Consider the following 57,671-nt stretch of genomic DNA (forward strand, 5'->3'; position numbering starts at 1 on the left):
CCTCGGACCGGAACTTTGCCGCCGGCTTCCTTCAGATTCCACCTCGCGGTGGACACCCTTGCCCTTGGCTAATGATAGGTAGCTATCAACCCTCATAGCGGACTTTCACCGCCTAGTAATACGTCATGCACGGCGCACCACTATGAAAAGAAAGCCGTACAAAATGCACGGCCTCTTCCCAAACCAACCAACCTAGTTGAGACAACCCACAAGGATTATCAAAATTTAATCATGTCATCGAAAACAATTTCGATTGTACTTTTAAGACACACCTTTTAATGATAGGTCACGCCAGAACACAAAAAAATCCGCTATCCATTTAGGAAGCGGATTAATTCGTTGTCTTTTAAGTTTTTATGCTTGGTGTGTTGGCTTTAAAAGGTCGTTTACCGTTTTAACAGGGTTAAAGGTTACCAATGGCACCTCTACAAAAATAGTGTTCCAAAAGGCCATGCCCCCGTTCCACAGACCAGGAAGTTCCAAGGCTTTCAATTCCTTGCCTTCTTTGGTTTTTCCTGTAATAAAACCTTGCTTGGTGTCCACAAATTCCAATAGGTTGAACTTTTCTCCTTTATGGTTCCGTACACCGCAGACCAGATCGACGGGATTAAAATGTGTTGCGTTCTGTACTATTGCAGCTTGCTCTTTGTTGTCCATATCAATTTGGGCGGACTCTATGATTTGAAGCGATATGTTCCCTTGACCATCTTTTATCCAAAAAGGGCCTCCACCGGGTTCTCCCTCGTTTTTAACCATGCCACAAACTCGGATGGGGCGGTTTATCCTATCTTTTAAAACCTTCTTTTGTTCGTCCACGCTGAAATCATCGTAATTTTTGGGCATACGAACATTGAGGTCTCTTTCCAAAAAAGCTTTTATTTCATCCGATTTTTCAATGGAAACATCGTCTTTTTCCAAAAGTTTGGCATAAGAAAAAGCCTTATCCTGTACTTTTTTTAGGACACCGGCCAACATTTTTTTGCTGTTGGCCACGGTCTCCAAGTTTTTATCAACGACTACGTTATCAATATTTTTAATGAAGATAATGTCGGCATTTTGATCATTAAGGTTTTCGATGAGCGCCCCATGCCCTCCCGGACGAAACAGAATGGTTCCATCGCTATTTTTGAATGGCTGGTTCTCCATATCCACCGCAATGGTATCCGTTGAAGGTTTTTGGTTGGAGTAGGACACTTTAAAAATGGTATCGGTCAGCTTTGAAATTTTTGGCCCTACCAAGGCTTCTTCCTTGGCGAACATCTCATCGTGCTGTTCCGATACGGTAAAATGAAGATTGGCCCTGCCCTTTGTTTTCGCATAAAGCGCAGCTTCTTTTAAATGTTCCTCGAACGGGGTTGCCGTCCCTGTATCATATTCATGGAAAGGCAATAGCCCTTTTGGATAAAAACCGTAATTGAGCCCATCCTCGGCCAACATCTCCTTTACAAAAAGATAGGATTCTTCATCCTTGTTGGATGCTTTGCCCTTTATTCTTGACATTATGAGGTCGTAAAAAGGAAAATCCGAAAGGTTCTCGGTAAACTTTTTTGCATCCTTGTCATCAGTTCGCTCTATGTATTCGGAGAGTTTTTCTTTTGATGGATCATAACTGTCCAAAAAATTGAACATGGCCTTGAACATTCGGGATGCCGCTCCCGAAGCGGGCACAAACTTTAATAGTTCCAGTTCTTTTCTGTTGTCCTCAAAATACTGAAGCAGGTCGAGTTGTTCTTTTTCGGAAAACCTTAGTATGCCATTACCCACCACAGCGGCTTGCGATAGCTGAACAAAGGGGATGCCCTCTTTAAATGTTTGTATTTGGTTTGCTACTTTTTCTTTGGAAATTCCTTTGGAATCCAATTGTTCCAAGTCTTTAGGACTTAATTCAATCATGTTTTTGGAGAAGTTTATCTATATAATTTACTGCTGTGGATAGCCTTGACGCTTTATCCCCCCTTAAAATAACGAATTTCCTGTTATTATTCTCCAAAGCTTCCTTGAAATACGCAAACATTCGTTCTCTTTCATCTGGCTTGTCCCTCAAATCATCCGCCTCCCATGGTGTATCTATATATGTCAAAAAGTATAGGTCGTAGGTGTTTTTTAGGGCGTACTCCTCCAAAAGTGAGTCGCAGGTTCTATTGTAATAAGCCTCCGAATAAACCTTGGTCTCCAAAAGATCCGTGTCACAAATAAGGACTTGATTTGCCTTTTTGGCCAACTCATTTTCCAAACGCATTTGGCCGTAGGCAATGGGAACCAAATCGTGGGGTTCGCATGTTTTTTTCTCCCTGTCCCATTTCTCTTGAAGATATTCCCGTGCATATTCGGGCACCCATTGCGTATTGTAGTGCTCGGCCAATTGTTGGGCCAAGGTGGTTTTTCCGGTAGACTCGGGTCCAAAAAGGACTACTTTTATGAGGTTTGAGGGCTCTTGCCCAAGTTTTTCTTCCATGCTAGATATCCCTGTATTGCCAACACAGTAAAAATGAGGTACTGTAAAGAGAACATACCCCATCCTCTATATGCGTACAAAGGTACAGTTATTAAATCACCCAAAATCCAAAGGGTCCAGTTTTCCAGTTTTTTATTGGCCATATACCACATCGCAGTAAAGAAAATCCCCGAAGTGAATATATCCACGTAATTGGTCGGTTCTATTTCCGCACCAAACATCCTGTATACCCCATATGTAACCAACATGGTCAGTAGGAAAAAACCAAACCCTGTCCATTTTTCTTTGGAATTGGTTCTCGAAATATTGACCACCAGCCGTCTATCATCTCTTCTTCGGGCCCAATTCCACCATCCGTAAATGCTCATAATGGAGTAATAAAAATTCATCATCATATCACCATACAGGCGATCCACAAGAAAAATATAGGTAGTTATTACGGTAGCGACCAATCCCGTGGGATACACCAAAATATCTTCCCTTTTGGCATAGACCACGCTGGCAATTCCAAAGAAAAAAGCAGTGGCCTCTAAAATGATCAGGGATAGTTCTCGGTCTCCGTAGGGGCCGAGAAAAAAATCAAAAATGGGGTTCATACTCGCTTCGGTCGGATTTTACCATTTTCATGGTAAGTACTACATGATCCAAGTTCTCAAAACTTTCCTTGATTTCGGAATGGAGCAGCTCCATTACCTTATCATAATCACCAAACACCTGTGTACTCAATGGGTTTTCTAAAACAGTGAGTCCCGAATCGCGCAACTTTTTGATAAAATCAATGACAGGAGCTTCAAAATTGTCTTGAAGTGGTGATAAGGTTAGTTCAACGGATACTTTCATGGGCAGTTATAGTTTCAGCAAAACTACAAAAAGGAATCATCATCCCCCCATCATTTTAAGCGCATAAACGCATGTAAAACCCTCAAACTCTATAAATTCAATTTCGTAATGCGATCTTTTCCCTTCGTACAATATCTCGGCCACGGTACGGGTGTCCTCAAAAGAAAAATCAATCACATTAATATGTCTTAAAAAACTAAGTCCCTGCCGTGCGTAAATTTTGTAAAGCGACTCTTTGGCGCCCCAAACAATGGTGAGCTTTCGCATCAATGCTTCCGAATTGGCCAAGGTTTTGTACTCTTGGATGGGCGTAAATTTGTGGGCGATCTTTAGGATTTTATCCCGTTGCATCTCAATATCGATGCCGACCTCATCGGTTTCACTGATAATTATTCCGGTAAAGTTGTGCGAATGGGTAATGGAGATAAATTTCCCATCCTTAAGATGCGGTTTTCCAAAGTCGTCATAATACAGGTCATGATCTACATATCCCGCCTTTGCCATAAGGTGACGAATACTCAAAAAAGCCCTTCGGTGTGCCTCCGATTTCATGCCGTCCATCCTGTTTTGGCAATGCGTTGTAAGCTCCACACCCTTAGTAAGTTCAGCCTCTGGCTCGGTAACCTTCCAAATGTAGACTTTGGTCGTTGGCGAAACTGTTATTGTTTTGTAAATGGGCATGAACTAAAGTTAAGTGAATTCGTATCTTTGTCGCACTATTTAAGCGAAGCTACAAAAGTAAATTTATATAAAATATGAGCACAAAGACAATTCCGCATGTACCTTACAAAGTAAAGGATATCTCTCTTGCAGATTGGGGAAGGAAAGAAATTGAGCTTGCTGAGGCCGAAATGCCAGGGCTTATGGCCTTACGTGAAGAATACGGGAGCCAACAACCTTTAAAGGGTGCAAGGATTGCCGGTTGTCTTCACATGACCATTCAAACCGCTGTTTTGATCGAAACCTTGGTGGCCCTCGGAGCTGAGGTAACCTGGAGTTCTTGCAATATCTTTTCTACGCAAGACCACGCTGCTGCGGCAATAGCTGCTGCAGGAATCCCGGTTTATGCTTGGAAAGGGATGACCGAAGAGGAATTTGACTGGTGCATTGAACAAACCTTGTTCTTTGGTGAGGCAAGAAAACCATTGAACATGATCTTGGACGATGGCGGGGACCTTACCAATATGGTCCTTGACCAATATCCCGAGTTGGCAACCGGAGTAAAAGGACTTTCCGAAGAGACCACAACCGGAGTACACCGTTTGTATGAAAGAATGAAAAAGGGAACGCTTCCCATGCCAGCCATTAACGTGAACGATTCTGTGACCAAGTCCAAATTTGACAATAAGTATGGATGCCGTGAGAGTGCCGTGGATGCTATCCGCAGGGCCACGGACACCATGTTGGCCGGTAAACGTGTTTTGGTTGCCGGTTATGGCGATGTTGGAAAAGGAACCGCTGCATCATTCCGTGGGGCAGGTGCCATTGTTACCGTTACCGAAATTGACCCAATTTGTGCTTTGCAAGCCTGCATGGACGGTTTTGAAGTGAAAAAATTGGAAACCGTGGTGTCCAATGCCGATATTGTAATCACTACAACAGGCAACAAGGACATTATACGTGAAGAGCATTTTAGAGCCTTAAAGGACAAAGCCATTGTTTGCAACATTGGCCATTTTGACAACGAAATTGATATGGCTTGGTTAAATGGAACCTACGGCGATACCAAAGACGAAATAAAACCACAGGTTGACAAGTACACCATTGATGGCAAAGATGTAATTATCTTGGCCGAGGGTAGATTGGTAAACCTTGGATGTGCCACGGGCCACCCAAGTTTTGTAATGAGCAACTCGTTCACCAACCAAACCTTGGCACAAATAGAGCTTTGGAACCACAGCGACAAATATGCCAACGAAGTTTATATGCTTCCGAAGCATTTGGACGAAAAAGTGGCTAAATTGCACTTATCTCGTTTGGGCGCTGAGTTAACTGAGCTCAAGCAAGAGCAGGCAGATTATATCGGTGTAAAAGTAGAAGGACCTTTTAAGCCTGAATATTATCGCTATTAATCTTAAAAAGCTTTTATAAAACAAAAACCCATGGCAAAACCATGGGTTTTTTTATCAAATACTGAAGTCTAGTCTCCCAAAACAGTCTGGTCGTAGTAACAAGTCTTGTTTTCTTGAAGCAAGGCCAATCCTTCTTCCCTAGTACTCATAGGGTCTATTTTAACCTTTTCCCCGTTTGGCATATAAACAATATAGAAACCTTCTTCAAAAGAGGATAGCTTAATAATCTCACCATTTGGGCGAACGGCATTCCAAGATTTTTCATCTGGTTTATACACCAAATCAATTTTCTTTCCTTTTTTTGGTCCCTCCACCACGGTAACTTGAATTCTGTTTTTGGTGGCCACCATTTTAAATTTGTTTCCATCGTGCTCTACCATTTGAGTTTCGGATTCCCCATCTTTCATAGCAATGGGGTTAGATCCCGACCAAAACTCGATTACGTTAAAAATAAGGGTGTCTCCAAGAAAAAACAGGCCGTAAACGGGAACTATGTTCAATCCCCAAAATATGAGGTTATCCAAAAACTTGCTATCCGTTAATCCTTGGTTCCAATCTTTTAAATTGTTGAAGGCACTAAAAGAACCTAAGCAGCTAGTAAATAAAACAGAACAAGCCAATAATGATGAAATGATTGCTTTTTTCATGATATAAGATTTATAGTTAATGTTATTAAAGCTACAAAAAAACTTTATGTAAAAGTCACAATGGGTTATCCATGAACTTTTTTTGGCATCATTTAATTGGTTACATTGCCTTGGCAATTTATATTCAAAACAATGGACAACTGGTACAGTATACAAAATGTAAAAGCAGTGGATTCACCGTCAGTAGCGTTGTACTTGGAACGCGTTAAGTACAACATTAATGAGATGATTACATTGGTAGATGGCAAAACAGAACGGTTGATGCCACATATCAAAACCAACAAAATGCCCAAGGTAATGGAGCTATTGGTGGCATCCGGAATCTCCAATTTTAAGGCTTCCACCATTGCTGAAGCGGAAATAGCTGCTGAAGCTGGAGCTAAGTCTGTTTTGATTTCCCATCAACTTGTTGGGCCCAAAGTAAAACGCCTCCTTAGTTTGATGAAACACCATTCTGAAACCCGGTTTTCCACTATTTTGGACAATATGGATAGTGCCGAGCTTTTAAACCAAGAGGCTTTGGACCATGAACTCACCATCGATATTTATATTGACATCAACAACGGGATGAACCGTTCCGGAATCGAAGTTGGTCATGGCCTCGATGAGCTAATGGCTTTTCTTAATACTTGTAATGCATTACATTTTAAAGGGTTCCATGTGTACGATGGTCATCTACGCGACACCGATTTTGAGGAGAGGAACCAAAAAATTGAAAAGGGACTTGAAGAAGTAACCGCATACTTTAAAGCGGTTCAAGAAAAGTACCCAGACTCCCAAATGATCTGTGGCGGAACACCTTCCTTTACATCCCACTTAATTAACAAAAGTAGAATTACCAGCCCGGGCACTTGTGTGCTTTGGGATTGGGGCTATGGTGAAAAATTAAAGGAGCAAAACTTTAAACATGCCGCACTTTTGATCACAAGGATTATTTCCAAACCCACCGAGGGTATTATTACAGTAGATCTGGGCCATAAATCCGTGGCGGCTGAAAACCCCATTGACAAACGGGTAAAATTTCTCAATCTAGAAAATTATGAATTGCTTTCACAAAGTGAAGAACATGGTGTGATCAAAGTAAAAGATTGGGACAAACATAACGTTGGAGATGTTTTATATGGCATTCCGTATCATATTTGCCCTACTATTAACCTTCATGATGAAGTATCCGTTATCGAGAATGGCAAAAAGGTTGATACTTGGGAAATTACAGCCCGAAAACGGAAATTACGCTTCTAATACAAGTCCAAGATTTACCCAAACCCTAAAAATAGAGGTTCATTTCAATATTCTACAAGAAAAGAAGGCCACTCCCCATCACTCCAAAAAATCACCATTAGTTTTTGAAATCTTTAAAAATGATGGCAAATAAAAAAGGCCCCGCCAAATGCGGAGCCTTTTCCAAAATATCGTTGTTGCTTATTACGCTTCAAAAGGTTCGATGGAAACGTAAGATTTCCCTCCAACTTTCTTTTCAAACTTAACAACACCATCTACCTTGGCGTGCAAGGTATGGTCTTTTCCTGCGTATACATTTTCACCAGGGTTGTGCTTGGTACCACGTTGTCTTACAATAATGTTACCAGCAGTGGCTGCCTGACCACCAAAAATCTTAACACCTAAGCGTTTCGATTCTGATTCTCTACCGTTTTTTGAACTACCTACACCTTTCTTGTGAGCCATGATATATAAATTTTAGTTCTTTTCTTTTATTTGCTTAACGCTTCTATCAACTCGGCCTTCTTCATGGAAGAGTAACCGGTAATTTCCTTGGCCTTTGCCATTTCCTTCAATTCAGCAACAGTTTTGGAACTCAAATCCTCAGTTGCCTTTGGAGCTTCCTTTTTTGGAGCTTCCGCTTTTTTCTCTGCCTTTTTTGGTTCGGCAGCTGGTTTTGCTTCAGCCTTAGCAGGAGCCGCTTTCTTGGCACCTTTTGCTACAATACCTTCAACCACGATTTCGGTCAAATATTGCCTGTGACCGTTTTTCTTCTGGTATCCTTTACGTCTTTTCTTTTTAAAGACGATTACCTTATCTCCTTTGAGGTGTTTTACTACTTTGGCCTCAACAGCCGCACCTTCTATGACCGGGGCGCCAATGGTTACGTTACCACCATCTTCCAAAAGAAGCACTTTGTCGAAAGTAACTTTATTACCTTCTTCTTCCTGCAAACGGTGAACGTACACTTTTTGGTCTTTTGCAACTTTAAATTGCTGCCCTGCCATCTCTACAATTGCGTACATAATGCGTTAATTAGATTAAAATTACTTCGCTTTATCAAAATTAGCGGGTGCAAATATACTGCTAAATCCTTAATCCACAAGTAATCTTCCCTGATTTAACCCATAATTTTTTTTGAATTGTTACTGGTTTTAAAGAGTTGCATAAACGAGAGGGTCAAAACCAAAGTCGTGGCAAACCCCATTATGGCCACTGTAAAAAAAACAATGCCTTGGAAATTCTTATAGTCGTTGGACCATGCCGAGGAGAGTTTATCAAGAAAAGCACTGTCCAGCTCCGTTGCATAGAGGGCAAAAAAGATGGTGAACAACAACGTGGCAACAAAACCGGTTGTAATGCCTGCGGTAAATCCATTTCCATAACTAAAACTCTTGCCCTGCCTTATTTTGGTATACTTGATTGTCTCATATATACCAAAACCAGTAATCACCCCATTAAACAGGCTGTAAAAAACATTGGTATGCTTTCCCATCAAAGCCAAAATCAAAAAATATGCGATCAGTACAGCACTGGTAACTATTCCGAAACGGATTGGAAGGGTTAAATTTTTCATATTTCAATTTTTGGATTCATTGTTTAATTTACTGAATGTTTGTGAATTATCCCACATTTTAAATCTAAAGACTTTTATAAATTCACAGGATCGTCATAAAAAATTTTATATTTAGCGTAACATCGATCGGAGAATCGATACCAACCTCTTAGCAATATCAATTTTTAAATACTAACTATTAACATGAAAAAACATTTGTTTTCTGCATTTACAATGCTCTTTGCGGTAACCCTGCTTTCTGCACAGGAAGTGGTTTTTGAAGAGTATGATCTAGACAACGGCCTGCACGTTATCCTACATCAGGACAACGGTGCACCTGTGGTTACCACATCGGTTATGTACCATGTGGGATCCAAGGACGAGGACCCCGACAAAACGGGTTTTGCCCACTTTTTTGAACATTTATTGTTCGAAGGCACCAAAAACATTGAACGAGGTGAGTGGGACCAAATCGTTGCTTCCAATGGAGGAAGGCATAATGCCAACACCTTTTTGGATCGCACCTATTATTATGAAGTTTTTCCTTCCAACAGTTTGGAGGTCGGCCTTTGGCTGGAATCGGAACGATTGATGCACCCTATAATTGGACAAATTGGCGTGGACACCCAAAAAGAAGTGGTACAAGAGGAAAAGAGACTTCGGGTAGATAACTCTCCCTACGGTGCCTTTTTTAATGAAATCCTGAAAAATCTATATGCCAACCATCCATATCGCTGGGGGGTTATAGGGTCTTTTGAGCATTTGGCCAGTGCCACTTTGGATGATTTCAAAAAATTCAACCAAACCTACTATGTGCCCAACAATGCGGTTTTGGTTGTAGCTGGCGATTTTGAAGCTGCCAAGACCAAAAAAATGATCGAAGATTATTTTGGCCCTATTCCAAGAGGCGCCGAAATTCAAAGGCCAAACGTAAAGGAAGAGCCTATCACCAAAACCAAGTTTGCCAAGTATTACGACCCCAACATCCAAATCCCTGCAATTTTATTGGCTTATAGAACACCAGGGCAGGGACAACGGGATGCTTATGTGATTAACATGATTTCTACTTATTTAAGCGATGGGGAAAGCTCCAAACTCTACAAAAAATTGGTGGACGAGAAAAAAATGGCGCTGCAAATACTTTCCGTGCCCATTGATGCCGAAGATTACAGCTCCTACATTGTTGGGGGCCTTCCGGTTGGGGACAATTCCATTCAGGACATCAAAAAAGAAATCGATGAAGAGATCCTAAAACTTCAAATGGAGTTGATTTCCGAAAAAGATTACCAAAAACTTCAGAACAAGTTCGAGAACCAATTTGTAAATGCCAACAGTAGTGTTGAGGGCATCGCCAACTCATTGGCAGAAAATTATATGCTGAAGGACGACACCAACCTCATCAACACCGAGATTGATATTTACCGTTCCATTACCCGTGAAGAAATCATGGAAGTGGCCAAAAAATATTTGAAGGTAAACCAACGATTGGAATTGGAATATTTACCAGAACAAAAAGATGCTAATTAAGATGAAAAAATATTTAATTTTAGCTGTGCTGTCCTTATGCATGACAGCCTCATACGCACAAATTGATAGGAGTACGCAACCTGAACCAGGGCCAGCTCCCAAGATCAACTTAAAAGAACCTGCCCGTTTTGAGCTTAAAAATGGCTTGAAGGTCCTGGTAGTGGAAAACCACAAATTACCCAGGGTTCGCATTCAGCTTTCCATTGACAACCCACCTATTTTAGAGGGTGACAAAGCTGGGGTATCCGCACTTACGGGAAGCATGTTGGGCAAAGGGTCCAAAAACATCCCAAAAGACGAATTTTATGAAGAAGTGGATTTCTTAGGTGCCAATATCTACATTGGTGATCAAAGTGCCTTCGCAAGTTCCTTGTCCAAATATTTCCCAAGAATTTTGGAATTGATGGCCGATGCCGCACTCAATCCAAATTTCCTTCAAGAAGAGTTTGAGAAAGAGAAAGAGAAAGTCCTTACTGGAATCAAGTCCCAAGAAAAAGACGTTTCCGCCATTGCGGACAGGGTTCAATTGGCCTTGGCCTACGGAAAAAATCACCCTTTTGGTGAATTTATGACCGAGGAGACCGTTAACAATGTAACCCTACTCGATGTGGAGCAATTCTACCGATCTTATTTTGTTCCCGCCAACGCTTATTTGGTAGTAATCGGTGATGTAGAATTTGAAAACGTGAAAGAATTGGTGACCAAGGCGTTCACTCCCTGGTCCAAAGCAGCCCCGCCTTCTTTTAGCTATTCCGACCCAAAAGATGTGCAGTACACCCAAATCAATTTTGTGGATATGCCCAACGCTGTGCAGTCCGAAGTAGCGGTGGAAAACATCACCCACTTAAAAATGAAGGACGAGGACTATCTGGATGCCCTTTTGGCCAATAGAATATTAGGTGGCGGTGGACAGGCAAGGTTGTTCAAAAATTTGAGAGAGGACAAAGGGTACACCTACGGTTCCTATTCCGGATTAAGGGCCAATAAATTTAGTCCAATGCGTTTTAACGCCTATGCGCAAGTTAGAAATGCCGTTACCGATAGCTCCGTGGTCGAAATCTTGAAAGAGATAGATAAAATAACTTCCGAGCCTGTCTCCGATGAAGAACTGGCTAATGCAAAGGCCAAATATGCAGGAAGCTTTGTGATGGCCCTCGAAAAACCTGAAACCGTTGCCGAGTATGCACTGAACATAGAGACCGAGGATCTTCCAAAGAATTTTTACGAAACCTATCTGGAACGATTGGACGCCATTACCAAAGAAGATGTGCTCCAAGCAGCCAAAAAGCACTTTTCCACCACCAATGCCCGCGTAGTTGTTACCGGAAAGGGAAGCGATGTTTTGGAAAACTTGGAAAAAGTGACCTTTAAAGGGAAAACAATTCCTGTTCTCTATTATGATAAATATGCCAACAAAACGGAAAAGCCTGACTATAATGCCGCGGTTCCCGAAGGGATGGATGCCAATACTGTATTGAAAAACTATATTGAGGCCATTGGCGGAAAATCCAAACTGGAAGGCGTGGATTCTTATTCCATGTTGGCGGAAGCAGAAATGCAGGGCATGAAATTGGAACTTGAGATGAAGAAAACGTCCCAAGACCAATTTATGCAAAATGTAAAAGTACAGGGCAACTCCATGCAAAAACAGGTTTTGGATGGCGATAGTGGCTACATGGTGGTGCAAGGCCAACGAAAAGACCTTTCCCCAAAGGAAATTGAAAAAATCAAAGAAGAATCTGCCGCTTTCCCTGAATTGAATTACTTGGCTGCGGGCGATGTTGCCTTGGAAGGTGTTGAGCCTGTGGGCGACAAAAAGGCCTACAGGCTAAAAATAAACGACAGCAAAACCGCTTTCTACGATGTGGAAACCGGTCTAAAAGTTCAGGAAATCAACACTCAGGAAGTACAAGGCCAGCAAATGACGAGTACATTGGGGTACAGTGATTACCAAGAAGTTTCAGGCATCAAATTCCCATTCAAGCTGATGCAGAGCATGGGGCCTCAAAACTTTGAATTTAATGTAAAGGAAATCAAAGTAAACGAAGGAGTCGAGGCATCAGACTTTAAATAAAAAAGACTTTATCACATAAAAGGCGCTCTTTCTGGAGCGCCTTTTTTAATGTTCATCAATTTGCTAAAAACTGTACTGTATAAAAGCAGATAAGTTTCTTCCAGGATCATTGATGGGTACCCGACCATAATCCGCTTGGTTCACAAAAGAGAAATTCAGGTGATTGTTGTAGGTCTCATCAAAAATATTGGATAATGCCACACCGACGGTCAAATGTTCGAAGGGCTTTGCACCAAAACGCAAATCCACAACCCCATAACCATCCGTACTTTGCTCTCCAAAGGAATTAGCAATATTGGACTGTTCCGATGTAAGCGTATAGGTTGCCCTGGCCCAAATCATTTCTCTCTCAAAACTTAAGTTGAAGCGGCTCACCAAAGGTGGTGTCAAGGGAAGGGATTCATCCAAATCTTGATTCTTGGCATAGACATAGGACAATTCCGTTTTAAAGGTGAAATCTTCCAAAAAGGCCAATTCCCCAAAAACTTCAAACCCTGTTTTGTAAGCATCATTCAAATTGGTGAATCTTTTTACTTCGGTAGGTTCCGCCATGGGCATGTATTTTTTATCCAAAGATGGGTCTATCACAGGAACAATATAATTGTCATAGATAGCATAATAGACAGAGGCTCCATAGTCCAATCGGTTGAAAGCATATCCCTCAAAATTGGTATTTGCTTTAACGCCCAACTCAAATTGATTGTTTATCTCGGCGTCCAAATAAGGGTTGCCCACATATTCGTATGGATCTTGCCCGACCGAAAAATGGTTGATAAAGCGTTCGATCATATTGGCGGAACGCACTCCTCTACCATAAGCCAATTCCAATAAAAGATTGGATGTGGCCATATATTTAAATGATGCTGTTGTACTAAAATTATGCTCCGTTCTTGTATCCAAATCGGGATATTCGGCAACAAAATCATCTGCTGGTGCATCTGTTTTGGACAGAACCATATCATACCTCGCCCCTACATTCAGCAACAACCTTTTGGATAACGGATATTTACCCTCTACAAACGCTCCGTAATCATCAATTTGGGAATCTTGCCATACCTCATCCACAAATTCCATGGGCATGGGGAGTGTTTCCCCAGTCATTATGTTCCTTTTCACCAAACGGGTCCTGGTTCCCGTTCTCCCAACTGAAAATGCATCAATTCCTGTGTAGAGCTTAAAATTGGTGGCTGGTCGCCATTCCAGTTCCACTCTTCCACCAAGGGTTGTGGCGTCCACTTCTGATACCGCCTCTGTCATCATAAAAGTGGGTCTTAGTTCATTGGTCATAAGGTGGTCCACTTTGGAACGATATATCTTGGCGCTCAAGGCTTTTAACCGATCGGACACATTGTCCAATTTATAGTCGACAGAAAATACATTGCTGTTATCTTCCTCAGTATCCATGGGCAGTCCGGCATGCAGTACATCCCTTCCAAAAGATTGCCGGAATCCTAGCTGAATCCTCTGGTTTTTTGTTGGATTGTATCCTACTTGAACACCATAATCGGTACTTTTAAAAGACGATGGCACCTCATTTCCATCTCCGTCCTCATAGTTGCCAAAATCACGGAGTCCGAAATTAAGGTTCACATCAAACTGCTGACCAACATACTTTATATTTGCAAAACTGGTAATGGCATTTCCGTTGTTCTCCCCTCCAAAGTTTACTTTGCCATGATAGCCTTTATCTTGTTTTTCAACCTCTTGGGTCACCAAATTCACAATGCCACCAAAGGTGGGCCCGTATCTAAAGGTATATGGCCCTTTAACCACTTCTACCCGCTCTATCTCTTCTGGGGTCACATGAGTGGTAATGGGGTCCATCCTATTGGGACAGGCGTGCATCACCTTGGTTCCTCCATTAAATTGAACATTGAGCTGCTCATATTGAGAAGCCCGAAAAGACGGATCTATGGCATAGTTACCCCGTTTAATCAGATTAAAGCCATTGATATCCTTAAATAAATCGGCCACATTCTTGGATTGGACAATTTTCTTTTCCGGTTCGCTCTTAAATGAGGACAAAACCGGATCTGTTTTTCGTTTTCCCTCTACCAGTACCTCATCCAATTGTACCGGTGCTTTTGATAAGGTATCTTGCGCATTTGACACTTGCGCATAGGACACACTGGCCCCAAAAAGCAAAACACAAAGTTTTGCCATCGCACTTTTATTCATTTTGACTTTATGTTAAGATTATACATGTTCGGCAATGGGTGTTTGCCGTTTTTATTGTAAAACCTTAAGCCATAGGCGGTTTAATGAGGGTATCGCTAAAACGATATGAATAGGATTCTGAGTAATAAAATGAGTTAGGGTTAGCCTCAATGCTATTTGGTATGTTGTAGCTAGGTATTTCCATAAAAAAGATCCTGACTTCTTCCCAACCGATTACCGGCATGGGCTCTTCATCCTCCGCTTGGGCACGGAGCATTTGGGCCAACATACATTTGCCATCGCAGTTAAGTTCCGGTTTGTCCTTGTTTTCGCAAAGTTCCTCTATAAACCCATCCCTATCCAAACAGTAATACACGTACATTGATGAAAAACGGAGATTGCTTATCATTATCAAAACAATCAAAAGACAAGCAAAAAGGTTTTTGGGACTAAATATGGACTGTATCCTTTGCAACGAGTTTTATTTAAGTTGCAAAGATAAATCTTACTCAATGGCAAGAATATGAGAATAATCATTAATTAACACATATTAGCCCTTTATTATCTAATGATGTTTGACAGTTGTTTATTTTTGTAGATAAATAAAAATCCATGAAAAAAACCTTTTTTATCCTAAGCTGTGCCATTTTATTTTTGAGTTCCTCCTGCAAAGAAGAAAAAAAAACTGCCGAAAGTACAACCCAAATGGAAAAAGTGATGGCCATCCATGATGAGGTAATGCCCAAAATGGGAACCATAGGTAAATTGGTCGGGGAGCTAAAACCTAAAGTGGATTCCACCAAAACGGGGCAGCAATACGAAATCGCTATGAAAGATCTTCGAGATGCACATAAAACCATGATGGACTGGATGAAGGATTTTGGTGATAGATTCAATCACGAAGAGATCTTAAACGGCAAGGAGCTTTCCGAAGAAAAAAAGCGATGGTTGGATGAGGAAGAAGAAAAAGTGAAAATGGTCAAGGAAAAAATAAATGGCAGTATTGCAAGGGCCGAAGCGCTACTCGCTAAGGATTCAGTGCAATAAATCACTTTTTCCACCGCAAACTTTCCATAATCCTTCGGATATCGTTCTGTAGGTACATGGCTGCGGGAAGAATGGAATCGTAGTTGGGTTTTGCGTAAAAATACAGAGAGCCTGTTACAAAATGGTTGATACTGTCTGTTACATAAAATTGCGATTGCGATGCTGCATTGCCACTTACTTCGTAGAACATTCCGTACACGCCATCTTCTTGATTAATAAATGGTTGTTCCGCAATGTTATCGGCTTTTACCACGTGCTCATAAGATAGTTTCTGTGCATCTACAAGCAAGGTGTCCAAATTGCCTTGAACCGGTTTGTAAGTGAGGTAGATTGACCCGTTCATCATTGGATAGTCCAGAACCATGGAACAATCCTTACTTTCCTTGATTTCAGAAAGGATGTTTTTATCAAAAGTATACACACAATCAGGGCTGGACTTTGCGTACTCAGCAACCGGATAATCCAACCGAAGCATAGCTTTGGGTTTTGGCAAAACCTCATCCTTACACCCAATAAAAAATACGGCAAGACCAATAAAAAAGAAAATGTTATACTTCATGTGGCAATGTTACTTTTATACGTTTCAATCTTTTTTTGTCCATACTTTCCACAATAAACTTGTAATCCTTGAACAAAACCTTTTCTCCTATTTTTGGAAAACTACCTGATATTTCAAGCACAAACCCTGCTATAGTTTCAGATTCGCCCTTTTTGCTTTCAAACTCATCTTCCTCTTCTATTTTTACCACACGATAAAAATCCTTTAAGGCTGTTTTGCCATCAAACACATAATTGTAATCGTCCAATTTGGAGAATACCAGGTCTTCATCATCAAATTCATCGCTGATATCCCCCACGATTTCCTCAATAATATCTTCCAGAGTAACAATTCCAGATGTACCGCCATACTCGTCCACCACTACGGCCAAATGATTTTTTTTGTCCTGAAATTCCAACAGCAAATCATCCAGTTTCTTGTTTTCCGGCACAAAGTAAGGTTCGCGGATCAGCGACATCCAGTTAAAACTCTTCCTCTCAATATAGGGCAGCAAATCCTTCACATAAAGAACGCCCATAACATTGTCCATATTTTCCGCAAATACGGGAATTCGGGAATATCCGTTCTTTTTGATTTCTTCTAGTATTTCTGGAAACTTCATTTTCTCGTTGACCGCGAAGATGTCTATCCTTGGCCGCATTACTTGCTTGGTGTCGGTGTTTCCGAAGGTTACAATACCCTCCAATATTTTCTGCTCTTCCTTTGTGGTATCTCCTTCAGAGGCCAGTTCCAAGGCTTGGGAAAGATGGTTGATACTCAAATTGGATTTTTTCTTTCCCAATTTATCTTCCATAAACAAGGTTACGTAGCGCATTGGTGAGCTCAATGGCGTAAAAATATAGCTCAATACTTTTAGGGGAACCGCTATAAATTGCGAAAACTGCACTCGATTACGGTTGGCATAGATTTTCGGAAGGATTTCCCCAAACATCAAGATCAGAAAGGTGGCCACAACTACTTCCAACAAAAAACGCAACGTTCCATCAATTCCTTCAAAAATCGTATCACCTATGGAACTGAACAGCAATACAATTCCGATATTAATGGCATTATTGGTAATCAAGATGGTGGCCAATAACTTTTTGGGCTTGGTCAATAACTCCACAATCAATTTGCTTCGGGAAGAATTGCTCTCCTGCATTTCGTTGACATCGGTCTGTGACAGGCCAAAAAGTGCTACCTCTGCGGCCGAAATCAAAGCTGAGCCAGCCAAGAGCAGTATCAGCACAACAATTTTTAAAGGGAATATTCCACTAAATGTGGTAAGATAAATTGCCAAACAATGGGGCTCGGGATCCAATTTAATATTGCTTTTTTAGTGTTTTATTTAGAATGGCAGGTCGTCATCCTCTTCCTCCGAATTATCGGTAGGCGCAGCAGGGCTTTCAGCCTTGGATGGCTCTTGGTAGTTAGGGGACGAACCTGATGATTGTGCATTGGCCATGCTTTCCTTTTTGGTCGTTAAAAAGGTAAAATCCTGTACGTGCACTTCGGTGGTGTATCGGGTATTACCGTCCTCACCTTGCCATTGCCTGTTTTTTAAACGGCCCTCCACATAAACCTTGTCACCCTTACTAAGGTACTTTTCACAAATTTCAGCGGCCTTGTTGCGCACAACAATATTGTGCCAATCTGTATTGGTCACTCTTTCGCCGGTTTGCCTATTGGTATAGGTCTCATTGGTGGCCAAAGGGAATCTACCGATACAGTTTCCGCCTTCAAAATAGTGCATTTTCACTTCGTCTCCCAAATGCCCGATCAGCATTACTTTGTTCAATGTTCCGCTCATATCTCTTTAATTAATCAAAAGTACTAAATTTTCAATGTCTTGATGAAATCTGCTATCAAAACTGGTACTGGAAAATCACCAATTTGTTTCCATGGTGTTCCTTCCTTTAATATATGAGAAGTTCTTAGGATCCAAAATTGTGTGTGCAAATGTTGGTGAGATAGTTTGTGCACAATGGGTTCACTATTATATAATGACAACGATTTGATTGCTGGAATATCCCCTTTTTCCTTGATCAATGGCCCCAATGCTTCGGCCTGAAGCCTTTTATCCGACTCTATCAATGGGAACTGGTACAGATTCTGCCAAATACCCTTTCCCTTTCGTTGCTCCAAGATAGTGTTTTCGACTTCATCCAACAATACCATATAATTAAAGTAGCGATTTCTAACCTTGGTTTTGTTCTGTTTTACTGGCAGAAGGTCAACTTTATCATCTTTTAGCGCCACACAACTGTCTTGAAGTGGGCACAATAAACAGTAGGGTTTTTTGGGCGCACATTGTATGGCACCAAACTCCATTATCCCCTGATTATAATCTCTTATATTCCTTTCATCCATCACCTCCCGGGCGAGTTCCTTAAAATATTTGATGCCCTGCGTACCATTAATAGGTATATCCACCCCAAAATATCTGGACAGTACACGATAAACATTTCCATCTACTACGGGTTCCGCAACATCAAAACAGAAAGATACGATGGCACTGGCCGTATAATCGCCAACACCCTTTAAAGATTTCAATTCTTTATAGGTCTTTGGAAATTCCCCGTTAAAATCTTCCACGACCATTTTGGCCGTAGCGTGCAAATTGCGTGCGCGGGAGTAATAACCCAGTCCTTGCCAAAGTTTCAGCACCTGCTCTTCAGGGGCGTTCGCAAGGTCATAAACTGTGGGGAAAGCCTCCACAAAGCTATAATAATAGGGCATCCCCTGCGCCACACGGGTCTGTTGCAGTATAATTTCCGACAACCAAACTTTATAGGGTTCCCGCGTTTCTCTCCAGGGGAGCTCACGTTTGTGTTTACGGTACCAATTCAGGATTTTTGGGGCAAAAGTCATTCGATAAAGTAATAAAGCTCAAATGTATCAGTTTATATACTTAAAATTAAAGGGTTAAAGGGAAAGATTAATTTTAATGTTTATATTTGCAAGCCGAAAAAAATTAGAAAATTAATTAGAAGTAATGACGAAAGCAGATATTGTAACTAGGATCTCAGAAAAACTAGGTATTGAAAAAGGAGATGTGCAAGCGACAGTAGAATCCTTTATGGAAGAGGTAAAATCATCCTTGGAGAATGGTGATAATGTTTATTTAAGAGGTTTTGGTAGTTTTATCATCAAGACCAGAGCGGAAAAGACAGGTAGAAATATCTCTAAGAACACTACCATTAAAATTCCTGCACACAATATTCCTGCATTTAAGCCGGCCAAAGTTTTTGTGGAAGGCGTAAAGACAAACGTACAAGTAAAATAATATAATTAACAACACTAAAGCAAGAGCCATATGCCGAGTGGAAAGAAAAGAAAAAGACATAAGGTAGCCACGCACAAGCGCAAGAAACGCAGAAGAGCTAACCGACACAAGAAAAAGTAGTTGTTTCAACTACTTTTTCGTTTTACCCTATCACGTTCTTTGACATAGAGATTCAAGAAACGAATTTCAATCGGTTCGAAAAATAACCGATACTATATATTGTTTAATCATTTATCCCAAAATTCATGTGGGATAAATAAAAATCGATTCAGGTGAATAGAGAATTAATAGTAAGATCTACGCCCGATGCAGTCGATTTTGCCTTACTAAAGGATGGAAAATTAGTAGAATTACACAAAGAAGAAGACAACAATAACTTTTCCGTAGGGGATATCTTCCTAGCCAAGATCAGAAAACCCGTTACAGGCCTAAATGCAGCATTTGTTAATGTAGGTTATGAAAAAGATGCGTTCCTGCACTACCATGACCTGGGCCCGCAACTGTCTTCCATGTTAAAATTCATTAAACAAGCTAGAACAGGGAAACTAAAAGATTACTCCCTGAAAAATTTTCCATTTGAAAAAGACATTGACAAGAATGGCAGCATCAACGATGTGCTAAAAGCCAATCAGTCACTACTGGTACAAATAGTAAAAGAGCCCATATCAACAAAGGGACCAAGAATAAGCTCCGAGCTTTCCATAGCCGGGCGATTTTTGGTCATGGTGCCTTTTTCCGATAGAGTCTCGGTATCCCAAAAAATAGCGAGCAAAGAGGAAAAGGACAGACTTATAAGGCTTGTAAAAAGTATTAAGCCCAAGGGATTTGGAGTAATCATACGTACCGTAGCAGAAGGCAAAAAGGTTGCAGAACTGGACAAAGATCTACAGAATTTGTTTTCCAAATGGACAAACATGTGCAAGAAATTGCAGCGGGCGTCACATCCATCCAAAGTTTTGGTGGAACTGAACAGGGCGTCATCCATCCTTAGGGATGTCTTCAACGATTCCTTTACCGGAATTCACGTTGATGAAGAAACACTCTACAACCAGATCAAGGATTATTTGCATGAAATTGCACCTCAAAAAGAATCCATTGTAAAGTTGTACACCGGTTCGGCCCCGATTTTTGAAAAATTCGGGATAGAACGTCAAATCAAGACCTCATTTGGCCGAACAGCTTCCATGAGCCGCGGGGCTTACCTTGTTATAGAGCATACCGAGGCTTTGCACGTAATAGATGTAAACAGTGGTAACCGCTCCAACAAGGCGAAAAACCAAGAAGATACCGCACTTGAAGTGAACCTATTGGCCGCAACCGAAATTGCAAGGCAATTGCGTTTGCGCGATATGGGCGGGATCATTGTGGTGGATTTTATTGATATGACCAAAGGTGACCACAGACGAAAATTGTTTGATCACCTTAGGGATGAAATGAAAGACGACAGGGCAAAACACAAGATTTTGCCACCCAGTAAATTCGGCCTTGTACAAATTACAAGGCAAAGGGTGCGTCCGGAAATGAATATCAAAACCAGTGAGGAAAACCCGAATGGGACGGGAGCCGAAGTTGAAGCTCCAATTGTATTGATTGACAAAATTCAGTCAGATTTAGAGCGAATTCTTAAGCCAGACCGCAAAAACAACGGAATTGTATTGAATATACACCCGTTTATTGCAGCTTACCTTACCAAAGGATTCCCTTCCATCCGTTCCAAATGGTTTAAAACCTATAAAAAGTGGATTAAAATCCAACCACGGGATGCTTACAAGTACTTAGAATATCGTTTTAAGGATAAAGACGGTAAAACAATACATCCATAATAAGAAGCGACTCCAGAAACGGGGTCGCTTTTTTTGTATTCACCAGTTAACGACAAAACCCTATTTTTGATATTCAACATCCCTACCATGAGAAAAATACTTTCCGCCATACTAGGTCTATTCATTTTGGCGTGTTCCACCCCCACCGAACATCCACTAACCAGTATTTTAATAGATTCCCCAAACATAACGGGTAAAGAAAGTTACTTGAAGTCTCCTTATGTTACCTCGGGAGACAGGGTGTACATGGTGGGCCATCAAGATGGTAGGTTTCCGCCATTGGGCTGGCACATTAAGGGCGAGATGGGAGGTGTCTGGAACCACCCCATAAAGCTGATGGACGGCTTTGAAGTGGAACTGACTACCGAACAGGGTACACTTCCTTTGGACAGTGCCTCCAGTTTTACCAACTATCCATTTGCCAATAAACATACCTATACATTTGAAAATGAGGGACTGCTCATTGAACGGATTCAATTTGTTCCCGACGAGACGCAGGGAATCTTTATACAGTTCATCCTAAAAAACTTGGGAGAGGAAAACTTTGAGGGAAAGCTCAACTTTGTGGGGCACACCAACCTAAGGCCAACATGGCTGGGAGAACGCTCCAATATGATTGACTCCAAAGACTCCAGCTTTTTCGAAGAATCGTATTGGGTGGTGAAAGACAGTATCAATCCTTGGTACAATGTTTTTGGATCCGACCGAACACCAGTTGATGCTGAAAACCTTTCCAACATTCTTAAACCCAATGGAGCCTCCAACTCACTTACCTATGCGGTTACAATTCCTGCCGAATCGGAAACAGTTCTAAATTTTTCCGTAGCTGGGTCCTATCAATCGGAAGAAGAAGCCATTAACACATATCGTGATATTTTGGCAAACTATGTCTCAAGGGCAGAAGAAAAAAAGGTACGGTACAAACAATTGGCCCTACAATCCAAACTGACCATTCCAGACAAACAGTTACAGCAAGCTTTTGAGTGGCTGAAGTACAATTGCGACTGGTTGGTGCGAACCGTGCCAGAGACAGGTACCGGCATTGGCGCAGGGATTGCGGACTACCCTTGGTGGTTTGGAGTGGACAGTGAGTATGCACTTAAAGGGTATATGGCTATTGGTCAAGATAAAATTGTGGAGCAAACAATCAGGCTTTTGGACAGTGTTTCCATGGCGGTCAATGGCAATGGAAGAATTCTTCACGAAATGTCCACAAACGGTGTTGTTTTCAATAAAGGAAATATTAATGAAACTCCTCAATTTGCATCATTGATTTGGGAAATCTATAAATGGAACGGTGATAAAGAATTTCTTGAAAAATATTTTCCAACGATAAAAAAAGGCTTGAAATGGCTATTGGAGGAAAATGATGACAATAAAAATCTATTTCCAGATGGTTTTGGCATGATGGAAATACACGGTCTCGACAGTGAAATGATTGATGTTGCTGCTTACACGCAAAGAGCTTTTGCAGATGCCGCGCTTATGGCCAGAGAGTTGAACGAAACTGAATTGGCCAGAGAGTATCGGAAATTGGCGGATCAGCTAAAGGAGAAAATAAACACTGAATTTTGGTCGGAAACTTTTCAATCCTATGCAGATTTTATTGGAACGGACGAGCAGGCCCTGCAATTAATAGAAGATGCCTTGGTCAGGGCAGATACGCTCAACAAACCATGGGCAATTGAAGAACTTGAAACTACAAAAAAACAAATTTTGAGCAATCCGTCGAACGAGCCCAGACCCTTTGTTCTTTACCACAATTGGGTAGTAAACACTCCCATGGAAATGGGTATAGCCGATTCTACCAAAGCAATAGTGGCTTTGGACAACGCAAAACAATTTACAAATCCTTTTGGAGTGTTCGTCACAGGAATTGATCGCGATGAGACAGCTGTTGATGACTCTGGCTCCTTCAAGGGAAGTAAGGTGTTTTCTTATACCGGTGCCGTAATGACATTGCCCACGGGAGTGCAAGCGGTTGCAGAAAATAATTACGGCCGTCCCGACCAAGCCCTCGATTACTTAAAAAGAATGTCCCGTTCCTTTAGCTACGCACTACCCGGTAGTATCTACGAAGTTTCCCCAGACTATGGCATGATGACCCAAGCTTGGAACATATATGCCTTTGCAGTACCCATTGTAAACCAGTTCTTTGGGATTAATCCCTTGGCACACAATAAAACAATCATCATTGAACCACAAATGCCAAAAGAATGGGATACTGCTTCATTGGAAAATGTAAAAGTAGGAGACAACGAGATTTCGATATGGCACACAAAATCCAAAGAATCCCATCAAATTAAAATACAACAAACAAAAACAGACTGGAAAATTAAACTCGTTTTACCTCAAGGAGAATATATTGTATCAGAAGGCAATTCAGAAACAACAACGGAAAACGGTAAAACCATACTCACTTTTTCGGATAGGTTTATTGTGGTATCAAAAAAATAAACATAAATGCATTCAGGATTTTCTTCTCAAAAATTTTACTCCATAGATGAAGCCACAAAAAAAATGGAGCATTACTGTGCCTACCAAGAACGCTGCCACAAAGAGGTTACGGAAAAGTTGAAGGGTATGAACATGATTCCTGAAGCCATAGATCAAATATTGGGTCATTTGATTCAGGAAAATTTCCTCAACGAAGAGCGTTTTGCCAAGGCCTTTGCCAGAGGTAAGTTCAGTATTAAAAAGTGGGGGGCAAACCGTATCATTCGAGAACTAAAGTTAAGGGATATTTCCGCTTATAACATTAAAAGTGCCCTTTCCGAAATAAATAACGAGGATTACCTACAGATCTTTGATGAACTCGCCAGAAAACGTTTGGAACAAATCAAAGAAAAGAATCCATTGAAAAAAAAGAAAAAATTGGCCGATTATCTGCTATATCGTGGTTGGGAAGGCCATTTGGTATATGAAAAAGCCAATGAGCTTATAAAATAATCCAATCACCTTTGAAGCATAAGCTTTTGTGTTCGCTCCACCGCCTTTTCGTTCTTCCAGTCAATCCATTGTTGCCCTTTTAGTCTACGCATTAGGTTATCAAAATGACGCATCACAAAAATGTTGTAAACTGCTTTTCCAAGGTTTTTGGGCTTTCGTGCAATCGCCCTAAGACTCATGGAAAACCCAGGGGTAATATATTTCATGTGGTGCCAATACCCTTCGGGTATATACAAAACATTTCCATGCTCCAAATGTGCAATATGTCCTTTGGCATATTGTAAAGCGGGCCATTTATCAAGATCGGGGTCAGCAAAATCGATATCCTCCCGTGTAATTAAAGAATGTGGAATCTTGTACAGGAATTTTGTCTCGTCTTGGGAAAAAAGAATGCATTGTTTCTTTCCCTCAAAATGAAAGTGAAATATATTGGCCAAATCAATATCGTAGTGCATAAAGGTGTGCGAATCCTCCCCGCCAAAGAAAAGCATGGGCAATCCTTTCATGAGCCGTAACCCAAAATCTGGATACTTAAAATCTTTCTGAAGTTCTGGGACTTCTCTTAATATGTTCCAAAGAAAAATACGGTATTTCGTGGGGCCGCTTTTCAACAAGTCCACATAATCGGCCAGCTTCATTTTGGCGTGTGGTTCGTTAAAACCTTCGTCGTGTTTTACTGGGCGATCATCATACAAAGGAACTTCCTTATCCCCTGCCACCTCTTTTACATAGTCCAAGCTCCATTTGGAATACGCCGGCCAATCCTCAATAAAGCACTCAATTACAACAGGCTTTTGGGGCCTGAAATATTTTTGGATGAACTCTTTCTTGGAAAGGGTTTTCTCCCGAGGTATCTGTTCAAGGTTCAGCTTCAAAATTTCAAGGAATTTGAAACCACTAAATTAATAAAAGGATTTGAATTGGTCGTAACACCTATCCCTATGAGACCAATTTACCTTTCTCCTTGGCCGCTTCGTTCCTTTCAATTTTATGCCCAGGTCTGGACCATTTTGGTTTTTGGTCTCCCATGGATTGTTGCGCCTATTTAAAACTATAACGCAGACCGAAAAGCAAATTACTAGGCGGCATTGGAACAAATCCAGACTCGATGTAATCTGCATCAAAAATATTGCTTGCAGTAATGGTAAACTCTGTCTGCTTTACTTTGATCGACAATGAAGCGTCCCAAACATTATACGTTTGCCCCGTTGTACGCTCTGCATATTTATAAATTATATTTTGATGTACGTTTTTGAACAACTGCGTACTTAAGCGTGTGGTGTATTGGTGTTTTAGCGTATTTAAAGAGTAACGCGACAATTCTTCATTCTGATCTAAAATATTGTCGTCCAAAAACGCATAGCCAACACTTAATGTCTGGGTATAATCTTTAAATCTAAAATTATAGGCAGCGTCCATCTCCAAGCCTTTGGTATTTACTTCAGTAATATTTGTTGCCACAAATACATCCTCAGAAACATTGTTTCTCACATAATCTATTAGATTGTCTGCATCTCTATTAAATACGGCGATGCCAGCATTAACTTTAGGCGTGGTGTACTTTAAGCCCAATTCTTGTGCAAAAGCTTCTTCTGGTTCCAAATTTGCATTGCCACTGGTAACAGGATCATTGTAAAACAAATCCGTATACGTTGGTATACGATAGGTGTAACCAATGTTGCCATATACCTTAAAATTATTGGTGAGATCATAACCTATATCCAATCCAGGAAAAGCACGAAACTTAAAATCTGAAAAATAGGTTAATGCTACGCCAGGAGTAACATCCAACTTGTTGTCAGCAATGCTAAAACGATGTTCTAAAAACACGTTGGACATCAAACGGTTTCGGTTACCCAAGTTGTTGCTTCTTAGGTATATTTTAGAAAGTTCTACCCCAAAACCAGTAATTCCCAATTTAGATACATAAGAGGCATTGGTTTCCACGCCAATCTTGTTAGATATATGCATGTTTCTGAAAAAACTTGGTTCATTTCTTCTTAATAGAAATAAATCTTGATTACGTTTCCAATAGATTCTTGGCTGTATTTTTAGCTTGTTTTTCTTAAAGGTGGTAGAAAACGCCAAAAGGCTGTTTTGGGTTTCTTCGTACTCGTTAAACGTAGGATTGGTGGTGTAAAAGTTCTCAGCCCCAAAATTGCGCTCCAAGAAAGTAGCTGTCATTTCAATAGGCTGTGTATTTTTATTGAAAATGCTTTTTAAAAAGTAATTGCCATTATCGTAATCTGAGTTATTTCTATAACCTTCAGATGTTACCCTTCCCACATGTATTATATGAGAGGAGTTTTCCTTATCCACTCCAGCGGTTACGCTACCATTTAATTGTCCAAAAGAACCCGCTTCTATTTTTAGGGAAACGGAACTATTCAAATTCTTTTTTGTAATGATATTGATGGCTCCAGCAAAAGCATTTTGTCCAAAAACCCGTGCCGCAGGTCCCTTTATAATTTCTATTCTTTCTATAACCTCTAATGGTAAGGCGGCGTTCATGGTATGGTGACCCGTTTGCGCATCGTCCATTTTAACGCCATCAATCAATAATAAGGTTTGGTCAAAACCACCTCCTCTTATGTACAAATCTGCTTGGCTACCTCCTGTACCGCGTCTTCTAATATCCACGCCCGCAACTTGTTGCAATAAATCCGTAACATTAACCGCTGCACTATTTTTAATATCATTAGAGGTGATTATGTTTATAGTTCTAGAATTTTCTTTAAATGGAAGGTTGATCCGGTTTGCGGTTACCACAACTTCGCTTAACGAATCTACCTTAACAGCATCGTCTTGTTGTGCTTGTCCTTGTAAAGCACCCACTAGTAAAATCGCAGAAAATAAAATTGATTTCTTCATTATTTAAGCTTGTAACGTAAGTTCTTAAAATTAATGCTGCAAAAGTCCTAACTTTCCGGACGATTAAACTAGTCCACTTTTAAAACAATGAATAGTCCGGTTTCTGATTTGTTGGTCCAGTTGGTATCTATAGATAAATCTGTAGTACAGCCTGTATATGTGCAAGTGGCCCAACAAATAATGAATGCCATACAACGAGGCTATTTGGATAAAGGCAGCAAATTACCCGGGACAAGGGTTTTAAGTGAGTTATTGAATGTTCATCGTAATACTGCCGTGGCCATTTATGATGAATTGGCCTCCCAAGGATGGGTAAACATTATTCCCAATAAAGGAACTTTTGTGGTGGTTCCCGAAGATTCCAATGTAAAAATCAAGGCAAGTACGCAGCACATCAATCAAGCATACGAGTATCCAAAAGTTCCAGGGTTCCTGTTCCAACAATCCTTTAATCTAGCATCTACCAAAGAGGAGACCACTGCCAAATATTCCATAAATGATGGTAAGCCTGATTTAAGACTGCATCTGGTGCACCAATTTTCCAGGTGGTATAGCGCTGCAATGAAACGAAAGCCTCTGATCAACAAATGGAACAAAACAAGTGCTTTAGTCCCTTCCGTTTTTAGCACACAACTTTGCAACTACTTAAATGTAACTCGGGGTTTCCATATTAAACCATCCAATGTATTGAATACACGTAGTACGGAAATGAGCCTATACATCGTTTCACAGGTGCTAATTAATCCGGGTGATTTGGTGCTGGTTGGACAACTGAGCAATTATGTGGCCAATATGATATTTCAGCAAGCGGGGGCTAAAATAAAAACTGTGCCCGTAGATGACGAAGGTTTGGATATTGGGTACATATATGAACATTTTATACCTGAGAACATTCGTTGCATCTATGTATGCTCCAACAGGGACTATCCAACAACAATAACTTTAAGCACTAAAAGAAGGTTGCTGTTACTGGAATTGGCCAAAACCTGTGGTTTTGCCATAATCGAGGACGATTTTGACCATGACTTTCAGTTCGATGGATCCTCCATGTTGCCCATGGCAAGTGCAGATGCCGATGGAAACGTTATTTATTTGGGCAAACTGGGCCAGTCTTTATTTCCGAGTTTTCATACGGGTTTTGTCGTGGCTCCAGAACAGGTAATTACCGAAGCCAAAAATTATTTGCAATTATTGGACACACAGGGAGACTTAATACAGGAACAAATGCTTTCTGAGCTGATATCTGAAGGCGAAATATACCGGCTCAAGAAAAAAAATATCGTTACTTACAAACAACGCAGAGAAGTTTTATGCGGTTTATTAAATCAACATTTCAACACCATCCTTGATTGGCAAATACCTTCTGGAGGACTTGCCATGTGGTTACAATTTAGAACACCCATATCATTGGTAAAATTAGCCGAAGAAGCAGAGCTGTTGGATTTATTCTTGCCCAAAACCATTCTCTATCAAAATAAAAATACCTGCGCCATCCGTTTTGGATTTGGGCATCTAAATGAAGAAGAACTAGAAATTGTAATGAAAAAATTAAAACAAGCATATCTCCAGTTAGTGGCTGCCTAAAATAAAAAGAGATCATTAAAAATGTTCTCTTTATAACGTGTCCTATGTTGGGTCAAAGATATTTTTATCTCCTTCCGATAATTTTTCAAATGCTTCGGAATCTCTCAAAAACATTCAAATTTATCTATATTGCGAAGATGATAATTAATGGCCAAAAAGCTTAATACGACCGTGCTTAAAAAATTCCGCTCCTTTAGCTTAAAAATTCTTGATTGGAAAAGGGTCCTTTTTATTTTGTTAGTAGTATCGGTTTTTATTCGTTTTCCGTTCTTTTTTAGGGATTACATAGATCGAGACGAGAGCACTTTTATTCTTATGGGGCAATCTTGGGTCAACGGATATTTACCGTACATCCAATTGTGGGACCTAAAACCACCGATTACCTTCCTATATTTTGCCGCCATTATTAAACTATTTGGAAAAAGCTTCTTTGCCATCCGGCTTTTTGGCTCGTTCATGGTTGCTCTAACAGCTTTGTTCACCTATGGAATCGCAACAAAGATCACTTCCAAAAAAGTTGCGTTTTGGGCGGCCATTTTCTGTGTTTTTTTCCAAAGCCTGTTCGGTAGTTTGCAAGGTGTAATGTCCGAGCATATTTGTACGCTCTTTTTTGTGGCCGCCCTGTTTATTCTTTTTTTAAAAGAAGAGGGAAAATGGTTTTTTACTGCAGGGCTTTTGTTGGGACTTTCGGTAATGACCAAACTGAACATGGCCTATCCCGTTCTATGTTTGGGTCTATATTTTTTTTGGGAGGGTCTTCACAAAAAGCAGATTTGGACAAATATTAAATACTTGATCTTTATGGGAATCGGGTTTTTGACCACCGTCCTTCTCACGCTTCTTCCTTATTATCTTCAAGGTGAATCTGATATTTGGTGGAAATCCATTGTCGAAGCTCCCTTGGCCTATTCTGAAGGTAAATTTCATTCTCCTTGGAAAACATTGCCTTATGTTGGGACTATAGCCATACTTTTAGGGTCAGGCTATTATTTTAAATTAATTGATCGAAAATCAAAACAAATACGACTATTGATCGTGGTCGTGGTCGGTATCCTCCTTTCTTATATCCAAGCCGGCAAAGTGAACGGACATTATTTAATCCAGTTGTATCCTTTTGTTCTGATTCCCTTGGCAATGGCTGTGGCCAAACTGCCCCTTATCACGGAAAAGTATCGGCCTTTGGTTATTGCCTTACTGATTTTAATCCCCATGGAATCTTATCTGGAATATGCCAACATCATTTCAAATAAGGTACAAAAAGCGTCTTTTTACAATGGAGAGGGCATTGATGTTCCGAGATATATTTTGGAACATGAGCTTGAAACAAAGAACATTTTTTTTACTGAATACCATATTGGATATTGGGTGCTGGGAGTAAATCCGCCTACCAAAGCCGCTACGCACCCGAGCAATATTACCCGTGAAGAGTTATTTCCGTACATGGATAACCCGAGAAAAACCGGTATTGAAGAATTAAAGTACATCATGGACGTTGTCCGGCCCAAAGTCTTGGTAGCTAGGGAGGGCAAGAAAATTTTTGATAAAAAATTGGTGGAATACAATACCTATATTGATGCTTACCTAAAAAAGCATTATGAATTAACCGCTACTGTTGGTCGTGGACTTATCTATCAACGGTTATAAAAAGCCACTTACTTTTAATGAACACTTCCAATTGACTGCTGTCCGATAAAAACGAACGATACCTGTCGAACAGCGAGTAATGGATGTTGGCGAAGACCTCGCTGCTACGGTTCTTGTTGGCATCGGACAATGTACTGCGCTTTGGAAAATGTTTTAGGTTCAAATGTCCAATCCTGCCTTCACGGGCCAATAGTACAGTGGAAAGTTCCCTTAAGAAACTTACCCCGCCCAAGGTCGCATAGAGCATCGTTGCCAAATGATTGTAGGTCTTGAACCGCTTATAGTACCTATCACTGTTTGCAGGTTCACTGTCCGGGCAATCGTGCCCGGAGGGAGCAACCTTAATAGTTGTTTGATCACAGGCTGCCCGCTAAAGTTGTTACTTTTGTTCATGTATCGAGTTTTGTGGTAAAAAAAAGATATGAATAAGCGGGAAATCCTTCTTGGAAATCCCGCTTTTAAAAAGTTTTATCGGACACTACTGATTAAAAATGAAGAAGAGCATGCTCAAACTTGGTCGCATATTCCAGAATTACCACCTTATCAAAGCAAGGCTCTTCGTTGATTCTCCCCAAAAAGATAACCTTTGTTTTTTTAGGGTGACTTCCTCGGTTGTAGGGTGTTAAACACCACTGAAATGATGCCGATCTCAAGATTCTTTTGCTGTAACTTTTCAATCGTCAACAAGGTGTGATTGATGCTCCCCAGATAATGTCGTGACACCACAATTACTTTGTAATCGGGTTGGATCAGGTCAAAAATAGTGTCGGTATCTTTCAAGGGTACGAGCAAACCTCCTGCACCTTCAATCACCAAATGGTTATTGGTCTTGGGTTCCATTATTTTACCCAGGTCAATAGTAATTCCATCAATATACGCAGCCGCATGGGGACTCAGGACCCATGGGTGTATTCAAGGCATAGTTAGTGGGATCAACGACCGGTTTCCCGACTTCCGTTGAGATTCCTGCAACAAATACTTTTATTTTTGGGGCCTTGTAATAAAATTGCATTTCATGCATTGGTACTTTCTGGGCTCAAAGAAAGGAAACAGTTTATAGAAGACGGTGCTCCGGGAGTAATAAATTTCCGATTTGGTTGCCTTGCAATTGGGGCAGACCACCGGATTGCCAAAATCGTCCGTAGCATAGTTACGAATTTCATCAAAAATATCCTTGGCCCGTTCTTTATCACTGGAATACACCTGAAGTTTTACTCCTCCAAGGGCAGCACTGATCAAAGGGTCGGAATTAATGGTGTTTTCATCTTTTAAAAACACAGCGATTCCCTCGGCCTCCAGCTTGCCTTTTATCACCACGGCATCGGCAGGAAACTCAAACGAGCCTAAAGTGTAAAATTCTGTTTTCATGCTTTCATATATTTTTTGAGCAAATCCAACGTATTTTGCTCTAGCTCTTCATTTCCAGCCATTCCCACATAGTCGTTGGAAGAAAAATCAATCAGTCTACCATGCTTAAAAAACTTCACATTGCATTGTTTTCCATGCGTCTTAGCAATTTAGCCTTCAGCTTTTTGGGAAATTTCTCGATAACACAAATGTAGCACTTACGCTGATTAAACAGTATATTAGTTGCTCTTAAACCATTACCAAAAATGAAATTTACCCTTTCTTTTCTAGCACTATTTACCGGGCTGTGGATGACGGCCCAAATGAATACTTACAAAATTTCCTTTGACAATGCCGTCCATCACGAAGCCGTTATCCAAGCTACTTTTCCCGATTTAACCTCGGATAATGTGGAGTTTCGAATGAGCCGAACTTCTCCTGGCCGATATGCACTGCACGAGTTCGGGAAAAACGTCTACGGTTTTGAAGCTACCGACAGTAAAGGAAACGTATTAACCATAAACCGTCCCAACCCCTATGCATGGGAAGTAAGCGGGCACGACGGCACCATCAACATTAAATATATTTTGTTTGCCAACCGGGGTGGGGGCACCTATTCCCAAGTGGATGAAACACATGCACATTTGAACATTCCTGCCACATTTATGTTCGCTCCCGATTTGAGCGAGCGCAAAATAGAGGTGACCTTTAATGTTCGGGAAGATCTGAATTGGAAGGTGGCCACACAACTCCCTTTGGTTTCGGGCACCACATATTCGGCCCCGAACCTCTATTATTTTATGGATAGCCCAACGGAAATAAGCAATTATATGTTAAGGTCTTTTGAGGTTGATGGAAAAACCATAAACCTTGCACTCCATCACAATGGAACCGAGGAAGAGGCTGACACATATTTTGAAAAAGTGAAGAAAATAGTGCTGGCGGAGAAAGAAGTATATGGTGAACTGCCCAATTTTGATTATGGAAACTACACCTTCCTTGCATGTTACATCCCCAATGCCTCGGGAGATGGAATGGAGCATCGAAATTCCACTATTTTAACGAGTACCCGGAGTTTGGCCGATGGCGGAATGCAACGGAATATTGGTACGGTATCGCACGAATTTTTCCATGCTTGGAACGTGGAGCGCATTCGCCCCAAAAGTTTGGAGCCTTTTGACTTTGAGGCGGCCAATATGAGCGGTGCCCTTTGGTTTGCCGAAGGCTTTACCAGTTACTACACCAATTTGATTTTGTGTAGGGCAGCACTTATTTCGCCCAAAGAATATGTGGAAGGTTTGGCGGGAACCTTTAACTATGTTTGGAATTCTCCTGCACGGCAGTTCTTCAATCCTATTGAAATGAGTTTCCAAGCTCCATTTGTGGATGCTGCCACCTCGGTAGACCCGGTTAATCGCGAGAATATGTTTATTTCCTATTATTCCTACGGAAGTGTTCTAGCTTTGGCTCTGGATCTTTCTTTAAGGGAAAAAGGACTGAATCTGGATGATTTTATGAAACTGGTTTGGAACAAATACGGTGCAACCGAAATTCCGTATACCATCCAAAATCTTCATGATGCCTTGAACGAGTATGCGGGAGACGCATTTGGAGATGATTTCTTCAACAATTACATCTACAAAAGCAATATGCCCGATTATAAATCGCTAATGGAATCTGTGGGCGTTGTTTTGGAACAACCTGAAGCTTCACCATATTTTGGGGCGTATGTTTCCATGAGTGCTGATAAATCAGGCTATATGATTCTCAGAAACACAAAGACGGGCAGTCCTGCTTATGAAGCTGGTTTGGACAATGGTGATGTTATACTACATATCAATGACAAACCTTTTACGGAAGACCAATCTTTTGACGATTACCTGAAGCAATTCAGCTTAGGAGAAGCATTGCAGGTAAAATTCACGAGATACGGAAAGGAAAAGATCACCAAACTAATTTTAACCCCCAGTCCAGATTATACTTTTGGTTTAATGGAAGAAAAAGGTGGAAAACCATCAAAAAAAATACTGGAACAACAAAAAAAATGGCTTAAAGTGGAATAAATGATCAGCTACAAACAAGCTAGTACCTTGGAAGAACTACAACAGATTCTGGTTCTTCAACAGCAAAATTTATCTCAAAATTTGAGTTCCGAAGAAAGGAGCAAAGAGGGTTTCGTCACAGTGGAACATACGTTGGAGGTTCTCAAAACAATGAACGATATGTGCGGACATATCATTGCTATGGAGGGTAATCAAGTTGTGGGGTATGCCCTATGTATGCATCCCAAATTTGCTGATGAGATTGAAGTGCTACGACCTATGTTCAAAGAAATTGATGGTGCGTTCAAGGATAACCTAAAAAAATATATGGTGATGGGACAAATCTGCGTGGGCAAAAGTCATCGGGGCAAAGGTGTTTTCCGAAAGCTGTATCAAACCATGAAAGAAAAATTACCCAAAGGTTTTGATACCCTTATTACCGAAGTGGATGGAAAAAATAAGAGGTCTTTGGCGGCGCATGCGGCCATAGGGTTTAAAACCTTGACCATATACCATTCGGGTGAAAAAGAATGGCACATTATTAGTTTGTAATGAGTAATCTTTCCAAATGGATTTTGGTTATCAAAGTATGCTATAAATCAAACTCTGTTCCTAGCCGGGGCACGAGTCTAGCTCCAACCATCAATCCAATTATCTGGAATTCTAATACCCGAAGTCCGCTTTGAGGGCATCAATTTTTTTGAGGGCCAAATCCTTGGTCAAAAAGTCGATTTCTTCCAATTGAAAGGCTTTTTCAAACGTTTTAAAGGCTTTTTTTGGCTCTCCTATAAACTCATAGTACTCTGCTTCAAAATAAAAGCCCATCATGGTATCGGGATATTCCTTTTTGCAAAGATCGGCCAATGGCTCCAGGGATTCATAGTCTTCTTTTTTCAGACAGGCAGCGTAAATGGCCATAATATCGTTGAGCTCCACGGGTTTTTTAAAACCGAACAGGTCTTCAATGGTTTGGTACCGGTTCTCCAAATAGCTGAAAACGGGTTCTTCAGAAGTAAGAATGTCTGATTTGTATTCTGCAGGTGTGATGGGTCGGAAGATACTGAACACATTATCAAAAGCTTTGCTTATGCCATAAGCGGCAATGGAAGTGTGGTCGGCATTTTGATATTCATCAAAAAAGTAATGCAGTGATTCTTTGGTTATGGAATTGATGCTGTTGTTCATTTGAAGGATACGCTGTCTATCGTCGGAGGGTTGCTTTTCCACAATCAAATTGTAAAAAACCACTTGGTCCAGTTCAGATAAACGAGCAGGAACCCTGCTTTCCATTTCAGCCGCCAATACTGGGGATATGCTGATATAAGAATTGAAAAGAGAGCTTTCTTTGAACAAATAATAATTACCAAAATTAGCGGTGATATCGTACCCCACAAACATTTTGAAGGGTGCTATATTGTAGCTGGTCTCTAAATAGGGAATCAGTTCCGTGCCTAAAAATTCGTAGAACATTTTACCTTTCTCGGTCGGAAGGCCCGATACATCTTCGTATGCACAATCTTCCCATCTTAGGTCGTTTTGTAATTGATGAACGCCTACTACGATTGCTTCGGGCATACGGTCGAACCTACTTTGGAATTTTACGTTGGCCACAACAAGGTCGAATAGGTATTCCGCATCCAAAACCACAATGAGCGGATATGTTTTTCCTTCGGTGTAATCTTCTGGGAAATAATAGGATACATCTCTTCGCTCTTGTAGTTTGAAGGATTCAAAAATCTCCTTTTTTACTTGGGCACCTAGGTTCAAGCACGTGAAGCCTATCAGTAGAAATAGACATTTTTTCATTGGTTAAGTTTTATGCGGTTAGGGCTTACCGATTTCTATTCAATAACGGTAATACAATGAATGATATTGTGCCAAAAACTACGACCATGAAGGTTTGTGCAATCCACATGATCCACCCAAATGCATCTCCAGAAACCGAGCTTATTCCGTAAATGCCCAAGGCAGCACTCACAGCAATAGGGTAAAGACCGATTCCACCGTTGGTTGTGGACATGGCGAAGGCTCCTGCCACAAAGGCAACCAATAATTCCCCCAAGGATAGGGGAATGGTTTCTTCAACGGTGTGTTTTATAACCCAGAACATGCCAAAATAGGCAATCCATATAAAGAGCGTATGGAGGATGAACGGCCATTTGTTCTTCATTTTAAAAACACTGAGCACGCCATCTTTTAGACCGTTTAAAAATCCTTTTAGCTTTATCGCCAAGGGTGATTGGGATTTACGGATAATGAACGATCCCAAAAACAGGCCTACAATGCCTACGAACAATATTCCGATGGCACCGATGATGTTTACTCCTTTTTCTTCCAAGAAACCAAGGATAAAGTCGGTTTGAAGCACCAAGGTGATCATGATGATGATCAGAAGCATCAAAAGATCGATGACCCTTTCGGTGACGATGGTCCCGAACCCTTTTTCAAAAGGGACATTTTCGTAAGTGGTAAGCGCGGTTGCCCTAAGTATTTCGCCAGAACGTGGAATCCCTAAGTTGGCAAAATAGGATATAAGGACAATAAATATGGTGTTGACGGTTTTGGGCCTGTATCCCATGGGTTTCAAGAGGTATTTCCAGCGAACCGCCCTCGAAATATGGCTCAAAATCCCAATAATCACGGAAACCCCTACCCAAAATGGGCTGGCATTGGAAATATAATGGATAATCTGTTTTCGTTCTTCTGGAGTGGTGGAGTTGTAAGAGTACCAAATCAAAAACAGCCCAAAAGCAATGGGTACAAATATCTTAAGGAATTTTTTTAGGGATTTTCCCAAAATTTACTTGAGTAGATTGGTTTCCTCGTTGGGGAACACCAATGCGGGATTAAATGTTTTTGCCTCTTCAATATTCATCCAAGCGTAGGTGATCAGGATCAATACGTCTCCTACGGCCACTTTTCTGGCGGCAGCACCGTTAAGGGTCAGCTCTCCGGAGCCTCTTGGGCCGGGAATGGCGTAGGTTTCCAATCGTTCACCGTTGTTGTTGTTCACAATCTGCACTTTTTCGCCCCTAATTATATTGGCGGCATCCATTAGATCTTCGTCTATGGTAATGCTACCTATATAATTAAGGTCGGCTCCGGTAACTTTTACTCGGTGAATTTTAGATTTTACGACTTCTACTTGCATGGTGCAAAATTATCAATTCAATCTTAGATTATCAATTAAGCGTACGCCATCTGCGTAAACGGCTATAAATGCTCTATATTTTTGGTTGTCCTGTATTTTTAAAGCTGGGGTGAGCGTGTTCTCGTCGGTAATTTCAAAATATTCCAGATCAAACAAAGGATGTTCCTCAAATTCGGATTTTACCCAATCCGTTATGTATGCAGCACTTTTCGTGCCAAATTTAGCTTTGGCAGCTTGTAGCGTTCTGTGGATGAAACCAGCCGCTTCGCGGGTTTTTTTTGACAGTCTCTCATTGCGGGAACTCATGGCCAAACCGTTTGGTTCCCTTTCAATGGGGCAACCTATAATGGTATAGGGCAAATTCTTGATTTCTGCCATTTTTCGGATAATCTGCAATTGTTGGAAGTCTTTTTCCCCAAAATAGGCACTGTCAGGTGCTACCGTTCTCAGCAAAAGTTCCACGATGGTGCCGACACCGTCAAAATGACCTGCTCTGAACTCGCCTTCCATTACTTTGTCCAAACCATCAAACTCATAGGATTCAGAGGTAACTTTCCCTTCATAGATTTCATCGACCGTAGGGGCAAATACCACAATCTTGTCCGAAACCTGTTTTAAGAGGTCGATGTCCTTTTCAAAAGTTCTTGGATATTTATCAAGATCGTCCTTTTTGTCGAACTGTGTAGGGTTCACAAAAATGCTGGCCACCACCAAATCATTTTCCGAAAGGGCCTTTTTTATCAAGGAGATATGACCGGTATGGAGCGCCCCCATAGTGGGTACAAGACCAATGGTGCGGTCTTTGTTGCGCTGCTCCAAGGTAAAGGCGTTGAGTTCTTTTTTACGGTCGAATATCTTCATATACAGGTACAAAAGGGTGCAAAAATACTATAAATACAGCTAATCAGCATAATTTTTGTACTTTTGCAGCTATGTTTTTCGGATAAACAAAAGAAAGTGTTTATGAATGGTAAAAAGGTATTGTTTGTATCTTCTGAATTAGTTCCCTACCTCCCAGAGAATCCTGTTTCCTTAATGTCGTACGAAGCGCCTAGAATGGTGAACAGTAACGGTGGACAAATCCGCATATTTATGCCAAGGTATGGAAACATCAACGAAAGGAGGCATCAATTACATGAGGTAATACGTTTATCAGGGATGAACCTGGTGATCAACGATATGGATATGCCCTTGATTATTAAGGTGGCATCCATACCAAAAGAGCGAATCCAAGTCTATTTTATAGACAACGACGAATACTTTAAAAGAAAGGCAACGTTTGCCGATGCTGATGGGAATTTGTTTCCGGATAACGACGAGCGCGCAATATTCTTTGCAAAAGGAGTTGTGGAAACGGTAAAAAAATTGAACTGGTCCCCAGACATCATCCATGTGCATGGATGGATGGCTTCCTTGGTGCCGCTTTACCTGAGAAAATACTATGCAGATGAGCCTTTGTTCTCCGAAAGTAGAATTGTAACATCAGTATATGGTAAAGATTTTGAGGGAGAGCTCGATACTGCCATGATAGATAAAATAGCTTTTGATGGCATAGACAAAGAAGAAATTTCTGCACTGTCCCATCCCGAGTATAATAATTTGTTAAAGGTTGCCGTAGATCATTCCGATGCCGTTATTTTAGCCGCGGAGGAATTGTCCGATGACCTAAAAAGCCATATAGACAATCTTTCCGTACCTGTTTTGCCCTATGTTTCGCTTCAAGAAGCAGAAGAGGCATACACAAATTTCTATAATACAGAGGTTTTAAAATAGATTTAATGAGATTTTCCAAGATTATCAAAGTTTCGGCACTGTTTGGAACTTTGTTTTTACTAATTGCCTCTTGTGAAGACGAATTGGACACCATAGGCGAAGGTGTTGTTGCAGGAGAGCCTTTCACTACCGGTAAAGTGGAGTACGATGTGTTTGCCTACAACAAAGGCATTACAGCGGTACAGACCAATAAACTGCCACTGTACCAATTGGGCACCTTTAATGACCCCATTTATGGACAAAGAAAGGCCAGCATCATTTCCCAGCTTCAGTTGTCCACAACATCGCCCACCTTTGGTGATATTTCCCAAGCAGACGAGGACGATCCGGATAACGATCAAGAGAACGAAACCGTAAAGGAGGTCTATTTATTCATACCTTTTCAAACATCACCTTCGCCCGATTCGGACGGAGATGGCGTACCCGATGATTTGGAAAGCGACGATGACGTTGACGACCCTAATTCCGACTGGGACGGTGACGGGGTGACCGACAATCAAGAGCGGGTCCAAGGTTCAAACCCCTATGACCCCGATGAGGATGGAACCGGGGATAATTTTGTGTCAAACAATTATCCAAATAAGTTCGATTTGGACAGTATTTACGGAGATAAGGAACAATCGTTCAATTTAGTGGTTTCTAGGTCCAATTACTTTCTGCGGGACTTGGATCCAAATTCCAATTTTGAACAGGCGCAGGAATATTATTCCAATCAGGATTTTTCCAGTTTTATAGGTGAAACCTTATTCAGTGGAGAGGTTTCCGTCAATAATGAAGAAATTATTGTTGATTATAAGGAGGATGATCCGGACACTGAAGATATTGACGAATCCACACAAGTAGATACGAAGCTCAATCCCGGTATCCGTGTAGAGCTAAACAAGGAGTTCTTCCAACAAAATATTTTGGACAAGGAAGGTCAAGCTGAGCTATTGAGCAGATCCAATTTTAAAAATTTCCTTCGGGGAGTACATTTATCGGGAACCGATATGGAGCAGTTAATGTTCTTGCTGGATTTGTCCGAAGCAAATATTACCATTAGCTATACGTACGATGATTATGACGCCGAAACCGAGGAAGAAGTAACATCCGAAAAGGATTTTGTATTAAACTTTTTGGAGAGCTCCCAAACAGGGGTTACTGGAAATGCCGTAAATGTTTTTGAGAACGAAATGTTTCCGCCAGAAGTAGCGAATGCCATGAACAGTGGAGAAAATGCTTCTAGAATATATGTAAAAGGCGGTGCCACACTTGCCGAGGTACGCTTGTTTGAAGAAGTGGAAAACGGGGGGGCGAACATTATTAACCAGATCAAGCAGAACAATTGGGTGATCAACGAAGCTAATTTGGTATTTTATGTAGATCGTCAAACGTTGGACGAGTCGGTTGTAGAGCCTCCGAGGCTTTATTTGTACAATGCAGAAACCAATCGACCCCTATTTGATGCATCCAATGAAGACCCAACAGTTAATTCCGGTTCAAATCCATTAACATACTTTCTAAATCATGGTGGACTTTTGGAGAAAGAAAATGACAGGGGCGTAAAATATAAGATCCGTATTACGGAGCACATCAATAATATTATTGTCAGGGATTCTGCAAACGCCAAATTAGGGCTGACTTTGACCCCTAATATTAACCTTATAGGTGTTCAAGAAGCGGTTGGTAGCGATATGCAGGGAATTGATTACCCTGTCGCGGCAGCCATAAGTCCTTTGGGTACGGTTTTATATGGGAGCAATGTTTCTGATGGAGAGGAAAGTAAGAAACTTAAATTGGAAATTCACTACACCGAAGCCAATTAAAAGTACGTATTTATCGTAGTTTTTTGGGCGTTTATCGTTTTAAATAACCAGAACTGCATATTTTAACGTATACCTTTTAAATTTGTTGACCAACCCCCAAATGGTAATTAACTAAAAAAATCTTATGTGTGGAATAGTAGGTTACATTGGTCATAGAGAAGCCTATCCAGTTATAATAAAAGGTCTTCAAAGACTCGAATATAGAGGCTACGATAGTGCCGGAGTTACCTTGTTCGATGGAGAAAACATACATCTTGCCAAAACAAAGGGCAAAGTTGAAGATTTAAAAAACAAGGCCGAAGCTTCTATCCCCACTAAAGGAAAGTTGGGCTTGGGGCATACAAGATGGGCGACCCACGGAGTTCCAAACGATGTAAATTCACACCCCCATTTCTCCAATTCAGGTGATTTGGTGATCATTCACAATGGAATCATAGAAAACTATGAGTCCATTAAACAAGCACTTATCAAAAGAGGCTACACCTTTGAATCGGATACCGATACCGAAGTGCTCATCAACCTAATTGAAGAGGTCAAGAAAAAAGAAGGGGTGAAACTGGGGCACGCAGTTCAAATTGCATTGAACCAAGTTGTAGGGGCTTATGCCATTGCTGTTTTTGATAAAAACAAACCCGATGAAATCGTGGTAGCCAAGTTAGGTAGTCCCCTCGCTATTGGAATCGGCGAAAACGAATATTTTATTGCTTCCGATGCCTCACCGTTTATAGAGTTTACCAACAACGCCGTTTACCTTGAAGACGAGGAAATGGCCATTGTAAGGATTGGCAAGGAAATCAAACTGCGCAAAATAAAGGATGATTCGATTGCCTACCCCAATATTCTAGAGTTACAGCTCAATCTGGAAGAAATAGAAAAGGGCGGGTACGACCATTTCATGCTCAAAGAAATCTATGAGCAGCCAAAGGCTATATTGGATACCTACAGGGGACGTTTGTTAGCAGATAAGGGCATCATTAAAATGTCCGGCATTGATCAGAACCTGGAAAAATTCCTCAACGCAAACAGAATCATAATAGTAGCCTGCGGTACTTCGTGGCACGCTGGTTTGGTAGCGGAATATATTTTTGAGGACATGGTACGGATACCTGTTGAAGTGGAATATGCCTCAGAATTCAGGTACCGTAACCCGGTAATTACAGAGAAGGATGTGCTCATAGCCATTTCCCAATCAGGGGAAACCGCCGATACTTTAGCTGCCATAAAACTAGCCAAGGAAAAAGGAGCATTTGTGTTTGGTGTTTGTAACGTAGTGGGCTCATCCATAGCCAGAGAAACCCATGCAGGTGCCTATACACATGCTGGACCGGAAATAGGAGTGGCCTCTACCAAGGCATTTACCACACAGATCACGGTATTGACCCTGATTGCTTTAAAATTGGCGCAAGAAAAAGGAACTCTCTCCCAATCCAAGTACCATGAATACTTAGCAGAGTTGGAAGCTGTACCGGCTAAAGTGGAAAAGGCATTGTTGTCCAATACTTTGGTGGAAGAAATATCCCAAACTTATAAAGATTCTCCTAACTGCCTATATTTGGGAAGAGGATATAATTTCCCTGTGGCGCTGGAAGGAGCATTAAAATTAAAGGAAATCAGTTACATCCATGCAGAAGGCTATCCCGCCGCAGAGATGAAACATGGACCCATCGCTCTGATCGATGAGCAAATGCCAGTCGTAGTGATTGCCACCAAGAAAGGGCACTACGAAAAAGTAGTGAGCAATATCCAGGAAATAAAATCCAGAAAAGGGCGAATCATAGCCATAGTAACAGAAGGTGACGAAACCGTAAAAGAGTTGGCGGACCACGTAATCGAGGTACCAGAGACTTCGGAATGCCTATCACCGCTACTCACAACAATTCCCTTACAATTGCTTTCATACCATATCGCAGTAATGAGAGGATGTAATGTGGACCAGCCAAGAAATTTGGCTAAATCCGTTACGGTAGAATAGAAAGTAAAAACATAAGACCAAACAAAAAAGGTGCTGGATATAGCACCTTTTTTGTTGAAAACATATATTTGAACTGGATTTTTTGCCAAAAAAGTATTATGCATGCATAATTTTTTTCAAATTTGTATAATCGAAATAAAAAAAAATGTATCTTCCCGATTGGTACTTAACATGCACAATAACTAAATTAACTCTAATCCATAGCAAATGAAAAAACTTATGTTTCTTTCCCTAATGCTGTTGGGTTTGGCAACTTATGGTCAGACCACCGTACAGGGAAAGGTAGTTGATGAAAATAACGATCCAATACCGGGAGCCAATGTGGTCTTGGTAGGGAAAGCAGAAGGAACCACTACGGACTTTGATGGAAACTTTACCTTTAATACTGATGAAGAACCCCCTTTTCAGCTTCAATTTTCCAGTATAGGTTTCTCGGATTTTACAGCCAATGTCACTTCAAACAACCAGACACTTACCATCACACTTTCGGAAGCCAACACCATGTTGGATGAAATTGTGATCTCAGCATCAAGAACACCGGAACGTATTTTTGAGTCTCCCGTATCCGTTGAAAGATTTGGTCTCAGGGAAATTAAAAACACTACGGCAGAATCCTTTTATGGAGGTCTTCAAAACTTGAAGGGAGTGGACATCAATACAAACAGTTTAACATTTCAATCCGTCAATACCAGAGGTTTTGCAACTTTTGCCAACAACAGGTTCTTGCAGTTGGTAGATGGCATGGACAACACCGCCCCGGGACTTAATTTCGTACTGGGTAACCTTGTGGGCATGTCCGAGTTAGATGTGCAGAGTGTAGAAATTCTTCCAGGAGCTTCATCTGCATTATATGGTGCAGGTGCCTTTAACGGTATTCTGTTCATGACAAGTAAAAACCCATTCGATTTTCAAGGGATTAGTGCCTACGCCAAAGGCGGGGTAACCACCCAAGATGCGGCTGGAAGCAATTTTTATAAAGATTTTGGTGTGCGTGCGGCCCACGCATTTAGCGACAAAGTGGCCGTTAAGGCAAACCTATCGGTTCTGACCGGTGAGGATTGGCATGCCAACAGTAGAGAGGATTTGAACAATCCAGGAGCAGACCGTTCCAATCCAGCCTACGACGGGTTGAATGTATATGGCGATGAGGTTTCTACAGTATTGGACTTTGATGCGGCGGCTGGCTTACCATCAGGAACTGTTGGGTCTGCACTGGTTTCCAGAACAGGGTATGATGAAGCCGATTTGGCTGACTATGGTGCGGAAAGTGTAAAAGCCGATTTTGCATTGCATTACAGGCCATTTGCCGATGATTTGGAAGTGATTCTTAACAGTAGAATTGGTAGGGGTACCACAATTTACCAAGGTGCCAACCGCTATGCCGTGGCCGGATTTACCATGCAACAGCATAAACTCGAAATCAAAAACGATAATTTCTTTTTAAGGGGATACATCGTTTCCGAAAACTCGGGTGATGCCTACGATACTCGCTTTGCCGCAATCAATGTCAATAGATTATGGAAGAGAGATGCTCCTAACCCAGATGACCCTACCGAAAGATCATGGTTTGGTGATTATGCAGGAAGATATATACCTACTTTTTTAGGACTTGTTCAGCAAGGAACTTCTCGTGAGGATGCATCAGTACAGGCACATGCCGCGGCAAGAGCTTATGCGGACGAAGGGCGATTGATTCCAGGGACAGCTGCTTTTCAGAATGCATTCAACAAAGTAATCAATGATGGGGACTTAACCACAGGGGCAAAGTTCATTGATAAAACGAAATTCCGTCACGTAAACGGTAATTACAATATTGCCCACCTGATTGATGATTGGGCCGATATCCAAATTGGTGGGTCGTTCAGAGAATACGAATTAAATTCCAACGGAACCATCTTTACTGACATTGACGGACCTATCAAATACAACGAATACGGAGCTTATCTTCAAGTACAAAAGAAATTTTTGGACGACCGTTTAAAATTTACAGGTTCTGCCCGTTACGATAAAAATGAGTTTTTTGACGGATTCCTTTCGCCAAGACTTTCTTTAGCCTACACCTTGGGAGAGGAAAGAAACCATAACCTTAGGGTTTCTGTACAGCAAGGATTTAGAAATCCAACAACGCAGGATTTGTTCATCGGTTTGAATGCAGGTCGTGCTATTTTTGTAGGTTCTGCACCATCCAACCTTGATCGAGATGTAAGAACATTTAATATAAGCCAAAAGGCTCAGGACGATTTGGGCCAACCTGCAACGGTGGAAATCGTTGGTCGTGAAGCCTATGAAAATGCGTACTCCGTTAGTTCACTACAAGCTGGGGCTCCTGAAGCAGTAAATACACCACTTGTTAAACCTGAGGAAATCATAGCTTATGAAGCAGGTTATCGTGGGCAAGTGGGTAAGTTCACCATTGACTTGAGCGGATACTACAATAGCTATTCCGACTTTTTGGCCAATACCACCACAGCTGTTCCTTTTTATGGTGAAGCAGGAGATGGAGGTCTTTCCTTGTTGGCACTTCAGAACGGAGATTACCAAGTGTATCAAACCTATACCAATTCCGAGGCAGACATCAACTCCTACGGGGGTACAGTTGGGGTGGATACCAAACTTGGGAACTTTGATCTAGGGGTTAACTACACATTCGCGGAATTGGATATTGATGAAGGAAAGTACCCGGATTTAAGAACCAATTTTAATACACCAAAGCACAAGGTAAAAGCATCTTTCGGGAATGCGGCGCTCTTCAAAAACTTTGGTTTTAACGTTAACTACCGTTGGAGCGACAGCTATTACTGGGAAGCTTCGTTTGCCGATGGCAATATTCCAGCATATACTGTGTTGGATGCCCAGATCAACTATTCGGTTCCATCCATCAAATCAGTTTTCAAACTGGGGGGATCTAATCTGTTGGGTGATGAATACTACACGGCAATCGGTACAGGGTTTATCGGTTCGATATACTATTTGTCTTGGAGCATAAACCCTTAAACAACAGCTAACAAGCAAAACTAAGGGCGTTGGGTTTTCCAACGCCTTTTTTCTTTAAAAAAAACTGAAATCGGTTTCTGAATAAAAATGTAAAAGCATATCTTTGCAGCCGAAAAAATAGCGGTCATTTTCCGCGTATTCAATTATAAATAAACATACTAATGTCTAAAGTAACAGGTAAGGTTGCCCAAATTATAGGCCCGGTCATTGATGTTGAGTTTGAATCAGGGGTGGAAATCCCAAGAATTTATGACTCACTTGAAATAGCAAAAGCTGATGGCTCAAGATTGGTTCTCGAAGTACAATCACACATTGGTGAGAATACCGTAAGAACCATCTCTATGGACTCTACCGATGGTTTGAGCAGAGGTGTAGAGGTAGTAGCTACCGGAAATCCAATTCAAATGCCAATTGGCGAAGATGTTTACGGACGTCTTTTCAATGTAATCGGTGATGCCATCGATGGTTTGGAAGAACTGCCTAAAACTGGAGACAACGGACTTCCAATTCACCGTGAAGCACCAAAATTTGAAGACCTTTCTACTTCTACAGAAGTACTTTTTACAGGTATTAAAGTAATCGACCTTATCGAACCTTATGCAAAAGGTGGTAAGATTGGATTGTTTGGTGGTGCCGGGGTTGGTAAAACCGTATTGATTCAGGAGTTGATCAACAACATTGCAAAAGGCCACGGTGGTTTATCCGTGTTCGCAGGTGTTGGAGAGCGTACTCGTGAAGGAAACGATTTGCTACGTGAGATGTTGGAGTCCGGCATTATAAAATACGGGGACGATTTCTTGCACTCCATGGAAGAAGGAGGATGGGATTTGTCCAAGGTAGACAAAAGCGCCATGAAAGAATCCAAGGCAACCTTTGTGTTCGGTCAGATGAACGAACCACCGGGAGCACGTGCTCGTGTGGCATTGTCTGGATTGACCATTGCAGAATATTTCCGTGATGGATCGGGAGAAGGACAAGGTAAAGACGTTCTTTTCTTCGTAGATAATATTTTCCGTTTTACCCAAGCAGGTTCCGAGGTATCGGCACTTTTAGGTCGTATGCCATCCGCGGTAGGTTACCAACCAACATTGGCCACAGAAATGGGTGCCATGCAGGAAAGGATTACATCAACAAAAAGAGGTTCCATTACATCGGTACAGGCGGTTTACGTTCCTGCGGATGACTTGACGGATCCGGCACCGGCAACAACATTTGCCCACTTGGATGCCACTACCGTACTTTCACGTAAAATTGCCGAGTTGGGGATTTATCCTGCTGTAGATCCATTGGACTCCACTTCAAGGATTTTGACCCCTGAAATTTTGGGTAAAGAGCATTACGACTGTGCACAACGTGTAAAAGAGTTGTTGCAACGCTATAAAGAGCTTCAAGATATTATTGCCATCTTGGGTATGGAGGAACTTTCTGAAGAAGATAAATTGGCCGTAGGTAGAGCAAGACGTGTACAGCGTTTCTTGTCACAGCCATTCCACGTAGCGGAACAGTTTACTGGTATTCCTGGTGTATTGGTGGACATTAAAGAGACCATCAAAGGATTTAACATGATTATGGACGGGAAACTAGATCACCTGCCAGAATCTGCCTTTAACCTTAAAGGTACCATCGAGGAAGCCATAGAGGCTGGAGAGAAAATGTTGGCGGAAGCATAGTGTCATTCCTGCGGAAGCAGGAATCCCATTGTTAATTAAGTCAAAGTTTAAAAGATTCCCGTTTCCACGGGAATTACAAGAGAAAATATGTATTTAGAAATAGTATCACCCGAAGCTACCTTATTCTCAGGCGATGTAACTGCGGTTACCGTTCCTGGTATAAATGGCGAGTTCCAAATGCTGGAGAACCACGCACCTGTGGTTTCTTTGTTGCAAAAGGGAAACGTAAAAGTAAAGGGCAACATCACTATAGATGAAGCCTTTGCCGATAAGTTTTCAAAAGGAAAAAATGGAGAAACTGTTTTGGCAATCTCAAGCGGTACTGTTGAGATGAAGGACAATAAAGTAATTGTTCTGGCCGATTAAAAAATAAATTCTTGGTTAACCTGAAATAGGTTGACAGATTAATGGACTTTAGATTAATCCTGTGGAGCTAGCTCCACAGGATTTTTTGTTGCTATAAAGTTAGGTGTTATCATATTCAGTGCTGACAAAATAAAACCACATTTAAAACCCAGTGTTATAAAGCATTTTTTGGTCAGGTAGGTCTTTATTTGGTTTCGGTTAACTTGCACAAATCGGATAAGGTTCAAAAATCCATATCTTAGACATCTCATTTATTTTTAATGGCCAAAACCAAAACAGCATTTTTTTGTCAAAACTGTGGAACCCAATTCCCAAAATGGATTGGGCAATGTTCCTCTTGCAAAGAGTGGAACACAATTGTGGAAGAAGTGGTCCAAAAAGAGGATAAAAAAAGTTGGAAGACCGACAAGGTCGCCAAACAGGCCAACAAACCCCTTAAGGTTTCCGAAATCACGCAAGAAAAAGAACTCCGGTTGGATACCAAAGACCAAGAGTTCAACCGCGTTTTGGGAGGTGGATTGGTACCAGGTTCGCTTACTTTACTGGGAGGAGAACCTGGTATTGGAAAAAGTACCTTGTTGCTTCAAATTGCGTTAAAACTGCCCTACAAAATTCTATATGTTTCAGGGGAAGAAAGTCAACGGCAAATTAAAATGCGAGCCGACCGCATTCAACCCAAGAGCGAAAATTGCTACATTCTTACCGAGACCAAAACCCAAAACATTTTTCAGCAAATATCCACCATTGAGCCCGATTTGGTCATTATAGATTCCATTCAAACACTGCACACCGATTATATCGAATCCGCAGCTGGAAGCATTTCACAAATCCGTGAAAGCACTGCCGAACTCATCAAATTTGCGAAAGAGAGCCATACCCCTGTTATTTTGGTAGGTCATATCACCAAGGATGGTACTATTGCAGGTCCCAAGATTTTGGAGCACATGGTCGATACCGTTCTCCAATTTGAAGGTGATCGCAATTACGTGTATCGTATCCTTCGTTCCCTCAAAAACCGATTTGGTTCCACAGCCGAACTGGGTATTTACGAAATGCAAGGAAGTGGTTTACGCGAAGTGAACAATCCATCCGAAGTATTGATCTCCAAAAATGAGGAAGACCTGAGCGGTACTGCTATTGCGGCAACTGTTGAAGGTATGCGACCTTTGCTTATTGAAATACAGGCTTTGGTGAGCACCGCCGTTTACGGAACACCACAACGATCCGCAACAGGTTTCAATGCCAAAAGGTTGAACATGCTTTTGGCCGTTTTGGAGAAACGAGCGGGTTTTAAACTAGCAGCCAAGGATGTTTTTTTAAATATTACCGGTGGAATCTCCGTGGACGACCCAGCCATTGATTTGGCCGTAATGGCCGCTATTTTATCCAGTAACTCCGATATTCCCATTGAAAAAGGCACTTGTTTTGCAGCGGAAGTAGGACTTGCTGGTGAAATTAGACCCGTGCAACGGGTGGACCAACGCATTCTTGAAGCGGAGAAATTAGGCTTCTCTACCATATTTGTCTCCAAAAACAACAAAATCGGCCTAAAAAGAACGGGGATACGGGTACAAAAAGTATCCAAGATTGAAGATGTGGTCGCTCATCTATTCGGATAATCTTTCTTTTTGATGGTTTATTTCTATATTTAAAAAATCCGATTGTCCGAAATCAATCATGCAAACAAAAAGTTGTCAGGTCGAGACTTCATTGCCATGACGTTGAGCCTAATAACCCCCCGACTTAAGTTTGTCTTGAGTGGAGTCAGAAGGCTCAACGAGACAAGGTATTATGATTGATTGCGAATATTCGATTAAAAAAAACTTTCAAACCGCACATGAAAAGATTTTACCCTCTACTTTGCTTAGCCCTATTGGCTTCCTGTTCCGAACCAAAACCAGACACAGCCAACAAAACCTATTTCACCACTTGGGAACATTATTTGGGAGACCCCGAACGAACGCATTTCTCCAATCTTGATCAAATCAACACCTCCAATGTAAATCAATTAAAACTCGCTTGGAGCTATAAAAGCGGAGGACTGAAAGAAGGAAGAACAACACAGATACAGACTAGCCCCTTAATGGTGGAAGATGTACTTTATGGGGTAAATGCCGCCATTGAGTTGTTCGCAATCAACGCAAAAACAGGAACAGAAATCTGGAAATTTTCACCAAAAACCAAGGATGAATCAGGTTTGGGACTCAATCGTGGACTAAATTATTGGAAATCGGATGGCAAAGCACCCGGTCGTATCTTTTTCTCCTCCGGATCAAAACTGTACGCCATCAATATTGAAACAGGCAAGCCCATTACCGATTTTGGCAACGACGGCAGCATTGACCTCCGTGACGGCTTGGGCAGAGACCCCAATAAGTTGTCCGTAGTATCCAATACCCCTGGAGCCGTTTTTCAGAACATACTCATTCAAGGTACTCGTGTGGGCGAAGGACCCGGCTCTTCACCAGGACACATACGGGCATACGATGTACTCACAGGTAAAATTTTATGGACTTTCCACACCATTCCCCAACCAGGAGAATTTGGTTACAACACCTGGCCTGCCGAAGCCTATAAAAAAGTTGGCGGTGCCAACAGCTGGCCGGGCATGGCCTTGGACAAGGAGCAGGGCATTGTTTATATTCCTACGGGTTCGGCCGCTTTTGACTGGTATGGTGGCGACCGCGAAGGATCCAACCTTTTTGCCAATTCCCTGTTGGCGCTAAATGCCACTACTGGGGAACGTATTTGGCATTTTCAAATGGTGCACCACGATATTTGGGACAGAGACTTGCCCGCACCGCCCAACTTGGTGGATATTGTTAGGGACGGACAAACCATTCCTGCGGTAGCACAAGTAACCAAAAGTGGGCACATATTTGTGTTCAACCGAATAACTGGGGAGCCTCTCTTCCCTATCGAGGAAAAGGCCTATCCAAGTTCCACACTGCTTGGTGAAAAAGCGTTCGAAACTCAACCCCTACCCTTAAAACCAGCTCCTTTTGCCCGTCAAATTTTAACAGAAGACGATTTATACGCACCGAACAGAACTGCTTTTGTTGATGATTTGGTTCAAGGGAATGAAACCAAGGATAATCCAACTGTGTTGGAAAAATTCAACTCCATTACATCACAAGGGCAATTTATACCGATGGATACTACGGGAGTGATTTTATTCCCAGGTGCCGACGGTGGCGCCGAATGGGGCGGAGCAGCGCTCGACCCCAGAGATGGTGTGATGTACGTTAACGCCAATGAAATGGCTTGGATCATTAAAATGAAAGAAATTGGTAGTGATGGAGAAGGTTCCAGCGTGGGGCAAAGTTTGGCACAAATTCACTGTGCCAGATGCCATGGTGGCAATTTACAGGGTTTAAACGGAATTCCTGAGCTCCAAAATGTGAAGTTGCGATTGAAATCCGATTCCATAAAAACCATTATCCAAAAAGGCCGCGGTGCCATGCCGGGGATGCCCAATCTTTCCGAGGAGGAAACCAATGCCATTACCGAGTTTGTTATGGGTATGGAAAAAGCGAAAGACCATAGGGTAGAAAAGTTAACAGTGGATGTTCCCTATTCCGTGGCCAGTTTTGCCAGATTTAAGGACGATAGGGGTTATCCTGTGATAAAACCTCCATGGGGCACCTTGAATGCCATCGACCTTAATTCAGGGGAATATCTGTGGTCGGTACCTTTGGGGCATGAAGAAAGTTTGGAAGACCCCAATGTTCCCGTTTCTGGACTTGAAAACTATGGAGGTCCAGTGGTCACCAAAGGTGGAGTGCTCTTTATTGCGGCCACCAAGGATGAAAAAATCCGTGCCTTTAATATGAAAACCGGCAAACAACTTTGGGAAGACCAGCTTCCTTCCGGTGGCTATGCCACACCCATTACCTATCAAGTCGATGGGAAACAATACGTCGTGATTTCCTGTGGAGGAGGCAAAATGGGTACCCCTTCGGGTGATGAATACCGTGCTTATGCTTTAGAATAGTTTATGGTGCGGGATTTGGAATCTCTCTATGGATTTCTTCAATCCCGACCAACACCGCATCGGATAGGTCCACATCTATACTGGCAATGTTCTCCTTGAGTTGTTCCATACTGGTTGCACCAATAATGTTACTGGTAAGGAATGGTCTGGTGTTCACAAAGGCCAAGGCCATTTGTGCCATGCTCATACCGTGTTCACTGGCCAATTGGGCATACTTCTCGGTAGCCTGTACAGCTGTATCGCCGCTATATCTGTTGTAATTCGGAAACAAAGTCACCCTTGCTTTTCTTGGGGGAATTTCGGTCAGGTATTTTCCGCTCAACACTCCAAATCCGAGTGGGGAATAAGCCAACAAACCTATTTGCTCACGCATGGCAACCTCGGATAGCCCAACCTCAAACAATCGGTTCAAGAGATTATATGGGTTTTGAATTGTTAGCATTCTAGGTAAAGACTGGTGCACCTTGCTTTCTTCCAAATAACGCATGGCACCCCAAGGAGTTTCATTGGACAATCCTACATGACGAATCTTGCCTTCGGCAATCAAATCGCGCAATGTTTCCAATACTTGGTGGATATTATCATCCCAAACATCAACCGCATGGGCATTGTAGCCACGTTGTCCGAAATAATTGGTGTTCCGCTCCGGCCAATGGAGCTGGTACAAGTCGATATAATCGGTTTGTAAACGTTTTAAACTGCCTTCAACCGCACTGATAATGGATTCCTTACTGAACCCCGTGCTGCGAATGTGCTTCGCAGCGTGTCCAGGCCCCGCTATTTTAGATGCAAGCACCACTTTGTCCCGATTGCCTGTTTTTTTGAACCAGTTCCCTATAAATTCTTCGGTTACCGCGTACAGCTCTTTCTTTGCCGGAACCGGGTACAGCTCGGCCGTATCAAAAAAGTTCACACCTTGATCTAAGGCGTAGTCCATCTGTTCATACGCCTCATCTTCATTGTTTTGGCGGCCCCAGGTCATGGTTCCCAAACAAATTTTGGATATTCGGATATCGGTATGTGGAATTCTTGTGTATTTCATCTTTTTTGGTTTAGGACAGTTAAAGGTACTGAAACAAAAACTTCGGCCTTTACGCCAATGTTATTTCTCAACTTCCAATAAAATGGGGCAATGGTCGCTATGCTTGGCTTCGGACAAAATCACGGAACGTTTGAGCCTATTTTCCAAGGGTTCTGCAACCATTCCGTAATCCAAACGCCAGCCCTTGTTATTGGCCCGTGCATTGGCCCGGTAACTCCACCACGTGTAATTATCTGGTTCTTTGTTGAAATGTCTAAAACTATCAATAAAACCACTTTCCATAAAATTGCCTATCCATTCCCGCTCCACGGGCAAAAATCCTGATACATTTTTGTTGCGAACGGGATCGTGGATGTCTATTGCCTCATGACAGATATTGTAATCCCCACAAACAATTAGGTTGGGGCGTTCTTTTCGAAGTTCCTCCGAATACTTTTGGAAATCGGCCATGTACGTCAACTTAAAATCCAAACGATCCATATTGGTGCCAGATGGCAAATACATGCTCATTACAGAAAGGTCTCCAAAATCGGCACGGATGTTTCTCCCCTCATGATCCATATAATCTATTCCCGTTCCGAATTCTACGTTATCCGGTTCGTTTTTACATAGTAAAGCCACACCGCTGTATCCTTTTTTCTGTGCACTGAACCAGTAGTGGTAAGGGTAACCGGCTTCTTCAAAAAGATGGGTATCCACTTGCTCTTTCATGGCCTTGGTCTCTTGCAAACAAACTACGTCTGGACCAACGGATGTCAACCACTCCATAAACCCTTTGTTCATTGCCGCCCGGATTCCGTTAACATTGTATGATGCGATTTTCATATTATCAAATTTGTTCAAAAATAGCTATTGTGAACGGCTCCCTAAAATTGAATTTACCAATGGATGTATCGATGGAAAGAATGGACACCTGCTTTCTTGATGTTTTCCCGTATTTTTAGATCAAAATTCATCCTCATGACCGCACTTGTTCTAATAGATACCCAACTTGGGCTTCAAGAAACAACATTTTATGGTATGGAGCGGAACAATCCCGAAGCTGAAGCAAATTGTGGCAGACTACTCAAACACTTCAGAAAAAAACATTTGCCCATTTTTCATATAAAGCACAATTCGACCAACCTTAGTTCACCCTTGCACCCCAATAAAATGGGAAACGAATTCCACCCAGCGGTTCAACCTATGATCAACGAACCTGTGTTTGAAAAAACCGTGAACAATGCTTTTATTGGCACTGAATTGGAAATAAGCCTAAAAGCTCAAGATATTACTGACTTGGTGATTGCGGGACTCACCATTGAGCATTGCATTTCCACTTCGGTTCGGATGGCCTCAAACCTTGGTTTTAATGTTATTTTGGTTTCTGATGCCACTGCTGCCTTTGATAAAATTGGGTTTGATGGAAAAAAATATAGTGCAGACATCATTTTTCATTCGGAATTGGCCAACTTAAAAGATGAATTTGCAACAATCAAGAACACCGAGACAGTACTAAACGAACTAGACAAATCATTTCAATGAGTTTTAAAATCAACTACCTTAGGGCAAGCCCAGGAGGTCTTCAAACGAAAAAAATCAATTTATTTCGATGTAGAACGTCGGGGAATAAAACCCTCAATGAGGGATTTAAGGGATTCTCCCTACTTTTCACACTTTTATTTGCACTTCAAATAATAGCACAGGACACCCAAAAAGACTCCATAACACAATTGGATGAAGTTGTCCTTACCCAAGATGCCATTCCTAAAAAAGCTACGGGAATTACATCTTCGTCCAAAATTGCAGGTCAGGCTTTTGAGCGTTTCAATCCCACGGACATCCCTTCTGCCATCAATCAGATTTCGGGTGTTTATATTTTATCGGGAGCCATCAACACCAATCGAATTACGATCCGCGGCATCGGTGCAAGAACACCCTACGGAACCAACAAGCTACGCATGTACTTTAACGGTATTCCCGTTACCAATGGCACTGGCTCCTCCACCATCGAGGCCTACGATTATGAGAATTTAGGTGCCGTAGAGGTTATAAAAGGCCCAAAAGCCACTGCGTATGGTTCCAATCTGGGTGGTGCCATTTTGCTGGACACCAAGGCATCCGTTCAAGACAAGACCCAACTCATTAATTCGTTCGCGATGGGGTCTTACAATATGTTGAAAGACAACTTGACATTTACCCATTCGGAAGACGGTTTTAATCTATCCCTTAGCTACAATCATCTGGAAACCGATGGATACAGACAGAACAGTCAGTTCCGGCGCGATGGTTTACTGCTGAACACCCAGTTCCAAACCGGGCAAAAAAGCAGCATGGCTATTTTGGTAAACTATATCGATTATACAGCGCATATTCCGAGTTCCATTAATCAAACAGATTTTGAGGAGGATCCTACGAGGGCACCATCAAACTGGTTGGAATCAAAGGGTTATGAGGCCAACAACTATATTTTAACGGGTCTGTCACATACCTATCAGTTTTCCGAAAACCTCCAAAATACCACAAGTGTTTTCTATACTTACTTGGACCATTACGAACCTAGACCTTTCGATATTTTGGATGAGTTTACCAATGGATTTGGTGTTCGGAACCGTTTTGCCGGCAATTGGGGCAATGCACAATTCTCCTTTGGTGGCGAGTTCTATAAAGATGAATACCATTGGGGCACTTTTGAAAATCTGTATGAAGAAAATAATGGCAACGGTAGCCTGCAAGGAAGTCAACTAAGCGACAATACAGAGTTTAGGTGGCAGTTCAACCTTTTCGGGACGCTTACCTATCCTTTAACGACAAAATTTTCCGCCCAATTGGGGCTAAACTTGAACAAGACCCATTACGATTTTAGGGACTTGTTCAACCAAGGAGAGACCAACGCTTCTGCAGAACGTGATTTTGATGCCATTTTGCTACCAAATCTGGGGATCAACTACCAATTAAAAAATGCAAAAATCTATGCGAACATCAGTAGGGGCTTTTCCAATCCCAGTTTGGAAGAAACACTTACTCCAGAAGGAGTCATCAACCCGGGCATTGCCCAAGAAACGGGAATAAACTATGAACTTGGAAGTGAGTTGTCGCTATTTGAGAAAAGGCTTTCGGCGAACATCAGCCTGTACCGAATGAACGTGAAAAACCTGTTGGTGGCCCAACGTATTGGAGAGGACCAATATATTGGCAGAAATGCCGGGAAAACCCGTCACCAAGGGTTGGAACTGGACTTGCAATACCGAGAAAAACTATCACGGTCGGTTACCTTTTCCCCATATCTCAGCTATACATTGAACGACCATAGTTTTGTGGATTTTGTCGACGGTGACAACGATTATTCGGGCAATCCGCTCACTGGGGTGCCAAAACATCGATTAAGTTCGGGTATCGATTTAAGGCATTCAAACGGGTTGTTGCTTAATCTGACCCATCAGTATGTGGACGAAATTCCCTTAACGGATGCCAATTCCATAAACAGCGATTCCTTTAACGTGTTCCATGCCAAGTTGGGCTTCCGTACCTCACTTTCGTCGCATATCAGTTTAGGTCTAAGTGCGGGAATCAACAATATTTTTGACAGTAGTTATGCCCAATCCGTATTGATCAATGCAGTTGGTTTTGGAGGCGCACAGCCCAGATATTATTATCCAGGAAATGCACGCAATTATTTTGGGGGTATGCAATTAAATTATGTTTTTTAAAATTTGATCAATGACACCAAAAATAGAAACCCTACCTCCTACTAAATTAATTGGCAAAAAACTGAGTACATCTTTCGCTGATGATAAAACTTTTGATCTTTGGACTAGCTTTTCACCAAGGAAAAGGGAGGTCAAAAACTCCATTAATAATGACCTTTATTCGGTAGAAATTTATCCCGACACGTCCTTTTTTAAAAATTTTGACCCTACCCAGGCATTTGAAAAATGGGCCGCCATTGCCGTATCCGATTTTGAACAAATTCCCGACCAAATGGAAAGCCTAGCATTGCCCAAAGGCCTATATGCAGTTTTTCCATACAAAGGAAAACCGAGCCATGCCATGGAAACCTTCAAGTATATTTATTCAGAATGGTTACCCCTTTCGGAATATGAAATGGACAGCAGGCCCTACTTTGCACTAATGGGCGATAAATACAAAGGAGAGCACCCCGAATCCGAAGAGGAGTTTTGGGTGCCTATAAAAGTCAAACAGTAAGCAATATTGGGTGCTAGAACACAACTATTTTGAAATTTCAATTAACATTTAGATATTTGCCTAAACAACTAAATATAAAAAATGAATTCCCTGTTCAAGGCCCTGAATGATGAAACACGTAGAGAGATTGTAGAACTACTCAAAGAAAAGGATATGAATGCGGGAGAGATTGCCGAGCGGTTTCAAATTTCGAAACCAAGTATTTCCCACCATTTGGATATATTAAAACAAGCCAATCTGGTCACTAGTGAAAAAAAAGGACAGTTTGTGGAATATTCACTTAGCACCTCCATTTTAGAAGATTTGCTTAACTGGATACTAACCCTTAAAAAATAAATTATGAAGCTTAAAAAAGAATTGCCGCTCATCGGAATTGTATTGCTGCCCTTTCTCTACTTAACCTACGTTTGGAAGCAGTTGCCCAGTGAAGTTCCCTTGCACTGGAATATAAAGGGGGAGGTGGACCGCTACGGCGATAGATCGGAACTTATCCTTATCCCTATTTTAACTTCTTTGTTGATCTACGTGATATTTTTGGCGGCACCCTACATCGACCCGAAAAAACAAATCCAAAAAATGGGCAAGAAATATGATACCTTAAAATGGATTATCACCACTTTTATGTCGGTTTTGGCATTGTTTATCATATACACTGCAAAAAATCAATCCATTGCCAATCCCAATTATATTTTGTTGTTATGCGGAATCCTTTTCATCATATTTGGCAACTATTTCAAAACAATCAAAGCCAATTATTTTATAGGTATCCGAACGCCTTGGACCTTGGAAAATGAAAGTGTTTGGAAAGAAACCCACAAATTGGGAGGCAAAATCTGGTTCGCAGGCGGTTTGCTTGTCATTCTATCCAGCCTAATTTTTAATGAACAGACCAATTTTATCATTTTTATGACCATCATCGCTGTAATGGTCTTGGTTCCTGTAGTATATTCTTATCTGTTATTCAGAAAGCAAAAAGACTAATTCATCAAATAAAAAGCTTTGAATAGGTTTGTGAGTAATCCGTATCTTAGTTACCAATT

53 protein-coding genes are annotated in these 57,671 nt (G+C 41.4%); 27 read left to right on the forward strand and 26 right to left on the reverse strand.

The features are described 5' to 3' along the window. Positions 1 to 354: 354 nt before the first annotated feature. Genes AC13CC_RS02080 through AC13CC_RS02100 form a run of 5 tightly spaced genes read right to left on the reverse strand, consistent with a single transcriptional unit; the run spans position 355 to position 3,976 of the window. Entirely contained in the window at positions 355 to 1,893 is a 1,539-nt protein-coding gene (locus tag AC13CC_RS02080) for a DUF4301 family protein (RefSeq protein ID WP_482877818.1), read from the reverse strand. Beyond that, positions 1,886 to 2,455: an AAA family ATPase gene (locus tag AC13CC_RS02085; RefSeq protein WP_482877819.1), complete on the reverse strand. Its 570-nt coding sequence runs from the start codon at positions 2,453 to 2,455 to the stop codon at positions 1,886 to 1,888. Before AC13CC_RS02085 ends, AC13CC_RS02080 begins: the two co-directional genes overlap by 8 nt. After that, positions 2,416 to 3,051: a nicotinamide riboside transporter PnuC gene (gene pnuC / locus AC13CC_RS02090; protein WP_326277450.1), complete on the reverse strand. Its 636-nt coding sequence runs from the start codon at positions 3,049 to 3,051 to the stop codon at positions 2,416 to 2,418. The genes AC13CC_RS02085 and pnuC overlap by 40 nt, the downstream gene beginning before the upstream one ends. Next, a complete protein-coding gene (locus AC13CC_RS02095; protein WP_326277449.1) occupies positions 3,035 to 3,295 on the reverse strand; it encodes a thiamine-binding protein in 261 nt (86 codons plus the stop codon). Before AC13CC_RS02095 ends, pnuC begins: the two co-directional genes overlap by 17 nt. Positions 3,296 to 3,334: 39 nt before the next feature. Beyond that, entirely contained in the window at positions 3,335 to 3,976 is a 642-nt protein-coding gene (locus tag AC13CC_RS02100) for a 4'-phosphopantetheinyl transferase family protein (protein ID WP_482877820.1), read from the reverse strand. Between the two features lie 74 nt (positions 3,977 to 4,050). Between AC13CC_RS02100 and ahcY the strand changes: the two genes are divergently transcribed. After that, positions 4,051 to 5,367, forward strand: a complete 1,317-nt coding sequence (gene ahcY, locus AC13CC_RS02105) for an adenosylhomocysteinase (protein ID WP_482877821.1) — start codon at positions 4,051 to 4,053, stop codon at positions 5,365 to 5,367. A gap of 68 nt (positions 5,368 to 5,435) precedes the next feature. On the opposite strand, the gene AC13CC_RS02110 is transcribed toward ahcY, so the two are convergent. Then, on the reverse strand, positions 5,436 to 6,014 hold the full coding sequence (locus tag AC13CC_RS02110; RefSeq protein WP_326277446.1) for a DUF3332 domain-containing protein: 579 nt from the start codon (positions 6,012 to 6,014) through the stop codon (positions 5,436 to 5,438). 132 nt (positions 6,015 to 6,146) lie between these two features. Here AC13CC_RS02110 and AC13CC_RS02115 point away from each other — a divergent pair, with 132 nt between their 5' ends. Beyond that, positions 6,147 to 7,256, forward strand: a complete 1,110-nt coding sequence (locus tag AC13CC_RS02115) for a D-TA family PLP-dependent enzyme (protein WP_482877822.1) — start codon at positions 6,147 to 6,149, stop codon at positions 7,254 to 7,256. 183 nt (positions 7,257 to 7,439) lie between these two features. On the opposite strand, the gene rpmA is transcribed toward AC13CC_RS02115, so the two are convergent. The 3 genes from rpmA to AC13CC_RS02130 form a co-directional block, all read right to left on the reverse strand. Continuing rightward, positions 7,440 to 7,700 (reverse strand): 50S ribosomal protein L27, encoded by a 261-nt coding sequence (rpmA, locus tag AC13CC_RS02120; protein ID WP_163624958.1) that lies wholly within the window; start codon positions 7,698 to 7,700, stop codon positions 7,440 to 7,442. Between the two features lie 26 nt (positions 7,701 to 7,726). Beyond that, on the reverse strand, positions 7,727 to 8,260 hold the full coding sequence (rplU, locus tag AC13CC_RS02125; protein ID WP_326277443.1) for a 50S ribosomal protein L21: 534 nt from the start codon (positions 8,258 to 8,260) through the stop codon (positions 7,727 to 7,729). Positions 8,261 to 8,355: 95 nt separating this feature from the next. Continuing rightward, on the reverse strand, positions 8,356 to 8,811 hold the full coding sequence (locus tag AC13CC_RS02130) for a DUF4199 domain-containing protein (RefSeq protein WP_293165745.1): 456 nt from the start codon (positions 8,809 to 8,811) through the stop codon (positions 8,356 to 8,358). A 183-nt stretch (positions 8,812 to 8,994) separates the two neighbouring features. On the opposite strand from AC13CC_RS02130, the gene AC13CC_RS02135 reads away from it, so the two are divergent. After that, on the forward strand, positions 8,995 to 10,317 hold the full coding sequence (locus AC13CC_RS02135; protein WP_326277442.1) for a M16 family metallopeptidase: 1,323 nt from the start codon (positions 8,995 to 8,997) through the stop codon (positions 10,315 to 10,317). 1 nt (position 10,318) lies between these two features. After that, entirely contained in the window at positions 10,319 to 12,391 is a 2,073-nt protein-coding gene (locus tag AC13CC_RS02140; protein ID WP_482877823.1) for a M16 family metallopeptidase, read from the forward strand. 63 nt (positions 12,392 to 12,454) lie between these two features. Here AC13CC_RS02140 and AC13CC_RS02145 read toward each other — a convergent pair whose 3' ends face one another. Next, positions 12,455 to 14,554: a TonB-dependent receptor domain-containing protein gene (locus AC13CC_RS02145; RefSeq protein WP_482877824.1), complete on the reverse strand. Its 2,100-nt coding sequence runs from the start codon at positions 14,552 to 14,554 to the stop codon at positions 12,455 to 12,457. 79 nt (positions 14,555 to 14,633) lie between these two features. Further along, the gene (locus AC13CC_RS02150; protein ID WP_326277439.1) at positions 14,634 to 14,957 is read right to left on the reverse strand and encodes a hypothetical protein; all 324 of its coding nucleotides are present in this window, start codon (positions 14,955 to 14,957) and stop codon (positions 14,634 to 14,636) included. A 203-nt stretch (positions 14,958 to 15,160) separates the two neighbouring features. Between AC13CC_RS02150 and AC13CC_RS02155 the strand changes: the two genes are divergently transcribed. Then, positions 15,161 to 15,595: a hypothetical protein gene (locus AC13CC_RS02155; protein ID WP_482877825.1), complete on the forward strand. Its 435-nt coding sequence runs from the start codon at positions 15,161 to 15,163 to the stop codon at positions 15,593 to 15,595. Position 15,596: 1 nt separating this feature from the next. On the opposite strand, the gene gldD is transcribed toward AC13CC_RS02155, so the two are convergent. From gldD to mutY, 4 genes are read right to left on the reverse strand one after another with little or no spacing between them, the layout of a single operon-like run. Then, on the reverse strand, positions 15,597 to 16,154 hold the full coding sequence (gldD, locus tag AC13CC_RS02160) for a gliding motility lipoprotein GldD (protein ID WP_482877826.1): 558 nt from the start codon (positions 16,152 to 16,154) through the stop codon (positions 15,597 to 15,599). Further along, positions 16,144 to 17,454 carry a gliding motility-associated protein GldE gene (locus tag AC13CC_RS02165; RefSeq protein WP_326277432.1) on the reverse strand — a complete coding sequence of 437 codons (1,311 nt, stop codon included), beginning with the start codon at positions 17,452 to 17,454 and terminating at the stop codon, positions 16,144 to 16,146. The genes gldD and AC13CC_RS02165 overlap by 11 nt, the downstream gene beginning before the upstream one ends. 27 nt (positions 17,455 to 17,481) lie before the next feature. Then, on the reverse strand, positions 17,482 to 17,943 hold the full coding sequence (locus AC13CC_RS02170) for a single-stranded DNA-binding protein (RefSeq protein ID WP_326277431.1): 462 nt from the start codon (positions 17,941 to 17,943) through the stop codon (positions 17,482 to 17,484). Positions 17,944 to 17,966: 23 nt separating this feature from the next. Beyond that, on the reverse strand, positions 17,967 to 19,004 hold the full coding sequence (gene mutY / locus AC13CC_RS02175) for an A/G-specific adenine glycosylase (RefSeq protein ID WP_326277430.1): 1,038 nt from the start codon (positions 19,002 to 19,004) through the stop codon (positions 17,967 to 17,969). 124 nt (positions 19,005 to 19,128) lie between these two features. Here mutY and AC13CC_RS02180 point away from each other — a divergent pair, with 124 nt between their 5' ends. From AC13CC_RS02180 to AC13CC_RS02195, 4 genes are all read left to right on the forward strand, one after another. Beyond that, positions 19,129 to 19,419, forward strand: a complete 291-nt coding sequence (locus AC13CC_RS02180; protein WP_014032385.1) for an HU family DNA-binding protein — start codon at positions 19,129 to 19,131, stop codon at positions 19,417 to 19,419. Between the two features lie 272 nt (positions 19,420 to 19,691). Continuing rightward, positions 19,692 to 21,242 carry a ribonuclease E/G gene (locus AC13CC_RS02185; protein WP_326277429.1) on the forward strand — a complete coding sequence of 517 codons (1,551 nt, stop codon included), beginning with the start codon at positions 19,692 to 19,694 and terminating at the stop codon, positions 21,240 to 21,242. 87 nt (positions 21,243 to 21,329) lie between these two features. Then, positions 21,330 to 23,699: an alpha-L-rhamnosidase-related protein gene (locus tag AC13CC_RS02190; protein WP_482877827.1), complete on the forward strand. Its 2,370-nt coding sequence runs from the start codon at positions 21,330 to 21,332 to the stop codon at positions 23,697 to 23,699. Positions 23,700 to 23,705: 6 nt separating this feature from the next. Further along, positions 23,706 to 24,191, forward strand: coding sequence for a regulatory protein RecX (locus AC13CC_RS02195; RefSeq protein ID WP_326277427.1), 486 nt, complete (start codon positions 23,706 to 23,708; stop codon positions 24,189 to 24,191). Between the two features lie 5 nt (positions 24,192 to 24,196). Here the strand turns inward: AC13CC_RS02195 and AC13CC_RS02200 are convergent, their stop codons facing one another. After that, positions 24,197 to 25,066 carry a cupin-like domain-containing protein gene (locus tag AC13CC_RS02200; RefSeq protein ID WP_326277426.1) on the reverse strand — a complete coding sequence of 290 codons (870 nt, stop codon included), beginning with the start codon at positions 25,064 to 25,066 and terminating at the stop codon, positions 24,197 to 24,199. 166 nt (positions 25,067 to 25,232) lie between these two features. Then, entirely contained in the window at positions 25,233 to 27,062 is a 1,830-nt protein-coding gene (locus AC13CC_RS02205) for a TonB-dependent receptor plug domain-containing protein (RefSeq protein ID WP_482877828.1), read from the reverse strand. Between the two features lie 87 nt (positions 27,063 to 27,149). On the opposite strand from AC13CC_RS02205, the gene AC13CC_RS02210 reads away from it, so the two are divergent. Together AC13CC_RS02210 and AC13CC_RS02215 are read left to right on the forward strand one after the other, a co-directional pair. Next, positions 27,150 to 28,646, forward strand: coding sequence for an aminotransferase-like domain-containing protein (locus AC13CC_RS02210; RefSeq protein WP_482877829.1), 1,497 nt, complete (start codon positions 27,150 to 27,152; stop codon positions 28,644 to 28,646). A 147-nt stretch (positions 28,647 to 28,793) separates the two neighbouring features. Then, positions 28,794 to 30,290, forward strand: a complete 1,497-nt coding sequence (locus AC13CC_RS02215; protein WP_482877830.1) for an ArnT family glycosyltransferase — start codon at positions 28,794 to 28,796, stop codon at positions 30,288 to 30,290. Here the strand turns inward: AC13CC_RS02215 and AC13CC_RS02220 are convergent. Continuing rightward, a complete protein-coding gene (locus tag AC13CC_RS02220) occupies positions 30,271 to 30,537 on the reverse strand; it encodes a hypothetical protein (protein ID WP_482877831.1) in 267 nt (88 codons plus the stop codon). The genes AC13CC_RS02215 and AC13CC_RS02220 overlap by 20 nt on opposite strands. A 174-nt stretch (positions 30,538 to 30,711) precedes the next feature. On the opposite strand from AC13CC_RS02220, the gene AC13CC_RS02225 reads away from it, so the two are divergent. Further along, a complete protein-coding gene (locus AC13CC_RS02225; RefSeq protein ID WP_482877832.1) occupies positions 30,712 to 30,855 on the forward strand; it encodes a hypothetical protein in 144 nt (47 codons plus the stop codon). Between the two features lie 29 nt (positions 30,856 to 30,884). Here the strand turns inward: AC13CC_RS02225 and bioD are convergent, their stop codons facing one another. Together bioD and AC13CC_RS02235 are read right to left on the reverse strand one after the other, a co-directional pair. After that, complete coding sequence (bioD, locus tag AC13CC_RS02230) at positions 30,885 to 31,130, reverse strand: ATP-dependent dethiobiotin synthetase BioD (protein WP_482877833.1); 246 nt, start codon at positions 31,128 to 31,130, stop codon at positions 30,885 to 30,887. A 141-nt stretch (positions 31,131 to 31,271) separates the two neighbouring features. Further along, on the reverse strand, positions 31,272 to 31,658 hold the full coding sequence (locus AC13CC_RS02235) for a putative signal transducing protein (RefSeq protein ID WP_326277422.1): 387 nt from the start codon (positions 31,656 to 31,658) through the stop codon (positions 31,272 to 31,274). Between the two features lie 245 nt (positions 31,659 to 31,903). Here AC13CC_RS02235 and AC13CC_RS02240 point away from each other — a divergent pair, with 245 nt between their 5' ends. Both AC13CC_RS02240 and AC13CC_RS02245 read left to right on the forward strand, forming a co-directional pair. Next, complete coding sequence (locus tag AC13CC_RS02240) at positions 31,904 to 33,700, forward strand: M61 family metallopeptidase (RefSeq protein WP_482877834.1); 1,797 nt, start codon at positions 31,904 to 31,906, stop codon at positions 33,698 to 33,700. Next, a complete protein-coding gene (locus tag AC13CC_RS02245) occupies positions 33,701 to 34,231 on the forward strand; it encodes a GNAT family N-acetyltransferase (RefSeq protein WP_482877835.1) in 531 nt (176 codons plus the stop codon). 111 nt (positions 34,232 to 34,342) lie between these two features. Here AC13CC_RS02245 and AC13CC_RS02250 read toward each other — a convergent pair whose 3' ends face one another. The 4 genes from AC13CC_RS02250 to panC are packed head-to-tail and all read right to left on the reverse strand — an operon-like array spanning position 34,343 to position 37,691. Continuing rightward, entirely contained in the window at positions 34,343 to 35,485 is a 1,143-nt protein-coding gene (locus AC13CC_RS02250) for an alpha/beta hydrolase (protein WP_482877836.1), read from the reverse strand. A gap of 25 nt (positions 35,486 to 35,510) precedes the next feature. Beyond that, a complete protein-coding gene (locus AC13CC_RS02255; protein WP_293165790.1) occupies positions 35,511 to 36,476 on the reverse strand; it encodes a lysylphosphatidylglycerol synthase transmembrane domain-containing protein in 966 nt (321 codons plus the stop codon). Positions 36,477 to 36,479: 3 nt separating this feature from the next. Then, positions 36,480 to 36,830, reverse strand: a complete 351-nt coding sequence (gene panD / locus AC13CC_RS02260) for an aspartate 1-decarboxylase (protein WP_293165792.1) — start codon at positions 36,828 to 36,830, stop codon at positions 36,480 to 36,482. A gap of 12 nt (positions 36,831 to 36,842) precedes the next feature. After that, on the reverse strand, positions 36,843 to 37,691 hold the full coding sequence (gene panC, locus AC13CC_RS02265) for a pantoate--beta-alanine ligase (protein ID WP_482877837.1): 849 nt from the start codon (positions 37,689 to 37,691) through the stop codon (positions 36,843 to 36,845). 102 nt (positions 37,692 to 37,793) lie between these two features. Between panC and AC13CC_RS02270 the strand changes: the two genes are divergently transcribed. The 8 genes from AC13CC_RS02270 (at position 37,794) to AC13CC_RS02305 (ending at position 51,404) form a co-directional block, all read left to right on the forward strand. After that, positions 37,794 to 38,603 (forward strand): glycogen/starch synthase, encoded by an 810-nt coding sequence (locus AC13CC_RS02270; protein WP_293165796.1) that lies wholly within the window; start codon positions 37,794 to 37,796, stop codon positions 38,601 to 38,603. 5 nt (positions 38,604 to 38,608) lie between these two features. After that, the gene (locus tag AC13CC_RS02275; RefSeq protein ID WP_482877838.1) at positions 38,609 to 40,408 is read left to right on the forward strand and encodes a DUF4270 domain-containing protein; all 1,800 of its coding nucleotides are present in this window, start codon (positions 38,609 to 38,611) and stop codon (positions 40,406 to 40,408) included. 124 nt (positions 40,409 to 40,532) lie between these two features. Then, positions 40,533 to 42,380, forward strand: coding sequence for a glutamine--fructose-6-phosphate transaminase (isomerizing) (gene glmS / locus AC13CC_RS02280; protein WP_482877839.1), 1,848 nt, complete (start codon positions 40,533 to 40,535; stop codon positions 42,378 to 42,380). Positions 42,381 to 42,587: 207 nt separating this feature from the next. After that, positions 42,588 to 45,374: a TonB-dependent receptor gene (locus tag AC13CC_RS02285; protein WP_482877840.1), complete on the forward strand. Its 2,787-nt coding sequence runs from the start codon at positions 42,588 to 42,590 to the stop codon at positions 45,372 to 45,374. A 161-nt stretch (positions 45,375 to 45,535) separates the two neighbouring features. Next, positions 45,536 to 47,044 (forward strand): F0F1 ATP synthase subunit beta, encoded by a 1,509-nt coding sequence (atpD, locus tag AC13CC_RS02290; protein ID WP_293165804.1) that lies wholly within the window; start codon positions 45,536 to 45,538, stop codon positions 47,042 to 47,044. A gap of 87 nt (positions 47,045 to 47,131) precedes the next feature. Then, entirely contained in the window at positions 47,132 to 47,410 is a 279-nt protein-coding gene (locus tag AC13CC_RS02295; protein WP_482877841.1) for a F0F1 ATP synthase subunit delta/epsilon, read from the forward strand. Between the two features lie 260 nt (positions 47,411 to 47,670). Further along, positions 47,671 to 49,029: a DNA repair protein RadA gene (gene radA / locus AC13CC_RS02300; RefSeq protein ID WP_482877842.1), complete on the forward strand. Its 1,359-nt coding sequence runs from the start codon at positions 47,671 to 47,673 to the stop codon at positions 49,027 to 49,029. A gap of 218 nt (positions 49,030 to 49,247) precedes the next feature. Beyond that, the gene (locus AC13CC_RS02305) at positions 49,248 to 51,404 is read left to right on the forward strand and encodes an outer membrane protein assembly factor BamB family protein (protein WP_482877843.1); all 2,157 of its coding nucleotides are present in this window, start codon (positions 49,248 to 49,250) and stop codon (positions 51,402 to 51,404) included. A 1-nt stretch (position 51,405) separates the two neighbouring features. On the opposite strand, the gene AC13CC_RS02310 is transcribed toward AC13CC_RS02305, so the two are convergent. Next, positions 51,406 to 52,446, reverse strand: a complete 1,041-nt coding sequence (locus AC13CC_RS02310; protein WP_482877844.1) for an aldo/keto reductase — start codon at positions 52,444 to 52,446, stop codon at positions 51,406 to 51,408. A 60-nt stretch (positions 52,447 to 52,506) separates the two neighbouring features. Further along, complete coding sequence (locus AC13CC_RS02315; RefSeq protein WP_293165813.1) at positions 52,507 to 53,271, reverse strand: exodeoxyribonuclease III; 765 nt, start codon at positions 53,269 to 53,271, stop codon at positions 52,507 to 52,509. A 135-nt stretch (positions 53,272 to 53,406) separates the two neighbouring features. Here AC13CC_RS02315 and AC13CC_RS02320 point away from each other — a divergent pair, with 135 nt between their 5' ends. The 5 genes from AC13CC_RS02320 (at position 53,407) to AC13CC_RS02340 (ending at position 57,612) form a co-directional block, all read left to right on the forward strand. Further along, entirely contained in the window at positions 53,407 to 53,970 is a 564-nt protein-coding gene (locus tag AC13CC_RS02320; RefSeq protein ID WP_482877845.1) for a cysteine hydrolase family protein, read from the forward strand. Further along, the gene (locus AC13CC_RS02325) at positions 53,967 to 56,135 is read left to right on the forward strand and encodes a TonB-dependent receptor family protein (RefSeq protein ID WP_482877846.1); all 2,169 of its coding nucleotides are present in this window, start codon (positions 53,967 to 53,969) and stop codon (positions 56,133 to 56,135) included. Before AC13CC_RS02320 ends, AC13CC_RS02325 begins: the two co-directional genes overlap by 4 nt. 10 nt (positions 56,136 to 56,145) lie before the next feature. Next, positions 56,146 to 56,631 (forward strand): GyrI-like domain-containing protein, encoded by a 486-nt coding sequence (locus tag AC13CC_RS02330; RefSeq protein WP_482877847.1) that lies wholly within the window; start codon positions 56,146 to 56,148, stop codon positions 56,629 to 56,631. Between the two features lie 81 nt (positions 56,632 to 56,712). Then, a complete protein-coding gene (locus AC13CC_RS02335; RefSeq protein ID WP_326277404.1) occupies positions 56,713 to 56,967 on the forward strand; it encodes an autorepressor SdpR family transcription factor in 255 nt (84 codons plus the stop codon). Positions 56,968 to 56,970: 3 nt separating this feature from the next. Beyond that, positions 56,971 to 57,612 carry an SdpI family protein gene (locus AC13CC_RS02340; protein WP_326277403.1) on the forward strand — a complete coding sequence of 214 codons (642 nt, stop codon included), beginning with the start codon at positions 56,971 to 56,973 and terminating at the stop codon, positions 57,610 to 57,612. Positions 57,613 to 57,671 lie beyond the last annotated feature (59 nt).

Source organism: Flagellimonas sp. L-11, from assembly GCF_056857735.1.

Excerpts from the sequence above, each read along its gene's own strand:
- AC13CC_RS02080 (WP_482877818.1), bottom strand. The coding sequence starts at position 1,893 with ATGATTGAATTAAGTCCTAAAGACTTGGAACAATTGGATTCCAAAGGA.
- AC13CC_RS02085 (WP_482877819.1), bottom strand. The coding sequence starts at position 2,455 with ATGGAAGAAAAACTTGGGCAAGAGCCCTCAAACCTCATAAAAGTAGTC.
- pnuC (WP_326277450.1), bottom strand. The coding sequence starts at position 3,051 with ATGAACCCCATTTTTGATTTTTTTCTCGGCCCCTACGGAGACCGAGAA.
- AC13CC_RS02095 (WP_326277449.1), bottom strand. The coding sequence starts at position 3,295 with ATGAAAGTATCCGTTGAACTAACCTTATCACCACTTCAAGACAATTTT.
- AC13CC_RS02100 (WP_482877820.1), bottom strand. The coding sequence starts at position 3,976 with ATGCCCATTTACAAAACAATAACAGTTTCGCCAACGACCAAAGTCTAC.
- ahcY (WP_482877821.1), top strand. The coding sequence starts at position 4,051 with ATGAGCACAAAGACAATTCCGCATGTACCTTACAAAGTAAAGGATATC.
- AC13CC_RS02110 (WP_326277446.1), bottom strand. The coding sequence starts at position 6,014 with ATGAAAAAAGCAATCATTTCATCATTATTGGCTTGTTCTGTTTTATTT.
- AC13CC_RS02115 (WP_482877822.1), top strand. The coding sequence starts at position 6,147 with ATGGACAACTGGTACAGTATACAAAATGTAAAAGCAGTGGATTCACCG.
- rpmA (WP_163624958.1), bottom strand. The coding sequence starts at position 7,700 with ATGGCTCACAAGAAAGGTGTAGGTAGTTCAAAAAACGGTAGAGAATCA.
- rplU (WP_326277443.1), bottom strand. The coding sequence starts at position 8,260 with ATGTACGCAATTGTAGAGATGGCAGGGCAGCAATTTAAAGTTGCAAAA.
- AC13CC_RS02130 (WP_293165745.1), bottom strand. The coding sequence starts at position 8,811 with ATGAAAAATTTAACCCTTCCAATCCGTTTCGGAATAGTTACCAGTGCT.
- AC13CC_RS02135 (WP_326277442.1), top strand. The coding sequence starts at position 8,995 with ATGAAAAAACATTTGTTTTCTGCATTTACAATGCTCTTTGCGGTAACC.
- AC13CC_RS02140 (WP_482877823.1), top strand. The coding sequence starts at position 10,319 with ATGAAAAAATATTTAATTTTAGCTGTGCTGTCCTTATGCATGACAGCC.
- AC13CC_RS02145 (WP_482877824.1), bottom strand. The coding sequence starts at position 14,554 with ATGGCAAAACTTTGTGTTTTGCTTTTTGGGGCCAGTGTGTCCTATGCG.
- AC13CC_RS02150 (WP_326277439.1), bottom strand. The coding sequence starts at position 14,957 with ATGATAAGCAATCTCCGTTTTTCATCAATGTACGTGTATTACTGTTTG.
- AC13CC_RS02155 (WP_482877825.1), top strand. The coding sequence starts at position 15,161 with ATGAAAAAAACCTTTTTTATCCTAAGCTGTGCCATTTTATTTTTGAGT.
- gldD (WP_482877826.1), bottom strand. The coding sequence starts at position 16,154 with ATGAAGTATAACATTTTCTTTTTTATTGGTCTTGCCGTATTTTTTATT.
- AC13CC_RS02170 (WP_326277431.1), bottom strand. The coding sequence starts at position 17,943 with ATGAGCGGAACATTGAACAAAGTAATGCTGATCGGGCATTTGGGAGAC.
- mutY (WP_326277430.1), bottom strand. The coding sequence starts at position 19,004 with ATGACTTTTGCCCCAAAAATCCTGAATTGGTACCGTAAACACAAACGT.
- AC13CC_RS02180 (WP_014032385.1), top strand. The coding sequence starts at position 19,129 with ATGACGAAAGCAGATATTGTAACTAGGATCTCAGAAAAACTAGGTATT.
- AC13CC_RS02190 (WP_482877827.1), top strand. The coding sequence starts at position 21,330 with ATGAGAAAAATACTTTCCGCCATACTAGGTCTATTCATTTTGGCGTGT.
- AC13CC_RS02195 (WP_326277427.1), top strand. The coding sequence starts at position 23,706 with ATGCATTCAGGATTTTCTTCTCAAAAATTTTACTCCATAGATGAAGCC.
- AC13CC_RS02205 (WP_482877828.1), bottom strand. The coding sequence starts at position 27,062 with ATGAAGAAATCAATTTTATTTTCTGCGATTTTACTAGTGGGTGCTTTA.
- AC13CC_RS02210 (WP_482877829.1), top strand. The coding sequence starts at position 27,150 with ATGAATAGTCCGGTTTCTGATTTGTTGGTCCAGTTGGTATCTATAGAT.
- AC13CC_RS02215 (WP_482877830.1), top strand. The coding sequence starts at position 28,794 with ATGGCCAAAAAGCTTAATACGACCGTGCTTAAAAAATTCCGCTCCTTT.
- AC13CC_RS02220 (WP_482877831.1), bottom strand. The coding sequence starts at position 30,537 with ATGCTCTATGCGACCTTGGGCGGGGTAAGTTTCTTAAGGGAACTTTCC.
- AC13CC_RS02225 (WP_482877832.1), top strand. The coding sequence starts at position 30,712 with ATGAATAAGCGGGAAATCCTTCTTGGAAATCCCGCTTTTAAAAAGTTT.
- bioD (WP_482877833.1), bottom strand. The coding sequence starts at position 31,130 with ATGGAACCCAAGACCAATAACCATTTGGTGATTGAAGGTGCAGGAGGT.
- AC13CC_RS02235 (WP_326277422.1), bottom strand. The coding sequence starts at position 31,658 with ATGAAAACAGAATTTTACACTTTAGGCTCGTTTGAGTTTCCTGCCGAT.
- AC13CC_RS02240 (WP_482877834.1), top strand. The coding sequence starts at position 31,904 with ATGAAATTTACCCTTTCTTTTCTAGCACTATTTACCGGGCTGTGGATG.
- AC13CC_RS02245 (WP_482877835.1), top strand. The coding sequence starts at position 33,701 with ATGATCAGCTACAAACAAGCTAGTACCTTGGAAGAACTACAACAGATT.
- AC13CC_RS02250 (WP_482877836.1), bottom strand. The coding sequence starts at position 35,485 with ATGAAAAAATGTCTATTTCTACTGATAGGCTTCACGTGCTTGAACCTA.
- panD (WP_293165792.1), bottom strand. The coding sequence starts at position 36,830 with ATGCAAGTAGAAGTCGTAAAATCTAAAATTCACCGAGTAAAAGTTACC.
- panC (WP_482877837.1), bottom strand. The coding sequence starts at position 37,691 with ATGAAGATATTCGACCGTAAAAAAGAACTCAACGCCTTTACCTTGGAG.
- AC13CC_RS02270 (WP_293165796.1), top strand. The coding sequence starts at position 37,794 with ATGAATGGTAAAAAGGTATTGTTTGTATCTTCTGAATTAGTTCCCTAC.
- AC13CC_RS02275 (WP_482877838.1), top strand. The coding sequence starts at position 38,609 with ATGAGATTTTCCAAGATTATCAAAGTTTCGGCACTGTTTGGAACTTTG.
- glmS (WP_482877839.1), top strand. The coding sequence starts at position 40,533 with ATGTGTGGAATAGTAGGTTACATTGGTCATAGAGAAGCCTATCCAGTT.
- AC13CC_RS02285 (WP_482877840.1), top strand. The coding sequence starts at position 42,588 with ATGAAAAAACTTATGTTTCTTTCCCTAATGCTGTTGGGTTTGGCAACT.
- atpD (WP_293165804.1), top strand. The coding sequence starts at position 45,536 with ATGTCTAAAGTAACAGGTAAGGTTGCCCAAATTATAGGCCCGGTCATT.
- AC13CC_RS02295 (WP_482877841.1), top strand. The coding sequence starts at position 47,132 with ATGTATTTAGAAATAGTATCACCCGAAGCTACCTTATTCTCAGGCGAT.
- radA (WP_482877842.1), top strand. The coding sequence starts at position 47,671 with ATGGCCAAAACCAAAACAGCATTTTTTTGTCAAAACTGTGGAACCCAA.
- AC13CC_RS02305 (WP_482877843.1), top strand. The coding sequence starts at position 49,248 with ATGAAAAGATTTTACCCTCTACTTTGCTTAGCCCTATTGGCTTCCTGT.
- AC13CC_RS02310 (WP_482877844.1), bottom strand. The coding sequence starts at position 52,446 with ATGAAATACACAAGAATTCCACATACCGATATCCGAATATCCAAAATT.
- AC13CC_RS02315 (WP_293165813.1), bottom strand. The coding sequence starts at position 53,271 with ATGAAAATCGCATCATACAATGTTAACGGAATCCGGGCGGCAATGAAC.
- AC13CC_RS02320 (WP_482877845.1), top strand. The coding sequence starts at position 53,407 with ATGACCGCACTTGTTCTAATAGATACCCAACTTGGGCTTCAAGAAACA.
- AC13CC_RS02325 (WP_482877846.1), top strand. The coding sequence starts at position 53,967 with ATGAGTTTTAAAATCAACTACCTTAGGGCAAGCCCAGGAGGTCTTCAA.
- AC13CC_RS02330 (WP_482877847.1), top strand. The coding sequence starts at position 56,146 with ATGACACCAAAAATAGAAACCCTACCTCCTACTAAATTAATTGGCAAA.
- AC13CC_RS02335 (WP_326277404.1), top strand. The coding sequence starts at position 56,713 with ATGAATTCCCTGTTCAAGGCCCTGAATGATGAAACACGTAGAGAGATT.
- AC13CC_RS02340 (WP_326277403.1), top strand. The coding sequence starts at position 56,971 with ATGAAGCTTAAAAAAGAATTGCCGCTCATCGGAATTGTATTGCTGCCC.